The sequence below is a fragment of the Thalassospira sp. UBA4513 genome, assembly GCF_002388495.1.
GTDB lineage: Bacteria > Pseudomonadota > Alphaproteobacteria > Rhodospirillales > Thalassospiraceae > Thalassospira > Thalassospira tepidiphila.
The window spans coordinates 73847-131517 of record NZ_DGMR01000032.1 but is presented as its reverse complement, the minus strand read 5'-3'; the positions used below and the strand labels follow the sequence as shown (position 1 = coordinate 131517).

46 protein-coding genes and 1 pseudogene (2 of these 47 running past the window's edge) are annotated in these 57671 nt (G+C 55.0%); 20 read left to right on the top strand and 27 right to left on the bottom strand.

Going from position 1 to position 57671, the window contains the following annotated elements; all coding sequences use genetic code 11:
- Window positions 1-77, top strand: the 3' end of a protein-coding gene (locus B2T33_RS13360; RefSeq protein WP_008890643.1) for an alpha/beta hydrolase. 562 nt of this gene lie to the left of the window's left edge; the window shows 77 of its 639 coding nt (coding positions 563-639); its start codon lies beyond the left edge, outside the window; it ends in the stop codon at window positions 75-77.
- Window positions 78-117: 40 nt separating this feature from the next.
- On the opposite strand, the gene B2T33_RS13355 is transcribed toward B2T33_RS13360, so the two are convergent.
- Window positions 118-1233 (bottom strand): anhydro-N-acetylmuramic acid kinase, encoded by a 1116-nt coding sequence (locus B2T33_RS13355; RefSeq protein WP_286792295.1) that lies wholly within the window; start codon window positions 1231-1233, stop codon window positions 118-120.
- Window positions 1234-1420: 187 nt separating this feature from the next.
- On the opposite strand from B2T33_RS13355, the gene tyrS reads away from it, so the two are divergent.
- On the top strand, window positions 1421-2674 hold the full coding sequence (gene tyrS / locus B2T33_RS13350; protein WP_286792294.1) for a tyrosine--tRNA ligase: 1254 nt from the start codon (window positions 1421-1423) through the stop codon (window positions 2672-2674).
- Between the two features lie 75 nt (window positions 2675-2749).
- Here tyrS and B2T33_RS13345 read toward each other — a convergent pair whose 3' ends face one another.
- Window positions 2750-6268, bottom strand: a complete 3519-nt coding sequence (locus B2T33_RS13345; RefSeq protein ID WP_197147239.1) for an AsmA-like C-terminal domain-containing protein — start codon at window positions 6266-6268, stop codon at window positions 2750-2752.
- A gap of 264 nt (window positions 6269-6532) precedes the next feature.
- On the opposite strand from B2T33_RS13345, the gene B2T33_RS13340 reads away from it, so the two are divergent.
- From B2T33_RS13340 to adhP, 5 genes are all read left to right on the top strand, one after another.
- Window positions 6533-9508 carry a bifunctional [glutamine synthetase] adenylyltransferase/[glutamine synthetase]-adenylyl-L-tyrosine phosphorylase gene (locus tag B2T33_RS13340; RefSeq protein ID WP_197147238.1) on the top strand — a complete coding sequence of 992 codons (2976 nt, stop codon included), beginning with the start codon at window positions 6533-6535 and terminating at the stop codon, window positions 9506-9508.
- A gap of 89 nt (window positions 9509-9597) precedes the next feature.
- Window positions 9598-10062, top strand: coding sequence for a thioredoxin-dependent thiol peroxidase (bcp, locus tag B2T33_RS13335; protein WP_063088296.1), 465 nt, complete (start codon window positions 9598-9600; stop codon window positions 10060-10062).
- Between the two features lie 226 nt (window positions 10063-10288).
- Window positions 10289-11059 carry a response regulator gene (locus B2T33_RS13330; protein ID WP_008890637.1) on the top strand — a complete coding sequence of 257 codons (771 nt, stop codon included), beginning with the start codon at window positions 10289-10291 and terminating at the stop codon, window positions 11057-11059.
- Between the two features lie 137 nt (window positions 11060-11196).
- Complete coding sequence (locus B2T33_RS13325) at window positions 11197-12024, top strand: ferritin-like domain-containing protein (RefSeq protein ID WP_286792292.1); 828 nt, start codon at window positions 11197-11199, stop codon at window positions 12022-12024.
- 139 nt (window positions 12025-12163) lie between these two features.
- The gene (gene adhP, locus B2T33_RS13320; RefSeq protein ID WP_197147236.1) at window positions 12164-13186 is read left to right on the top strand and encodes an alcohol dehydrogenase AdhP; all 1023 of its coding nucleotides are present in this window, start codon (window positions 12164-12166) and stop codon (window positions 13184-13186) included.
- A gap of 61 nt (window positions 13187-13247) precedes the next feature.
- Here adhP and B2T33_RS13315 read toward each other — a convergent pair whose 3' ends face one another.
- Together B2T33_RS13315 and B2T33_RS13310 are read right to left on the bottom strand one after the other, a co-directional pair.
- Complete coding sequence (locus B2T33_RS13315; protein WP_286792291.1) at window positions 13248-13769, bottom strand: methylated-DNA--[protein]-cysteine S-methyltransferase; 522 nt, start codon at window positions 13767-13769, stop codon at window positions 13248-13250.
- 2 nt (window positions 13770-13771) lie between these two features.
- The gene (locus B2T33_RS13310) at window positions 13772-15259 is read right to left on the bottom strand and encodes a DNA-3-methyladenine glycosylase 2 family protein (RefSeq protein ID WP_197147234.1); all 1488 of its coding nucleotides are present in this window, start codon (window positions 15257-15259) and stop codon (window positions 13772-13774) included.
- A gap of 272 nt (window positions 15260-15531) precedes the next feature.
- Here B2T33_RS13310 and B2T33_RS13305 point away from each other — a divergent pair, with 272 nt between their 5' ends.
- Window positions 15532-17670, top strand: a complete 2139-nt coding sequence (locus tag B2T33_RS13305) for a methyl-accepting chemotaxis protein (protein ID WP_286792290.1) — start codon at window positions 15532-15534, stop codon at window positions 17668-17670.
- An 81-nt stretch (window positions 17671-17751) separates the two neighbouring features.
- Here B2T33_RS13305 and B2T33_RS13300 read toward each other — a convergent pair whose 3' ends face one another.
- The 5 genes from B2T33_RS13300 to B2T33_RS13280 all read right to left on the bottom strand — a co-directional run bounded on the left by B2T33_RS13300 (window position 17752) and on the right by B2T33_RS13280 (window position 24259).
- Window positions 17752-18357, bottom strand: a complete 606-nt coding sequence (locus B2T33_RS13300; RefSeq protein WP_197147232.1) for a nucleoside deaminase — start codon at window positions 18355-18357, stop codon at window positions 17752-17754.
- Between the two features lie 118 nt (window positions 18358-18475).
- Window positions 18476-18730: a hypothetical protein gene (locus tag B2T33_RS13295; protein ID WP_008890625.1), complete on the bottom strand. Its 255-nt coding sequence runs from the start codon at window positions 18728-18730 to the stop codon at window positions 18476-18478.
- Window positions 18731-18984: 254 nt separating this feature from the next.
- Window positions 18985-20113 (bottom strand): peptide chain release factor 2 gene (gene prfB / locus B2T33_RS13290; RefSeq protein ID WP_120226253.1). Its coding sequence is split into 2 segments (ribosomal slippage): window positions 18985-20043 and window positions 20045-20113, totalling 1128 coding nucleotides; the frame shifts between segments, so codons are not numbered across the junction.
- A 181-nt stretch (window positions 20114-20294) separates the two neighbouring features.
- Window positions 20295-22718: a penicillin-binding protein 1A gene (locus tag B2T33_RS13285; protein ID WP_197147231.1), complete on the bottom strand. Its 2424-nt coding sequence runs from the start codon at window positions 22716-22718 to the stop codon at window positions 20295-20297.
- A gap of 257 nt (window positions 22719-22975) precedes the next feature.
- Window positions 22976-24259 (bottom strand): N-acetylmuramoyl-L-alanine amidase, encoded by a 1284-nt coding sequence (locus tag B2T33_RS13280; protein ID WP_143588773.1) that lies wholly within the window; start codon window positions 24257-24259, stop codon window positions 22976-22978.
- 649 nt (window positions 24260-24908) lie between these two features.
- Between B2T33_RS13280 and B2T33_RS13275 the strand changes: the two genes are divergently transcribed.
- Window positions 24909-27911, top strand: a complete 3003-nt coding sequence (locus tag B2T33_RS13275) for an Rne/Rng family ribonuclease (protein WP_197147230.1) — start codon at window positions 24909-24911, stop codon at window positions 27909-27911.
- A 72-nt stretch (window positions 27912-27983) separates the two neighbouring features.
- Here B2T33_RS13275 and B2T33_RS13270 read toward each other — a convergent pair whose 3' ends face one another.
- Together B2T33_RS13270 and B2T33_RS13265 are read right to left on the bottom strand one after the other, a co-directional pair.
- A complete protein-coding gene (locus tag B2T33_RS13270) occupies window positions 27984-29135 on the bottom strand; it encodes a pyridoxal phosphate-dependent aminotransferase (protein WP_063088306.1) in 1152 nt (383 codons plus the stop codon).
- A gap of 70 nt (window positions 29136-29205) precedes the next feature.
- Window positions 29206-30594 carry a gamma-glutamyltransferase gene (locus B2T33_RS13265; RefSeq protein ID WP_063088307.1) on the bottom strand — a complete coding sequence of 463 codons (1389 nt, stop codon included), beginning with the start codon at window positions 30592-30594 and terminating at the stop codon, window positions 29206-29208.
- On the opposite strand from B2T33_RS13265, the gene B2T33_RS13260 reads away from it, so the two are divergent.
- From B2T33_RS13260 to B2T33_RS13250, 3 genes are all read left to right on the top strand, one after another.
- Window positions 30527-31936 carry a M48 family metalloprotease gene (locus tag B2T33_RS13260; protein ID WP_339661074.1) on the top strand — a complete coding sequence of 470 codons (1410 nt, stop codon included), beginning with the start codon at window positions 30527-30529 and terminating at the stop codon, window positions 31934-31936. The two genes, B2T33_RS13265 and B2T33_RS13260, sit on opposite strands and share 68 nt — an antisense overlap.
- Window positions 31933-32619 carry a hypothetical protein gene (locus tag B2T33_RS13255; RefSeq protein WP_286792288.1) on the top strand — a complete coding sequence of 229 codons (687 nt, stop codon included), beginning with the start codon at window positions 31933-31935 and terminating at the stop codon, window positions 32617-32619. Before B2T33_RS13260 ends, B2T33_RS13255 begins: the two co-directional genes overlap by 4 nt.
- An 87-nt stretch (window positions 32620-32706) precedes the next feature.
- Window positions 32707-33468: a DsbA family protein gene (locus tag B2T33_RS13250; protein WP_286792287.1), complete on the top strand. Its 762-nt coding sequence runs from the start codon at window positions 32707-32709 to the stop codon at window positions 33466-33468.
- A gap of 132 nt (window positions 33469-33600) precedes the next feature.
- Here B2T33_RS13250 and B2T33_RS13245 read toward each other — a convergent pair whose 3' ends face one another.
- Entirely contained in the window at window positions 33601-34383 is a 783-nt protein-coding gene (locus B2T33_RS13245) for a thiazole synthase (protein ID WP_238538699.1), read from the bottom strand.
- Window positions 34384-34410: 27 nt separating this feature from the next.
- Window positions 34411-34596 (bottom strand): annotated as a pseudogene (thiS, locus tag B2T33_RS20405) (sulfur carrier protein ThiS); the annotation flags it as partial.
- 320 nt (window positions 34597-34916) lie between these two features.
- Here thiS and B2T33_RS13240 point away from each other — a divergent pair.
- The 5 genes from B2T33_RS13240 to B2T33_RS13220 all read left to right on the top strand — a co-directional run bounded on the left by B2T33_RS13240 (window position 34917) and on the right by B2T33_RS13220 (window position 38422).
- Window positions 34917-35204 (top strand): type II 3-dehydroquinate dehydratase, encoded by a 288-nt coding sequence (locus tag B2T33_RS13240; RefSeq protein ID WP_064789769.1) that lies wholly within the window; start codon window positions 34917-34919, stop codon window positions 35202-35204.
- Window positions 35205-35214: 10 nt separating this feature from the next.
- The gene (locus B2T33_RS13235; protein ID WP_286792286.1) at window positions 35215-35661 is read left to right on the top strand and encodes an acetyl-CoA carboxylase biotin carboxyl carrier protein; all 447 of its coding nucleotides are present in this window, start codon (window positions 35215-35217) and stop codon (window positions 35659-35661) included.
- Window positions 35662-35678: 17 nt separating this feature from the next.
- Window positions 35679-37028 carry an acetyl-CoA carboxylase biotin carboxylase subunit gene (gene accC, locus B2T33_RS13230; RefSeq protein WP_197147226.1) on the top strand — a complete coding sequence of 450 codons (1350 nt, stop codon included), beginning with the start codon at window positions 35679-35681 and terminating at the stop codon, window positions 37026-37028.
- 202 nt (window positions 37029-37230) lie between these two features.
- The gene (gene aat, locus B2T33_RS13225) at window positions 37231-37896 is read left to right on the top strand and encodes a leucyl/phenylalanyl-tRNA--protein transferase (RefSeq protein ID WP_008890610.1); all 666 of its coding nucleotides are present in this window, start codon (window positions 37231-37233) and stop codon (window positions 37894-37896) included.
- Between the two features lie 43 nt (window positions 37897-37939).
- A complete protein-coding gene (locus B2T33_RS13220; protein ID WP_286792284.1) occupies window positions 37940-38422 on the top strand; it encodes a GNAT family N-acetyltransferase in 483 nt (160 codons plus the stop codon).
- Between the two features lie 81 nt (window positions 38423-38503).
- On the opposite strand, the gene serA is transcribed toward B2T33_RS13220, so the two are convergent.
- Window positions 38504-39745: a phosphoglycerate dehydrogenase gene (gene serA, locus B2T33_RS13215; RefSeq protein WP_063088315.1), complete on the bottom strand. Its 1242-nt coding sequence runs from the start codon at window positions 39743-39745 to the stop codon at window positions 38504-38506.
- A gap of 241 nt (window positions 39746-39986) precedes the next feature.
- On the opposite strand from serA, the gene B2T33_RS13210 reads away from it, so the two are divergent.
- A complete protein-coding gene (locus B2T33_RS13210; RefSeq protein WP_252724095.1) occupies window positions 39987-41147 on the top strand; it encodes a GNAT family N-acetyltransferase in 1161 nt (386 codons plus the stop codon).
- 73 nt (window positions 41148-41220) lie between these two features.
- Here the strand turns inward: B2T33_RS13210 and B2T33_RS13205 are convergent, their stop codons facing one another.
- Both B2T33_RS13205 and B2T33_RS13200 read right to left on the bottom strand, forming a co-directional pair.
- Window positions 41221-42903 (bottom strand): methyl-accepting chemotaxis protein, encoded by a 1683-nt coding sequence (locus B2T33_RS13205; protein WP_197147223.1) that lies wholly within the window; start codon window positions 42901-42903, stop codon window positions 41221-41223.
- A gap of 11 nt (window positions 42904-42914) precedes the next feature.
- Complete coding sequence (locus tag B2T33_RS13200) at window positions 42915-43532, bottom strand: hypothetical protein (RefSeq protein ID WP_064781557.1); 618 nt, start codon at window positions 43530-43532, stop codon at window positions 42915-42917.
- A 145-nt stretch (window positions 43533-43677) separates the two neighbouring features.
- Here B2T33_RS13200 and B2T33_RS13195 point away from each other — a divergent pair, with 145 nt between their 5' ends.
- On the top strand, window positions 43678-43950 hold the full coding sequence (locus B2T33_RS13195; RefSeq protein ID WP_286792283.1) for a hypothetical protein: 273 nt from the start codon (window positions 43678-43680) through the stop codon (window positions 43948-43950).
- Window positions 43951-44082: 132 nt separating this feature from the next.
- Here B2T33_RS13195 and B2T33_RS13190 read toward each other — a convergent pair whose 3' ends face one another.
- The 5 genes from B2T33_RS13190 to B2T33_RS13170 all read right to left on the bottom strand — a co-directional run bounded on the left by B2T33_RS13190 (window position 44083) and on the right by B2T33_RS13170 (window position 50115).
- Complete coding sequence (locus tag B2T33_RS13190) at window positions 44083-44625, bottom strand: hypothetical protein (protein WP_008890603.1); 543 nt, start codon at window positions 44623-44625, stop codon at window positions 44083-44085.
- Window positions 44626-44732: 107 nt separating this feature from the next.
- Window positions 44733-47051 carry an ATP-dependent Clp protease ATP-binding subunit ClpA gene (gene clpA / locus B2T33_RS13185; RefSeq protein ID WP_008890602.1) on the bottom strand — a complete coding sequence of 773 codons (2319 nt, stop codon included), beginning with the start codon at window positions 47049-47051 and terminating at the stop codon, window positions 44733-44735.
- A 3-nt stretch (window positions 47052-47054) separates the two neighbouring features.
- Complete coding sequence (gene clpS, locus B2T33_RS13180; RefSeq protein ID WP_008890601.1) at window positions 47055-47381, bottom strand: ATP-dependent Clp protease adapter ClpS; 327 nt, start codon at window positions 47379-47381, stop codon at window positions 47055-47057.
- A gap of 304 nt (window positions 47382-47685) precedes the next feature.
- The gene (locus B2T33_RS13175) at window positions 47686-48537 is read right to left on the bottom strand and encodes a phasin family protein (RefSeq protein ID WP_286792282.1); all 852 of its coding nucleotides are present in this window, start codon (window positions 48535-48537) and stop codon (window positions 47686-47688) included.
- Between the two features lie 828 nt (window positions 48538-49365).
- Window positions 49366-50115 carry a hypothetical protein gene (locus B2T33_RS13170; RefSeq protein WP_286792281.1) on the bottom strand — a complete coding sequence of 250 codons (750 nt, stop codon included), beginning with the start codon at window positions 50113-50115 and terminating at the stop codon, window positions 49366-49368.
- Between the two features lie 214 nt (window positions 50116-50329).
- Here B2T33_RS13170 and B2T33_RS13165 point away from each other — a divergent pair, with 214 nt between their 5' ends.
- Window positions 50330-51598 carry a D-alanyl-D-alanine carboxypeptidase gene (locus B2T33_RS13165; protein ID WP_197147219.1) on the top strand — a complete coding sequence of 423 codons (1269 nt, stop codon included), beginning with the start codon at window positions 50330-50332 and terminating at the stop codon, window positions 51596-51598.
- Between the two features lie 83 nt (window positions 51599-51681).
- Here B2T33_RS13165 and pgmG read toward each other — a convergent pair whose 3' ends face one another.
- From pgmG to B2T33_RS13135, 6 genes are all read right to left on the bottom strand, one after another.
- Window positions 51682-53097: a phosphoglucomutase/phosphomannomutase PgmG gene (gene pgmG, locus B2T33_RS13160; RefSeq protein ID WP_286792279.1), complete on the bottom strand. Its 1416-nt coding sequence runs from the start codon at window positions 53095-53097 to the stop codon at window positions 51682-51684.
- A gap of 2 nt (window positions 53098-53099) precedes the next feature.
- Window positions 53100-54422: a UDP-glucose dehydrogenase family protein gene (locus tag B2T33_RS13155; protein ID WP_197147217.1), complete on the bottom strand. Its 1323-nt coding sequence runs from the start codon at window positions 54420-54422 to the stop codon at window positions 53100-53102.
- A gap of 80 nt (window positions 54423-54502) precedes the next feature.
- On the bottom strand, window positions 54503-55390 hold the full coding sequence (gene galU, locus B2T33_RS13150) for a UTP--glucose-1-phosphate uridylyltransferase GalU (RefSeq protein ID WP_197147216.1): 888 nt from the start codon (window positions 55388-55390) through the stop codon (window positions 54503-54505).
- 113 nt (window positions 55391-55503) lie between these two features.
- A complete protein-coding gene (locus B2T33_RS13145) occupies window positions 55504-56331 on the bottom strand; it encodes a J domain-containing protein (RefSeq protein ID WP_286792276.1) in 828 nt (275 codons plus the stop codon).
- Window positions 56331-57053 (bottom strand): hypothetical protein, encoded by a 723-nt coding sequence (locus B2T33_RS13140; protein ID WP_008890592.1) that lies wholly within the window; start codon window positions 57051-57053, stop codon window positions 56331-56333. Before B2T33_RS13140 ends, B2T33_RS13145 begins: the two co-directional genes overlap by 1 nt.
- A gap of 67 nt (window positions 57054-57120) precedes the next feature.
- Window positions 57121-57671 carry the 3' portion of a division plane positioning ATPase MipZ gene (locus B2T33_RS13135; protein ID WP_286792275.1) on the bottom strand. It continues 349 nt past the right edge of the window, so only the last 551 of its 900 coding nucleotides appear in the window; its start codon lies off the right edge, out of view; its stop codon occupies window positions 57121-57123.

Genomic DNA, 57671 nt, shown 5'->3' with positions numbered 1-57671 from the left:
CGGATCACTATTTTGCCAAACAGCAAGACGAAGTGATCAAGCACTCGATTGCCTATCTGGACAAGCGCGGCGCCTAAACCGCCCGCAGCCTGACCACACAAATAAAAGGCCGCCTGATCAGGCGGCCTTTTTCGTTGGGTAAAGCTTGCCACCACAACAGGGCTCTGCCACGCCCGTGGTCCCCGGGAAGCTGAGCGGCAAGTCACGTAAATGGCGCACAGCCAGGAAGCCAAAACACTCGGCCTCCACCGCATCACCATCCCAATCAAGCACGTCAACAGACTGCACCGGCACCCCAAGGCGGGTTGCGAGTGTTTCCATGATATAATCGTTGTGCCGCCCGCCACCACAGACAAACCAGCCTTTGGGCGCAGCTGGCAGATGGTTTACCCCGGCAACGATGGCCGCCACCGTGCAATTGGCAAGCGTTGCCGCCCCGTCGGATACATTAAGCTTGGCCTCAACCACCAGCCCGTCAATCCGTGCCGCCATATCTTCGCGGTCCAGTGATTTCGGCGGGATGCGGTCAAAATACGGGTCTTCAAGGAATTTGACCTCGACCATCGGGTCACCTGTGCCCGATGCCGCCGTTGCGCCGTTCAGATCAACCGGATTACCGGTATGGCGCAACATCCAGTCATCAATGCGCGCATTGCCTGGCCCGCAATCAAAGGCCAACAGGCCGTCATCCCCGTCGATATAGGTAACGTTGGAAACCCCGCCGATATTCAGAACTGCCACGGGCAGCTCAACACCGGCACTTTTGATCAGCGCGGCGTGATAGACAGGTGCCAAAGGTGCGCCTTCCCCGCCGGCGGCGACATCGGCCAACCTGAAATCGGCCACCACCGGGATGCCAGTTTTTTCCGCCAGCATATGGGGCGTTCCGATCTGGCGCGTCAGGCCCGATGCCGGTTCATGAAACACGGTCTGCCCATGAAAGCCGATCACACCAATATCGGCGGCCGACATGCCGGATTTATCCATCAGCATGTTAACAGCATCAACATGCACCTGTGTCAGATCATCGGCAACGACATGTTCGGTGTTGGTCGCACTGCGATTGCCAAAGCAGGCCCGCATACGTTCGCGCAATTCCGGCGCATAGGGCACAAAAACCGATTGCCCGGTGCGGCGCACTTCGATGCCATCGGTTTCAATGAGGGCTGCGTCCACCCCGTCAAGGGACGTGCCACTCATCATGCCGATTGCTGTTATCCAGCCGTGTCTCATGTCGTGCTCCGTGCGCGATCGCTGTTGGTTTTGAGCAGCCTAAAAGGAAATTATCGCGAATTCGTTACCCGTATGGCAGATCTGTTCGCCGATGCGTTGCCGAGCGGATGTTTTCTGTGCTAGATCATCGCCTCCGCACCGAATGGCGGATCAAATTTTCTATCACAACCAACATAGCGCAAAAACCATGACTGAACTGAAGTCTGATTTTCTCCGCGTCATGAATGACCGCGGTTACATCCACCAATGTACTGATCTTGAAGGCCTTGATGCCTATGCATCGGAAAATACGGTGGTGTGCTATGTGGGTTATGATTGTACTGCAGACAGCCTGCATGTCGGATCGCTTGTGTCGATCATGATGTTGCGCTGGCTGCAGAAAACCGGCCACAAACCGATCGTCCTGATGGGCGGCGGCACCACCCGCGTTGGGGATCCGACCGGCCGCGATGATGCACGTCCGGTTCTGACCGATGAAATCATCGAAGCCAACATGGCTGGCATCAAAAAGGTGTTTCAGCAATTCCTGACCTTTGGCGATGGCCCGACCGATGCGGTCATGGTCAACAATGCCGACTGGCTGGACAAGCTGAACTACATCGAATTCCTGCGTGATTTCGGTCGCCACTTCTCGGTCAACCGGATGCTGGCATTTGACTCGGTCAAGCTGCGTCTGGAACGTGAACAGTCGCTGAGCTTCCTTGAATTCAACTACATGATCCTGCAGGCCTACGACTTTGTCGAACTAAACCGCAACTATGGCTGCACGCTTCAGATGGGCGGATCGGATCAGTGGGGCAACATCGTCAATGGTGTTGAGCTTGGTCGCCGCGTTGATGAGAAATCGCTGTTTGGCCTCACCACACCGCTGATGACCACCGCATCGGGTGCCAAGATGGGCAAGACTGCGGCCGGGGCGATATGGCTGAACGAAGAACGTCTGTCGTCTTATGACTACTACCAGTTCTGGCGGAACACCGAAGATGCCGACGTGATCAAGTTCATGCGTCTGTTCACCGAGATGTCGCTCGATCAGATCGAAGAATACGCCAAGCTTGAAGGATCGCAGATCAACGAAGCCAAGAAAGTTCTGGCATTCGAGGCCGTCAAACTGTGCCGTGGTGAAGAAGCAGCCCTTGCGGCGGCTGAAACTGCGCGCAAGACCTTTGAAGAAGGTGTTCTGGCAGACGATCTTCCGACCGTGGAAGTTGCCAAGGCCGATCTTGATGCCGGTATTCCGGCCTTTGATCTTTTCCGCCGTGCCGACCTTGCCAAATCGGGCGGTGACGCACGTCGTCTGATCAAGGGTGGCGGCGCCAAGATCAATGACGAAAAAGTCAGCGACGAAAACGCCAATATCACCGCCGATGCGGTTAATGCAGATGGTGTGATCAAGGTATCTGCTGGCAAGAAACGCCATGTCCTGATCAAGCCGGTCTGATCAAAGAAGACCCGCAGAAAAACAAAAGCACCGCCGAGTGATCGTGCGGGGCTTTTTTCGTAACTGGTTGCCGACTTAGCCCGGCTCGGCACCGGTGATCAGGTTGCGGAACACGCCAGGCACAAAGGTCGATAGCGGATTGACCGTAATGCTGGGGTCGCTCAGATCGCCCTCCACCGTGTAGGTCGGGGCAAATATGCCACCACCCTCTTCGCCGACCAGAATGTCGCCCAGGATCGGAATGGCACCCAGCGCGGAATTCAGTGCGTAAATCGGCACGATCGACCCGGCCAGTCGGATTTCCGATTTGGCCAAATCAATCGAGCCATTTGCCGTTACCCCGACGGCTGCGCCGTTTGCCGCCACCTTTGACAGCGACAGCACATCATTGACATAGGTGAAGTCGCCGTTCATTTCGCTAAAGGCGATGCCATTGCCTTGCAACACATCGCCAAGCCCGGTCAGCGACGCCGCACTGAGCACGCGGGCCGCAATCGGCGCATTGACCACGCGGAATTCATTGACCGTGACCTTACCGGTGAAGGGTTGGGCAATGTCGCGTTCATCAACCGTGCCTTCAATCGTCAGGCGTCCGCCCAGAAGATTTTCATACATATCAACCGCACGCAGGAAACGCCCCGCATCCTCGCTGGTCATTGTGACCTTGCGGGTCTGGAAGTCTTCGCGGACGACTTGCACAAACACATTGGCCCGGTCACCAAATGCACCGTTCAGAACAAGACGGTCCCATTCCTGCCCGACCGTATGGATCGATCCGCGCAGATCGGCCAGAAGTTCACCGTTGGCCATAACCATCTGTTCGATATTCAGGAACACTTCGGTGGTGCCGCCGGTTCGCTCGGCACGCTCGCCAATGCCACCGGTATTCGTTTCCGACGCGGCTTTGCCTGCGTCGTCATTGCTTTGTTCGTCATCGACGATCCATGGGGTCGCGATCAATTGACGCGCCGAGATTTCCAGCTCGCGCTTGTCGGTTTCCTGACGCAAGGTGATCTTGCCATCATTTAGCAATGGCTCAGCCCCCTTAAGCAGGAAACCGCCAGCTTCCAGCGTCACAAGATAGCTCTGCTCATCCGGCTCGCCGTCCGCAGGCGCTTCACCGGATGCGTCATCCTCAAGGAACGGACGCAAATCGAATTGCGCACCCCGCAGATCGACCAGCAATCGATTGCCTTCTTCCATGCGAATGGTGCCAGCAAGATCAATATTTTCGCGAAAACGGGTGTCTTGCAGCTCGACAAACCATTTGTCGGCCATGGCGTTGTCACCGCGCCAGTTGCCACGGCCTGTTGCCTCAAGCGCTGGTGCAATCAGTGAGAAACTGTCAAGCACCCCACCGCCATCAAACATTACGGCAACATCAAACTTCGCCGCAGCATTTGCGCCGGGCTCCTTGCGATATCCCACTTTTTCGATCGGAACCGAAATCGCCGAATTGGTCAAATCAAGGTCACCGACCACACGGACCTGATCAGAGCCGACGCGGATATCCAGCTCCCCCTTCGCCATCCCGTTCAGGTACGGGCCGGGATCAAGTTCGATATCGGGCAAAACGGCAAGATCAAGATCGCCCGATAGTTTGTAGCGGCTTCGGACCTCAGCCTCTTGCGCAAAGGTTTCGACCCAGTTGATGTTGGTTTTGCCGTTGCCAATCGTGGCCGTGCCGCCAAGTTCAAGCCCCTTGGTGTTAACCTGCAATTCAAAGCTGCCCGCGGTGACATCCATGCCGCGGAACGCACCAACGATCCCGGCCTTTTCAATCCGCGAGGCTGCCGCGACATCGACATCGTCAAACGTCACATCGCGAAGCAACGGGAAATGTAGGCGCACACGGGTTGCCTGTTCACCACTGATCTGGGCCGGGTCGATGCCAAGCCGGGTGGCAAAGCCAAGTGGTTTTGCCTCAATCAGTTCCAGTGCCTTGCGCGCACTGCCCTGTGCGACGATTTCGATATCGGCATAGGGGGTCGGTTCATCAAGTTTGGTGAAAATGATGCTGGCATCGGTTACCTGAATGCCATCGGCCTCGCCGGTATTTACAAAGATGCTGAAACTGGTTTCATCAAATTCGGCACGCCCGGCGGAATTATGCACTTCCGGCATTTCACCAAGATAATGCACGGTCACACCCGACATGGTCATCTGACCACCAAGATCATCAACAATGACCTCGCCCGCATCGTCCAGGCGCAGTTCGGTGTGCAAGGTTGCCTGATGAACAATCCCCTCGGACAGGTTGGTGACGACCCAGGTCCGCGCATCCACACCGACCCCTTCGGGCCAGAGACGATCCAGATCGTTGGTTGCGACGTTCTTGGCGGACGCATCAAGATTGACTTGCCACTGCCCGAACGGGTCAAGCACGACCCCCTGAAGTTTGGCGGATGCATCACCAACATTCAGCACGACATCATCAATGCTGAAGCGACCGGGCACATAGCTTGTGACAATCTGTCCGTCCGAAACCCGATAGGTCGCCCGTATTTCGTCGGGGAAGGTGATCACGCCACTTCCAACCGACAGGTCGGTGGCCGCCGTAAGCAATTCACCCTTCGCGTCAAAGCTTGCGCGCAGCTTTCCCGAAACCGGGACATAGGCATCGCGCAATTGTTCAAACAGGTCCGAGATGCTGACAAGATCAGCAAGCTGCACCTCGCCAATTTCAGCTTCAAGATCGACCTGATCGGTTTCGATACTGTAATCGCCCGTGACACGTACCTGGGTGGATATATCCCCGGCACTGACCTGCATCGAGGCTTCCGCGCCGATCCCGAAGGCCCGGCGTGTCAACAAAATATCAGCCTGCGGTGCCGCCCAGATAATGCCGATTTTATCATCGCGCACTTCAAGATCGGCATTCACCACCCCGAAACTTTCGAAATAGGCCGCGGCTGGAATATCGGTGCGTTCGCCCGAAAGAATGGCAAACACATCCTGCAGGACCGTATTGCCGGAACGTTCAACAGTTTCGGTGTCACCCGCGGCGTTTTCAGGTTCAGCCGGAAGTTGATCGGCATTCACGTCCGGTGCATCAGGGAGTTCAATCGTAACTGAGGCCCCGCGCCCCTTGTCGTAAATTTGGCCTGTTGCCGCACCATCATCGTTGCGCGTGTTTTCCGAAGGGTTCGTGCCATCTGCGGCGGTTTCTTCGGCGACATAGCCGACATCAATCGTGCCATCGGCCCGCCGTTCAAGGCGAATGCGCGGGCCGATCAGATTAAGCTCGCGCAGGGCAAGCACGCCTTCAAAAAGCGCCTTGCTGGAAAACACGACATCGGCTTCGGGGACGTGAAGCATTTCCTGATCATCGGGGCCAAAGATGCTGACGTCGCGCAAACCGACATCAAATTTTTCGTCCCAGCCGCGCCAGCGCAGAACGACGTCGCCTATTGCCAGCCGATTATTGCCCATCGATTTGTTGAGATGATCAACCAGATACGGGGTCAGACGATGCAGGGACACAGGTTCCTGAGACAGCCGCCAGATCGTGACTGCTGCAAATACGCCGACAAACAGGACGATGGCTGATAAAGTCAGCGCCAGCCATCCGGCAAAGGTCTTAACGTGGCGCACTCATTTTACCTTGTGTTCCCGATGTCATATGCAGTGATATCAATAACTTCTCTTGTCTGGCATGGTTGTCGATGGATCATTGGATCCTAAAATACCAGACAGTTATTGATCTATACCCCTTTTTGTCCGATCACAGAAAAGCTAGAAACATATAAGTCATCCTGTTGATCAGGACGTCCTACTCCTTGCAGAGATTATGCAATCAGGCTCAATCCTTTGCATAGCGCGGTTTGTGACCATTTCGCAATACAAGGAACGCAAAAAGTGTCTCTTTCCTGGATTTCACAGGACCTGCCCAAAGCCTTTGACGCCGACCGTGTGACCAATGCGCTCGAACGCTGGAACACATTGGCGGGTCGACCAGCGTTTGAAAGCCTGTCAGACAAAATTGGCGAGATTGCGTCCAATCCCCAAAAACGTGCGGTTCTTGAAGCACTTTTTGGTAACAGCCCCTATCTGACCAATCTTTGCCTGCGTGATCCCGATACGGTCTGTGACGTGTTTGACAGCGGCCTTGATCAGGCATTTGCCAACGCGCTTGAGCCCGTGAAAGTCAGTGCGAATGCACGCGATCTTGATCAGACGACCACCATGGCGACTGTCCGTCACGCCAAACGCCGCGCGGCGCTGGTGATCGCGATTGCCGATATCTGCAAGGCCTGGAAACTTGATCAGGTCACATCGGCGATCAGCAAAACGGCCGAGTACACCCTTGATTTCACCATGGCACATTGCCTGTCCGCCATGGCGCGGCTGCGTAAATATGACCTGCCCAACCCGGAAAATCCGCTTGAGGGATCCGGGATCTTTGCCATTGGCATGGGGAAACTCGGTGCCGGGGAACTGAATTATTCATCGGATATCGACCTGATCTTCCTCTATGATCAGGATGTGGTGACCTATATCGACCCTGATCGCATTCATCAGGATCTGGTGCGGATGGTGCGCGACATCACCCGGATCATGGAAGAACGCACCGGCGACGGATATGTTTTCCGCACTGATTTGCGCCTGCGTCCGGACCCGGCATCAACCCCGCCAATTCTTTCGATGATTGCGGCTGAAACATACTATGAAACCGTCGGCCAGAACTGGGAACGTGCGGCCATGATCAAGGCCCGCATTGTTGGTGGCGACCGCGTTTCGGGCAATGAATTCCTTGAAATCCTGCGACCCTTTGTCTGGCGCAAGCATCTTGATTTCATTGCCATTCAGGACATTCATTCGATCAAGCGCCAAATCAATGCCCACAAGGGCGGCAGCAAGATCAATATCCCCGGTCACAATATCAAGCTTGGTCGTGGCGGCATCCGCGAGATCGAATTTTTTGCCCAGACCCAGCAACTGATTTGGGGCGGTCGTGAAATTGCGCTGCGTGGCAAGGCAACCTGCGACACCTTGCGCACCCTGACCAAGTTCGGCCAGGTGTCCGAGGAAGTGCGCGACGAAATGCTGGCCGCCTATGATTTCCTGCGCACGGTCGAACACCGGCTGCAAATGATCAATGATCAGCAAACCCAAACTCTGCCCGATACCGATCAGGGATTATTGGCACTGGCGACCTTCCTTGGCTATGAGACGCTTGATGCCTTCAAGGCGGATTTGCTGCTTCATCTGCGCAATGTCGAAAACAATTATGCCGAACTGTTTGAAGACGACACGACCCTTGCCGGTGCCAGTGGCAACCTTGTCTTCACGGGCACCGAAGACGATCCGGAAACCCTGGTCAATCTGCGCGAGATGGGCTTTGAAAATGCCGAAAACGTATCGGTCACGGTGCGGGGCTGGCATCATGGCCGTTACCGGGCAACCCGATCACGCCGGGCGCGTGAAATCCTGACCGAACTGATGCCGACCCTTTTGGCAGCACTTGGTAAAACAACCAACCCGGACATGGCATTTCGTGCCTTTGACGACTTCCTCAAAGGTCTGCCGGCCGGCGTGCAGTTGTTTTCGCTGTTCACCGCCCATCCGCAGTTGCTTGAACTGCTGGCCCAGATTGCCGGGACCGCGCCGCGCATGGCGAAATATATCGGGCGTAATGCCGCGGTGCTTGATTACGTATTGATGTCGGGCTTCCACGAAGAACTGCCTGATGCGGATGCGATGCTGGCGGAGCTTGATGCCCGCCTGTCGCGCGAAGACATGGTTGAAGACTGGCTTGATGCCGCGCGGCGATGGGCCAATGACCAGAAGTTCCAGATTGATGTGCAAACCATCCAGAACCGTCACACCCCGCACGAAGCAGGCCGTGCATTGGCCGATGTTGCCGACGTTGCCATTCGCGCACTGTTCCCGCGAATTGCCGACGATTTTGCTGCCAAACATGGCTCGTTTGCAGATGGCGGGCTTGCGGTGTTTGCATTGGGCAAGCATGGCGGGCAGGAACTTTCACCCGGGTCCGACCTTGATATGGTGTTTATCTATGAGGTGCCCGAAGATGCCGAAGAATCAGACGGCGAAAAACCATTGTCGCCGGGCCACTATTTCATCCGGCTAAGCCAGCGTTATATCAACGCCCTGTCGGCCCCGACCGCCGAAGGGGTTCTGTTTGAAACCGATCTTCGCCTGCGCCCCAGCGGATCCAAAGGGCCGCTTGCCACCCATTTCAAAAGTTTCGAGACTTATCAAAACAACGAAGCCTGGACGTGGGAGCACATGGCGCTAACGCGATTGCGTGCGGTTTATGGCCCAAAGGCACTGTGTGACAAGGTATTGGCCACGACCAATGACGTGCTGTGCAAGCAACGCGATCCGGACAAACTGGTGCGCGAAGTCTATGATATGCGCAACCGCATGGAGGCCGGCAAAGGCGACAACCACCCATGGGCGATCAAGATGCGCCGCGGCGGTTTGGTCGATCTGGAATTCATTGCGCAATATCTACAACTGCGCCATGCCCATGACCACCCGGAGGTCCTGTCACCGACAACCCGCGAGGTTTTCAAAAATCTGGCGACGGTGGGGATCCTTGATGACGAAGAGGCCGAGTTTCTGGCCAATTCCGCATCGTTCTGGCTGGCGTTGCAGGCGATGTTACGCCTGACGACAGAGGGCCCGTTTGATCCGGAAAAAGCCAGCGAGGATTTGCAAAAAATGCTGGCAAATGCCGGAAAATGTGATGATTTCGCAAGCCTTCAGGACAAAATGGAAATGACGGCAACCCGCATCAAGGAGATCTATGATCGCGTGGTTGCAGCCCCCGCGGAAAAGATTGCGCCAACAGATGCACCGCAATGATCCAAGCCCCCTTGCCATCCTTATAAGGCTTTGTATTTTCACGGTTGCAACATGCCGCTATGCGGTCCCAAAAGATTAAAGGATAGACCATGACAGTTGATGTTGGTGACAAGGCCCCGGATTTCGAATTGCCAACCGATGGCAATGGCAGCGTGAAACTGTCGGATCTGGCAGGCAAACCGGTGGTGATCTATTTCTATCCCAAGGACATGACGCCCGGTTGCACGACCGAGTCCTGCGAATTCCGCGATGCCGAACCCGATTTCAGCGCTGTGAATGCGCAGATCATCGGCATTTCCAAGGACAGTGCGGACCGGCACGACAAATTCAAGGCCAAGCATGACCTGAACTTCATTCTCGCCTCCGACGAGAACGGCACTACGTGCGAGGATTACGGTGTCTGGAAAGAAAAAAGCATGTATGGCAAAAAATTCATGGGTATCGAGCGGTCGACCTTTGTCATTGATGGCAACGGTGTCATTCGCAATGCCTGGCGCAAGGTAAAGGTCAAAGGCCACGTTGCCGAGGTTCTTGAGGCTGTCAAAGCCCTTTGAATTTAGATTTTTCCCGTATCAAGGCCCGGCGATCAGTTGCCGGGCCTTTGTTTTTTTGGCGGTAAAATCGTTTTCTTTCAGACGGCTGGCCGTATTGCGTTTTGCTGATTTTGTTGCCATCCCTTGTTTGTCGGGCTAACAATTCGGATATGGGAGTGATGGGTGAGGTCTAATTCTCGCCTGTTCGATGAAAACTCACCGGCATGCCGGCAAAGCGGGTAATCAAATGAATAACAATGTTGTTGATCTCGACGATCAAATGCTGGCGGATTTTCGCGACGAAGCACATGACATCATCAATTCGATTGACGTTCATCTGCAAAACGCACGCGGCAAAAAAGATCCCGCCCATCTGACCGCCATCCAGCGCGAAATATTCAATCTGCGATACAAGGGCAAGTCAGTATCAGCGCCGCTGATCAACCTGACCAGCCATCGTCTTGCGGATTACGTCACGACCTGCAAGGAACTGAACGAAGGCGCAATTGAAGATATCCAGGCCTTCGTCGACAAGATCCAGTCCCTGCTTGATGGTGACATGACGGCTGGCGGGACCGACACCGCCGAATTCGTGCGCGAACTGCCGTCCAAACGGACCCCTGATATTGACCCAGCATGGCTGAAACAGGCCAATGTCGAAGCCTTGCTGGTCATTCCGCAACGCTCCCTGGCAACCATTCTGGAACGCGAACTAGCCGCTTGTGGTTATCGCAGTTCGGTCACACAAACATCATTCGAGGCGATCGAACTTGCCGTGCGCACCCGCCCGGATTTCATCATTGTCGCCAAGACCATTGATGAATTGACCGGTGTTGATCTGGCCAATGCCCTGCAGGCGATGCCGAAAACACGCGGCATTCCGACCGCAGTTCTGACCTCGGATGCACCGAACCATCCGTCGCTTCAGGATTTGCCGTGCCGGACCGCGATCATCCGCAAGGGCAATGCCTTTGGCGAGGATCTGGCAGAGGCACTGGCGCGCTTTAACATTACCTGATTGCGCAAGCGCCAAACGATTTCAAAGGGCGGTCCGAACCTTGATGGTGGGCCGCCCTTTTTGTTTGCCAATTGACCCTATGGCCACCAAGTGGCAGACAAAGCGCAACTGAACCCAAACCCCATACCCGGACGATCATGACCAAACTGACCCTTGCTGATGCTGCCAAACGTGCCCTTCTGACAGAAGACGCCACAGAGAAGGCCGATGTCACTGCCGAAATGGCAGCGATGTGGCGCAATGGCGAGATCAGTGAAGTGGGCTCAACTGATCTGCCCGATCGTCCCGGTCGTCCGGCAAAGCCGGAATTGCTGCCGCCCAACAAGATGCCCAAGCGCAAAAAAGGCAGCGTTCAGGGACGTATTGGCCTTCTGCATGCGCTGGCCCACATCGAACTCAATGCCATCGATCTCGCATGGGATTTGTGTGTGCGCTTTCCCGAGGCAGACATGCCGCGTGATTTTCACGATGCCTGGGTTCAGGTCGCCGATGACGAAGCGCGCCATTTCAAAATGATCAACAAACGCCTTGGGGAACTGGGCGCGGCATATGGTGACCTTCCCGCACACGACGGGCTTTGGCAGACATCGATGGATACGGCCTATGACATTCTGCCGCGTCTGGCGGTCGTGCCGATGGTGTTTGAGGCACGCGGCCTTGATGCCACGCCGCCGACCATTGAACGGCTTCTGGCGCATGGGGATACGGAAAGTGCCCGCATCCTTAAAATCATTGCACATGACGAAATCGCCCATGTCGCCGCGGGCCGAAAATATTACGAATATGTCTGTGATCAGCGCGACCTGCCCTACTACACCACATGGCATGATATGCTGCGCAAGCATTTCCGCGGACCGCTCAAACCACCGTTTAATGACGAAGCGCGCTATGAAGCCGGCATGCCGCCGGACTATTATCAGGACTATGTCCTTGAACTACCTGACATTGACGGTGATAGCGCATAAGGCTTTTGCGCGCCTGATAAGAATTCATCAAAAAATTGATACACCTCATGGTGGTGCAATCTGAAATCAACGACACTCCCCTTCGCGATATTTGAAGAAAAGACGTTCTTTTCCGTATCATCAGCAAGGAGATGTCACCATGCCCTCCACCATGAAAGCCGCCGTCGTTCGGGCGTTTGGCAAGCCGCTGTCGATTGAAGAAGTCACCGTACCCAAGGTCACGCCGGGGAAAATCCTGGTCAAGATCGAAGCGTCCGGTGTCTGCCATACCGACCTTCACGCGGCCGAAGGCGACTGGCCGGTCAAACCGAACCCGCCCTTTATTCCGGGCCACGAGGGTGTCGGCATCGTTGCCGAAGTTGGCGAAGGCGTGACATCCGTCAAGGAAGGCGACCGTGTTGGTGTCCCGTGGCTGCATTCCGCCTGCGGGCATTGCCATCACTGCGTTACGGGTTGGGAAACACTTTGCGGCGAACAGCTCAATACCGGCTATTCGGTGAATGGCGGCTTTGCCGAATATGTCCTGGCCGACCCGAACTATGTTGGCCACCTGCCCGATCCGCTTGAATTTGGCAATGCAGCCCCGGTGCTGTGCGCTGGTGTCACGGTCTATAAGGGGCTTAAGGAAACCGAATGCAAGCCCGGCGAGACCGTGGTGATTTCCGGCGTCGGCGGGCTTGGCCATATGGCGGTTCAATACGCCAAGGCGATGGGCATGAAAGTTATCGCCGTTGACATTGCCGACGAGAAACTTCAACTCGCCAAAGACCTTGGTGCGGACTGGACGATGAACGCGGCCGAAACAGACGTTGTTTCCGAAGTTCAGAAACAGATGGGCGGTGCCAATGGCGTGCTTGTCACCGCCGTTTCGCGCGCTGCCTTCAAACAGGGTGTAGGCATGCTGGGCCGTGGTGGGACTATGGCACTGTGCGGCCTGCCGCCCGGAACGTTCGAGCTTGATATTTTCGATACGGTCCTGTCACGCAAGACCATCCGTGGATCGATTGTCGGCACCCGTGCCGACCTTCAGGAAGCCCTTGATTTCGCCGGTGACGGTAAGGTGCATTCCCACTTCACGACCGAGCCGATGGAAAACATCAACTCGATCTTTGACCGCATGCGCGATGGCAAGATCGATGGCCGTATTGTTATGTCGATCTGATCGACTAAGGCACTATTTCGACTGCAAAAAGGCTGCCATTCGGCAGCCTTTTCTTTTGGGTTCAGGCCGCTTTGGCCCGCATCGCGGCCTCATGATCGAGCAGCCATTTCTTGCGCACAAGCCCACCGGCATAGCCGGTCAATGTGCCGTTCGATCCGATCACCCGATGGCACGGCACAATGATCGATATTGGGTTCAACGCATTGGCACGTGCCACCGCCCGAACAGCCTTGGGGTTGCCAAGCTGATCTGCCAGCCCGGCGTATGAAACGCTTTTTCCACTCGGGATATTGACCAAGGCATCCCAAACCGATTTCTGAAACGCCGTCCCGACCATGTTGATCGCATCCATCGGCAGCACGCCGACGGATCCGGAGAAATAGCCATCCAGCCAGTCAGTGATCGGTGCTGGTACCGCGCCGCCCTCTTTCCATTCAAGGTTCTTGAACCGTCGTGTCTGAATGGTTTTAAGGCGATCATCGTTGTCTTCGAAATCAAGATGCACCAGTTCGCCATCAATCGAGGCGAGCGAGAGTTTCCCGATCGGGCTGGCATAACGCACGACGTTGATTTGGGTGGACATCGTCATTCTCCTTCCAATGCGGACCAAAGATATTGCGCGGCATATGCCCGCCATGGCCGCCAGTTTTCCGAAATGCTTTCCAGTGCCTTGGCCTTGTCCGGCCCACCGCCCATGCCAGATGCCTTCAGGATGCCAAGATCGGCCGCCGGGAAGGCATCCGGGTCACCAAGCCCGCGCAGGCCAAAATAGTTCAATGTCCAGGGGCCAATGCCCTTGATCGCGGTCATGGCGGCAATCAGCTCATGCCCTGACATCTGATCACAATCCGGTCTGGCAAACAGATCAATCACGTCGGCAAGGGTCTGAGCCCGGCGCGTGGTCAAACCAATCGGGATCAGTTCCTGCCCGATCAGACTTTGGGGTGACGGGAAGACATGCGTGATCCCCGTCCCAGTGATCAGATCATCGGGCAAGACATCGCCAAACCGGGCCACAAGTCGCCAGGCCAAGGTACGTGCCGCCGCGACCGAAACCTGTTGGCCCAAAACGGCCCGAAGGGCGAGTTCAAACCGATCCCAGCATCCAGGCACGCGCAGACCGGGTCGTTTTTGCACCAACGGCGCCAGCAAGGCATCGTCGGAAAACTGTGCTGTGATGGACGGCACATCGGCATCAAGATCAAAAAGTCTGCGCACCCTTGCACCGATTTCAAGCACCGCCTCCCGGGCCGGACCACGGAGGATGACATCCACGCCGGCTTGGTCGGCGCTGAAATGACAGATCATCAAGCCGAGCTTGCCATCAATTTTGAAACCGCGCGCATAGGTGCGTTCACGGACGGTTTCCAAGCCCGGAATGGCACGTGCGCGGAAAAAGCTCAGAAGATATTCGGCATCAAAGGGTTGTCGGGCACGCAGACGTAAAATCAAATCATCATTGCGCGCAGCAAACGGATCATCCGAGCCCAGTTTTTCCGGGCTCACAGTTTCGACACCGCGGCGAAAGGCTGTTGGGGCCTGCCCATAGGCCTGTTTCATCGCATCGTTAAAGCGACGCAAACTCCCGAAGCCAGCAATGTCGGCGATTTCGGTCATGGTCAGGTTGCTATCGACAATCAACTGCCGTGCCCGCAACAGACGGCGTGCCTTGGCGTGTTCTTGCGGCGTGACACCGGTGTGTTCCTTGAAAATACGCCGCAAATGCCGGTCCCCGACACCAAGCCGGTCGGCCAGATCAGTGATCGAGCCATTTTCAAGCACGCCCTGATCAATCAGACGTACCGCACGGACGACCGTGGCATGCACACCGGTACTTGCCGGGCTGCCCGGGGCGGCTTCGGGGCGGCAGCGCAGGCATGGGCGAAAACCATGCGCAATTGCGGCCTCGGCACTGGGATAGAATTCCACATTGTCGCGCTTGGGCGTGACCGCCGGGCAAATCGGGCGACAGAAAATCCCGGTCGTCCGCACAGCGGTATAAAACCGCCCGTCAAACCGACGGTCGCGGGTTTTGAGTGCCTGATAGCAAATATCGTTATTGAGCTGTTCCATGCCGCGCAGTTTAGCAGAACCGCACGATAAAACTCGCCAGATTCGGACTCAGACGTTTTAAAACTTTTTTGAGAATATAATTAATCACATTTCAACTTTTGCGTTTAATGATTAAATACTCAAGAAGCAAGTATTGTCCCTAAATGGGGATGTTTTCGCGTCGTCAAAAAAGCGAATAAAGAAACCCGCGGCACATTTTGTTGCTTTTAAACCATGGGTGCAAGCCGACCAGAACTCTGGAACAGGGCAACGGCAATGCGAGAGGAAATGTCATGAAACGTATTTCGGTGAAGCTACCGACGATCATTGCAGGCCTGATCCTGCTGACAGCGCTGAGCGCTGGCGGAATTTTATCCTTTGAACTTTGGGTGACCCAGAAAACCGAGGTGCAGAACAAGCTTCTGGCGCTTACGGATGCGCGCAAAGAGTCGATCCAGTCCTACCTGACATCGATTGAAGAAGACCTGATCATCGAGGCTGACAGTGGCTTTACCCGCGATGCGCTAAACGCTTTTTCCCGAAGCTGGGAACAGCTGGATGGCAATCCGATGGCCACCCTGCAAAATCTTTACATCACCGAGAACAGCTACCCGCTTGGCGAAAAGCATCTGCTGACCGATGCCGGGGATGGATCGGACTGGAGCCAGGCCCACCGGACCTATCACCCGCATTTTCGCGAGTTTCTTGAACTCAAAGGCTATTACGACATCTTCCTGATCCGCGCCGATGGGGAGCTTGTCTATTCTGTCTTCAAGGAAGCGGACTTTGCCACCAACCTCAAAACAGGCGAATGGGCGGAGACCGATCTGGGCCGGGTATTTCGCGATACATTGGCGCTGAACTCCCCCAAGGACATCGCCTTTACCGATTTCAGCCCCTATGCACCCAGTGCCGATGCCCCGGCCAGTTTCATCGCCCATCAAGTCCGGTCTGAAGCAGGCGAATTACTTGGTGTGATTGCCTTCCAGATGCCGATTTCACGCATCAACAGCATCATGAATGCATCGGTTGGTATGGGCGAAAGTGGTGAAACCTATATCGTTGGTGAAGACGGGTTGATGCGAAGTGACTCCCGGTTTTCCGAAGAAAGCACGATCCTTAAAAACCGTGTGAACGAGGATGCAACCCGCGATGCATTGGCGGGCAATAGCGGCATTCACGAAATTGTTGATTACCGCGGCGTCCCGGTCATTTCAGTTTATACGCCGATCCAGTTCAATGGCGTCGACTGGATTGTTCTGGGCGAGATTGACACTGCCGAGGCATTTTCCCCGGTTTATCGTGCCCTGATGATTGCGGCGGTGATTGTCGGCCTTGTGGCAGTGCTTGGCATCGGGGCGAGTATCCTCTTTGCCCGTTCAGTGACCCAACCGATCAAAAAAATTGTCGGCAACCTTGGCACCCTTGCCGATGGCAAGCTTGATACCAAAGTCTTTGGTACAGATCGTCCCGATGAGATTGGCGACATCGCCAAGGCAACCGAAGTCTTTAAAAAGAACATGATCCGCGCCAAGGAACTTGAGGCCGAAGCCGAGCAAGCCAAGGTGCAGGCCGCGGCAGAAAAGCGCGAACAAATGAACAAGTTGGCCGATGCGTTTCAGGACAATGTCGGCACGATTGTCAAAGTTGTGGCGTCGGCGGCAACCGAACTTGAGGCAACCGCCCAAGGCCTTACCGCGATCATGGAACAGACCAATGCACAGGCAACATCTGTTTCAAATGCGTCTGGCCTTGCCAGTACCAATGTCGAAACGGTGGCATCTGCCTGCGAAGAGATGGCCGCATCCATTCGCGAAATCAGCGCGCAGGTCCAGAACGCAACCAACATAACCACTCGGGCCACAGAAACGGCAAGCTCGACCCGCGAAACGGCAAACGGGCTTGCAGGTGCTGTACGCGAAATTTCCAGCGTGGTGGAACTGATTCAGGACATTGCGGAACAAACCAATCTGCTGGCTCTGAACGCCACCATTGAGGCAGCACGTGCAGGGGATGCCGGCAAGGGGTTTGTCGTTGTCGCACAGGAAGTCAAAAATCTGGCCAACCAGACGGCGCGTGCGACCGAAAACATCACCGCCCAGATCGAAAAGGTACAGGGCATTACCAACACAATGGTCACCGCGGTTGATGAAATCAGCGATGTCATCGAAAACAACAAGCAAAGCTCGACCGTGATTTCGGCAGCAGTTGAACAGCAGGACGCCGCCACGAACGAGATTAGCCATAACATTGCACTGGCGGCCAACGGCACACAGGAAGTGACCAATGCGATTGGCGATGTCACCAAGGCCGCAAATGAAGGAAGCCATTCCGCGACCCAGGTCCTGGCCAGCGCGCAAGAGCTTTCAAAATCGGCCGCCCGCCTTGGCAAAGAAGTCGACAGTTTCATCGCAACGGTTCGCGCCGCCTGATCAAACTGCCCGGAAACGCCAAAACGCGCCCCGCTTGAAGGTGGGGCGCGTTTTTCGTGCGTTTAAAGCTTTGCGTCGGGCTTAGTTCAGCGGGATGTCGTTATCAGATTTGCTGTCCTGATATTGGGCCGACAATCGGTCATATTCATCCGAAATTGCCTTGGCGCGTGTCAGATAGGCGGCCTTCTGATCGCCGGGCAGATCGGCAACCATGCCCATCATGGAATGGCTATCCCAGAAGGCATTGGATTTGTTGTATTCGCCGTCCTCAAGGGTGAAGACCTCCTTCATGATTTTCAGATCATGGGGAATGGCAAAGGCATCACGCGAATCTTCATACGAGAAGAAATAATAGAAATTATCAAACCCGGCCCAGGTGATAGCCGACAGGCACATGGAGCACGGCTCATGCGTCGAAAGAAAAATCAGCTCCGACGTTGCCGGGCGCTGATCAGAGGGCATTTCATAGAACCGCTTCAGGCAATGGACCTCGCCATGCCAGAGCGGATTTTCGGTTTCATTGTTGGTTTCGGCAATGACCAGCGAAAGGTCATCCTTGCGCAGGATCGCCGCACCAAACAGCTTGTTGCCGCCCGATACGCCGGCACGGGTTTTGGGCAGAATGTCGTCCTCTAGCACGGAAAACAGGCGGGCGAGGATATTCTGATCAGCGTTGGTATCGGTCATGTTGGCGGTCCCGGATGGCGGTGATTTTACATGCTGCTATTTCATCGCGTCCGGGCCGCCAAGCCAACCTGTTTTTCATATCAACAGGCGCTAAACAGCCTATCGATACGCTTTACAATCAAAGACCGCGCAATATGCCGTCATTATCAGGCATCTGGCGCCTTTCCGGCGGAACCGGAATATAGAAATCACGATCAAGCAAGGTGGTGATCGCAATCAGCGTCGGGGATTTCTGATCCCGTACCTTGGTGATCAGCGCATGATCAACCGGGGCCATTTCGCGGATTTTGATGACTTCGAAAATCGGACCGTTGGGTGTAGCGAGTTTGAACTGGTCGCCGACCGCGACCGGACCATGGGACTGATGGGCCATTTGGATCTTCCCGTGAGAGTATGGATGTTTGCTCCGCACGACCTGCCCGTGTCCCGTATTACCCGGGTGTTTTGTTGTATGCGACAGATCGCGCTTGACCACACTGTTGCAGAGCTATCCGGCAATTCTGTGACAGAAATGGGATATTTGCGCTCGATTTGCGATTTTCTGCCGGTTTGACCATCGCAAAACAAAAAACACCCCGCCAGATCCGGACGGGGTGTTTTCAAATGCAGGTGGTTCAGGATAGCCGATCAGTCGATATCTTCGATTTCCCCGGCCGACCCTGTGACCTTGGCAGCAAGGGCCGCGGCCATGAAGGCATCAAGATCGCCGTTCAGAACGCCCTGGGTATCAGACGTTTCCGTACCCGTGCGCAGGTCCTTGATCATCTGATAAGGCTGCAGGACGTACGATCTGATCTGATGGCCCCAACCGATATCGGTTTTGCTGTCTTCGACAGCCTGTGCCTCGGCTTCGCGTTTTTGCAGCTCTGCCTCATACAGGCGGGCTTTCAGCATCTTCATCGCCGTATCGCGGTTTTTGTGCTGCGAACGGTCGTTCTGACACTGGGCAACGATGCCGGTCGGGATATGGGTGATACGCACAGCAGAATCGGTTCTGTTAACGTGCTGACCACCGGCACCCGATGCGCGATAGGTATCGACACGAAGATCCTTATCAAGGATTTCAATTTCGATATCGTCGTCAATCACCGGATAAACCCAAACCGACGAGAAGCTGGTATGGCGACGTGCCGAACTGTCATAGGGCGAAATACGCACCAGACGATGCACACCTACCTCGTTCTTGAGCCAGCCATAGGCATTATGGCCGGTGATCTTGTAGGTCACCGATTTGATACCGGCTTCCTCACCATCACTTTCTTCAAGCATCTCAAGCTTGTAGCCTTTGGACTCCGCCCAACGATAATACATGCGCGCCAGCATCGATGCCCAATCCTGGGCCTCGGTCCCGCCAGCACCGGCATGAATTTCAAGATAGGCGTCATTTCCATCAGCTTCGCCAGAAAGCAGGCTTTCAAGTTCACGCTTTGCCGCGATGTCGCGGATCGAGCGCAGAACCTCTTCGGCCTCTTCAACGGTTTCGTTGTCTCCTTCGGCTTCGCCGAGTTCGATCAGACCAACACTGTCTTCAAGCTCCTGGGCGAGCTTTTTATAACCATTGATGGCGTCATCAAGCTGGGTACGTTCACGCATGACTTTCTGCGCGTTTGCCGCATCGTCCCAAAGGGTCGGGTCTTCGGCAAGTGCGTTCAGTTCGTCGAGGCGTCTAAGAGCGTTATCCCAGTCAAAGATGCCTCCTCAGCAGTGCCATCGACTGCTTGATTTCATCGACCAATGCCTGTGCTTCGGCGCGCATTGATGTCTCCGTTATTCGTCTGAAAATCTGTTTTGCCACATCAAAGATGTAGCAATGTCGGCGTGGCTTATAACAGTTTTTGTCCGGCTTGAAACCCCTGCAACCATGCAAAAACCCGACACAGAATTTGTGCCGGGTTAATGTCTTTTTCGGACGAACTCAAAGGTCCGCGAAATACGGCCTAGTAAATGCCACCCGGCCCGGACACAGCGCCTGCACTGTTATCCGAATTTCCGGATCCGCTATAACCGCCATCAATCACGTTGTCGTTTGATGCCGGGATGGTGCCGGGTTTAAAGGCCTCCCAGATCACATCCTGAGCACCCGGGCCAGCCGGAAGGCCGGTACGCGATTCAACACGGACCATGCGAATGCCCGGCGGTGTACGGAACGGAATGGCTTTGGTGCCTTCAAGCGCACCGCGCATGAACTCCTTCCAGATCGGGGCTGCGGCACTTGCGCCCTGCTCCTTGTCACCAAGGGATCGGTTGTCATCAAAGCCGACATAAACGCCCACGGCCAAATCCGGCGAGAAGCCGACAAACCATGCATCACGCGAATCATTGGTCGTGCCGGTTTTACCGGCCAGCGGATAACCAAGCTCGGCGATTGTCCGGCCGGTACCGCGTGAAATGACGCCTTCCATAATGTGAACCATCTGGAACGCACTGGCCGGATCGGTCAGTTGTTCACGGGTATCAGGCAAATCAGGCGGCATCTGATTGCGGAATTCCACGTCCTGACACAGGGTGCATTCGCGTTCGTCACGACGATAAATCACATTGCCGCGACGATCCTGAATACGGTCGATCAGGGTCGGGGTGATTTTCTTGCCACCATTGACCAGTTCTGCATAGGCCGCGGTCAAACGCATCACCGTCGTTTCAGCCGCGCCAAGCGACATCGACAGGACATCTGGCATTTCATCAACAATGCCAAACCGTTCGGCATAATCGACAACCGTCGGCATGCCGATGGTCTGTGCCAGACGCACCGTCATCAGGTTTCGCGATTTTTCGATACCAAGGCGCATGGTCGAAGGACCATAGAACTGGCCGCTATAGTTGCCCGGTTTCCATTTTCCAAGCCCCGGCCCCTGATCAATCACAAACGGCGCATCAAGCACCAGTGTGGACGGGGTAAAGCCCTGGTCCAGGGCAGCCAGATAAATAAACGGCTTGAAGGCCGAACCCGGCTGACGGCGGGCCTGTGTCGCGCGGTTGAATTTCGACAGATCATGCGAAAAACCACCCGACATCGCCAGTACGCGGCCGGTATGCGGATCCATCGCCACCAAACCACCATTGACGTTCGGGATCTGACGCAGGCCATAGGTATTGGGCGGCAGTTTTTCGCCATCAAGTTCGGCGAAATGTTTGACGTAAATGACGTCGCCGGGTTTCAGGACATCTGACGGGCGGTTAACGACCGCACCCAATGTCTGGCCCTTTTGCCACGGGCGCGCCCATGTCAGGAAGCGCAGCGGAATGCGGCCCTGCTCGCCATTCATCAGGCCCAGTTTTGCCTCGTTGGCGTCGGTATCAAGAACAACCGCACGATCCCACGGGATATCGGCGGGCGTTTCAACTTCGCGCAAGGCCTGCTGCCAGTTGCCCGACAGATCAATGTTGGTGATCGGGCCGCGCCAGCCGTGACGGCGATCATATTCGACCAAGCCGTCAAACAGCGCCTTGTCGGCGATATCCTGCAAACGCGGGACCACGGTCGAACGTACCGAAAGGCCACCGTCATACAGCATGCCCTCGCCGTAACGATCAACAAGCTGGCGACGGACTTCCTCGGCAAAGAAATCAGCCTGATAGGTATCAACCGATTCACGGCTTTTGCCCTGAAGCGGGGCCGACCATGCCGCCTGTGCTTCGGCCTCGGTGATGTAATTTTCTTCCAGCATCCGGCCGATTACCCAGTTACGACGCGCCTTGGCTTCGTCGTGGTTACGGACCGGGTGATAGTTCGAAGGCGCCTTTGGCAGGGCTGCAAGATAGGCAGCTTCTTCGATATTAAGTTCATCAAGTGACTTGTCGAAGTAACGCAAGGCTGCGGCGGCGACGCCATAGCTGCCACTGCCAAGGTAAATCTCGTTCAGATAAAGTTCGAGGATGTGTTCCTTGGAGAAGGCGCGCTCGATCCGGAAGGACAGAATGGCTTCCTTGATCTTGCGCTCATAGGAAACTTCGTTGGTCAAAAGGAAGTTCTTGGCGACCTGCTGGGTAATGGTAGATGCACCGACCGGGCGTTTACCCGTGCCCATATTAACCACGTTGGTCACAGCTGCACGCAAGACAGAGGCAAAATCGATCCCCGGGTGGGAGAAGAAGTTTTTGTCCTCGGCCGCGACAAAGGCATCAACCACCTTGGGCGGGATGGCCGAAATCGGCACAAAAACACGCTTTTCACGCGCATATTCGGCAATCAGCGCACCGTCGGATGCATGAACACGTGTCATGACCTCGGGCTCGTAATTTTCAAGCTGGGTGTAATCGGGCAGTCCTTGGCCAAAGTGCCAGAAGATCGCCAGCATACCGGCGCCGCCCGCAACCGCCATCAAGAACAGAAAGCCGAAAATACTAAGTAAAATTCGCATGTAAGCAGGTCTTTTTCATTTTGTTGGCCTGATCCGGTAGGGGCGCATATTCATGCACTCTTACCGGAAATGCAATGTCCCGGCAGACATTTCGCCTGTCTGTGCCGAAAAAACGGATGTATCCGCATTATAGCGGCAAAATAATGACAAGGTTGTGACAGCCGCCACGCCAGACAGCATTTGTTCGCGCAAACACCACACAATGATTTCGCTGACCGTTTAGGCCCCAGCGAAATCATCGGCATCACGCCCGAGTATTAGAATTTGTGTTTCTCGAAATAGATATCAATTGCCCGCAAGACCGCATCGGCAATCTTTTTGCGATGAGCCGGACTTTGCAACAACTTGGCGTCGGTCGCATTCGAAAGATATCCCATTTCAAACAAGGCCGAAGGAATATCCGGTGCCTTCAGAACCGCAAAACCGGCAAAGCGATGAGTGCGACGTTGCAGTTCGATGCTTTGGGCAAGCTGACTGACCATGTTGGCCGCAAGGGTCGCCGACAGGTTCATGGTTTCACGTTGCGCAAGATCGATCAGAATGCTTTGCACCAGCGTGTTTTCATCGGAAAGATCAATACCGGCGATGACGTCGGCCTTGTTTTCCTTGGATGCCAGTGCCGCGGCCTCTTTGTCCGACGCGTTTTCAGACAGGGTATAGACCGATGCGCCTCGATGCTTGGGATTGCCAATTGAATCCGCATGCAGGGATATGAATAAATCTGCCCCGGCCTTGCGTGCGATGTCCACGCGTTGACGCAGTTTCAGGAACACGTCCTTGTCGCGCGTCAACAAAACGCGATAGCGCCCCGATGCTGTCAGGGTTTCGGCCAACTGGCGTGCAGCCGCAAGCGTCAGGTCCTTTTCATAGACATTGCCAACACCAATTGCGCCCGGGTCCACCCCGCCATGTCCGGCATCAATCGCGATCAGCGGCTTTTCTTCGCCCCCCCGGCCCGATTGCACCGCGACATCGACACTTTGTTCGGTCGCACTGGTATCGTTACGGCTGCGCGCAGAATAGGCTTCCATACTCTGGCGCGACGCGGTCAGAAACGCATCGCGCTGTGTCGGTTTAAGATCAACCACCAGACGGTTGGGCTTCCCGCCGCCGGGCGGCAACGAGAAAATCTTTGAAACCAGCGATGGTTGGGCAACATCAAGCACCACACGGAACGTGCCCGGTTTAAACAGGCCATACCGCAGACCGGAAATAAGCCCACCACCCGAAGTCACCTTGCCCGGCGGGGCGTTCCAGTCAATTTCTGGCATATCAATGATGATGCGGTACGGATCGGGCAGCAGGAAATAGGTAAAGTCGACTTCCTGATCGAGATCGATCACAAAGCGCGTGTAATCGGGATAAACCCCGAGCCGCGCGCCAAGCACCTTGGCCGTTTGGGCAGACGCCCCTGATACGATGATCTGGGAGGCACACAACAGCGCAAACACCACCATCATCGTTCTGGCAATTTTAACCAGCAATGATCGCGATGGTGCGTTTTTCGGCGTGGAAAATGAAGTCGCGTGCTGTGAATACATCTGTCGTTTCAGCGCCTGTTACCCTGCAAGAGCATCTGTTAAGCGCTTATAGCAATGCGTTGGTTAACGGGCAATTGACCAACGACAGAACTTGCATGACAGACCTTTCAACTTTCCGCGATAGGCATGGCATGGGACAAAACTGTAAAAACAGTGTGTTTTCATATATTTGCCCGAACCAAATCATCCAAAGGAAAATCGCGCGGATTTCTGTGTGTTTTTACACGTTACTGTCAGAAAGTCGTCACATCACGCAACAAAACTGTTTGTAGCATACGCATAAAAGGGATATGTTGCACCCGAGATTCCTATGCTTTGTGGTAAGCAACCAAAATGCCACCAGGCTGAGGACGCGACGAGTGCAGTTCTTACGGTCGGTGTCTCGGTGACGCGGCAATTCCCGCTCCCGATAGAGCCCTCCTTAAAAAGGCTGTCTTGGCGCGCTCGAAGACACGCAATCTAATTCTTTTTGTTTCAACACCAAAACCAGGTCCAACCGGAAGAGCAGCCGACACGCGATGACCCAGATACATACAGGACATATCGCGACCTTTATGGTTGGCGCCTCCGGACACGCCGGTTTGTTTGCATATCAGCGCAATTGCGCCCATAGCATTGAACTGGCGGGGCCTCCAGGAACAGGTTCCGAATGGTCAAACGTATGCTTATCGATGCAACGCACGCGGAAGAAAGCCGCGTCGTTGTTATTCACGGAAATCGCCTAGAAGAATACGACGTCGAAACTTCGACAAAAAAGCAAATCAAGGGTAATATCTATCTCGCGAAAGTCACGCGGGTAGAACCGTCGCTTCAGGCGGCCTTTGTTGACTATGGCGGAAACCGTCATGGTTTCCTTGCGTTCAGCGAAATCCATTCCGACTATTATCAAATTCCGGTTGCCGACCGTGAAGCTCTTGCCCAGCAGAGCAACACACAGGTCAAGGACGCCGAAATCGTCGAAGACAATATCGGCGATACCGAAGACAGCCCGAAAAAAGACAAGAAACCGTCGCGTTCCCGCTCGCGCCGCAAACCGCGCGCCCAGAGCAAGGACGAAGCATCCGACGCGCCAGAGGCAGAAAACACCGACGCGGCCGCATCGGCCGAGGCCGCTGCCCCGTCAGATGCCGCAACCGACAATGCCGGTTCAGGCGAGGAAGAAGAAGCCAAGCCGCGTCGCCGTCGCCCGCGCAATCGTCGCAAGAAAAGCGATGATGTCGAAGCATCTGGCACCGACGCAGAAGCATCCTCTGACGGCAACGATGACAACGGCTCGGACGGTGACGATACCCCGACTGGTGGCAATGCCGCCATGTCTGCGGAAATCGCCGAGCTTGAAGTTGATGTCGATGACGACGCCAACGAAGTAACCGCACTTGACGCGACCGCCGATGTTGAAGAAGACATCGAGGATATGGGTGGTGATGACGACGGTGACGAGTTCGTTGAGTCACACAGCCGTCAGCTTCAGAAACGCTACAAAATTCAGGAAGTGATCAAACGCCGCCAGATCATTCTGGTTCAGGTCGTCAAGGAAGAACGCGGCAACAAGGGTGCGGCTCTTTCGACCTTCCTGTCGCTGGCCGGTCGGTATTGCGTTCTGATGCCAAACACCCCGCGTGGTGGCGGCATTTCGCGCAAGATCACCAATGCCAAGGATCGCAAGCGCCTGAAATCCATTCTGGCCGAGCTTGAGATTCCGGACGGCATGGCGGTGATCGTTCGTACCGCTGGTTCAGAACGGACCAAAGCCGAAATCAAACGCGACTTCGATTATTTGATGCGCCTGTGGGATCGTATCCGCGAAACCACCCTTCAGAGCCAGGCACCGTGCCTGATTTACGAAGAAGCCGACCTTATCAAGCGTTCCATCCGTGACCTTTATGCACGTGATGTTGATGAAGTTCTGGTTGAAGGTGATGATGGTTACCGGGTTGCCAAAGACTTCATGAAGATGCTGATGCCGTCGCATGCCAAACGCGTGCAGCCCTACAAAGATCAGGGCGTGCCGCTGTTCCACCGTTTCCAGGTGGAAAGCCAGCTTGATGCGATGCTCAACCCGGTCGTACAGCTTAAATCCGGTGGTTATCTGGTTATCAACCCGACCGAGGCACTGGTCGCGGTTGACGTTAACTCCGGCCGTTCGACCCGCGAACGCAACATCGAAGAAACCGCTTACAAGACCAACCTTGAAGCGGCCGAAGAACTCGCGCGCCAGCTGCGCCTGCGTGACCTTGCCGGTCTGATCGTTGTCGACTTTATCGACATGGAAGACCACCGCAATCAGGCATCTGTCGAACGCAAGCTTAAGGAAGCAATGCGCAACGACCGTGCACGTCTTCAGATCGGCCGTATCAGCCCGTTTGGTCTGCTTGAAATGTCGCGTCAACGCCTGCGCCCGTCGCTGGTCGAAAGCGCGTTTGAAGTTTGCACCCACTGCCGTGGTGTCGGCCTTGTCCGTTCGATTGAAAGTGCAGCCCTTCACCTGCTGCGCGTGATCGAGGAAGAAGGCATGCGTCGCCGTTCGGGCGCGCTGACCGTCCATGTTGCCAGTGAAGTTGCGCTTTATATCCTGAACCGCAAACGTGACTCGCTTGGCGAGATCGAAAGCCGTTACGGTTTCAGCGTCATGATCTTTGGCGATGACAGCCTGATTTCACCTGATCACCGTATCGAGCGTACACGCGCGAAAAAAGGTGACGAGGTCGAAGAGGTTTCTGCGGTTCTCAATACCGACAGTGTATCGCTGACTGCGATCGAAAACCCGGTTGATCTCGAAGAAGAAGAAGACGAAATCGAACGCAACGAAGACGACGATCAGGGCGGCAAGCGCCGTCGTCGCCGTCGTCGTCGCCGTGGCCGTAATGATGACCGCGATGATCGCAACAATGATCAGCCGCAGGAAGCATCAGACGACAGCGATGGCGCATCTGATAATGCAGATGGCAACAATAATGACGACGATGATGACGAAAGCAATCGCAAGCGCCGCCGTCGTGGCAAGCGTGGTGGTCGCCGTCGTTCGCGTCGTCAGGACTTTGATGGCAACCGCACCCGTTCACCGGCTGATGATCCGGCCCTGACGGCTGCACGCCGCAATCGTGATCACGAAGCACCGGACGGCACGGATGAAAACACCGTGATCGACGCCGACAGCGAAGGTCAGGATGCCGACAGCTTTGATCAGGAAGGCGTTCGCGCCGGTCGTACCCGCAGCACCACTGCCCCGGCCCCGGCCCGTCCGCGCCGTGATCGCAATGACAATCGCCGCAATCGCCGTGATCGCAACAGCCGTTCTGATCGCACTGACGGTGATGAAGATCGGGGTGATGTGAAAAACATCCCGATCCAGTCGGGCCCGGCCCCGGAAGCAAAACCTGAAACCCAGGCGGAAGCAAAACCGGAGGCCGCAAGCGCACCGGCATCTGCCCCGGCAGAAGTCAGCGCACCGGCACCGAAGAAAGAAACGCCAAAGGCAGAAGCCCCTGTCGAAAATACGGCAGAAAAACCTGCCGAGAAGCCTGTAGAGAAACCGGCCGAGCCGAAAGCCGCTGAGCCTGCCAAGGCTGAGAAAGCTGAACCGGCGCCTGCGCCGGCAAAAGACGAAAAACCGAAGCCAAAGAAACGCGGCTGGTGGAGCCTCGGTCGTTAAGATCGGGCATCTGAACAAACAAAAAGGGCTGCCCATCGGGCAGCCCTTTTTTCGTGGTGATTTAATGAACGATCAGCGTTTCCAGTTCTGAAGCGCCTTGACCGCACCGACCATGGTGTCTTCGCTATGAGCGAACGAGAAGCGCACATAGCCCTTGCCGCGCATGCGGTCGAAATCCGTCCCCGGTGTCGTGGCAACGCCGGTTTCTTCAAGCATCTGCTTGCAGAACGCTTCGCTGTCATTGGTCAGGTCGCGCACATCGGCATAGAGGTAAAACGCACCATCCGCCGGGGCAAATTTGGTGAAGCCCGCCTTCGGCAATCCATCCAGCAGGATTTCACGATTGCGCGCATAGGCCGAGATGTTGGCTTGCAGCTCATCCTCGCAATCGAAGGCCGCCACCGCCGCCAACTGTGACAACGCCGGGGCCGAGATGAACAGGTTCTGTTGCAGACATTCGACCGCACGCATCAGATCGGGCGGGACAATCGCCCAACCCAGACGCCATCCGGTCATGGAAAAGTATTTCGAGAAACTGTTGATGATGATGGCTTCATCACCGAATTCAAGCGCGGTGCATTCGGCCACATCGCCAAACGAAATCCCCTGATAGATCTCGTCACTGATCAGGCGAATACCGTTTTCGCGGCAATAGGTTGCCAGTTCGCGATAGGTTTCAACATCAATCATGCTGCCAGCCGGATTGGACGGGCTGGCAACGATCAGGCCATCAACCGGTTCATCCAGATCACGCAGCATCTGAACCGTCGGCTGATAATGGGTTTCCGGCCCGGCGGGCAGGTTGATCGTATCAATACCCAGCGCACTTAGAATGTTGTGATAGGCCGGGTAACCGGGGGCTGCCATCGCAACACGATCACCGGCGTCGAAGGCCGCCAAAAACGCCAGCACAAAGATCGATGAAGAGCCACTGGCAACACAAACCCGCGCCGGATCGACCGAAACGCCAAACTTGGTTTTGTAATGCCCGGCGATGGCTTCGCGCAGCGGATCAATGCCCATGGCGTTGGTATAGCCGATCAAATCAGACTCAAGCGCCTTAGCAGCAGCTTCGCGCACCTTGCGCGGTGCCGGGGTTCCGGGTTGGCCGACTTCAAGATGAAAGACAGCCTTGCCTTCCTTTTCGCGCGCATTGGCCGCACGCATCACATCCATCACGATAAAGGGCGAAATTGCACCACGAAGGGATTGCTTCAATGCCATTTGTGGGGTCCTGACATGTGTTTAAGAGCAACAGGGCAGGATGTCCCCTGCCCTGTTGGGTGGTCTATGATTATCGGGTTCCGGCCATGCCGCCGCCTGCCGGGTCGGCAAGGAACTGGCAGCTTTCCGGATGAGGTGGCGTGCCTTCAAGGCACTTGATGACATTGACCGAAGACGCCCCGTCGGAATTCATCGAAATACCCGATGCAGCACCAGTACCAATCAGGTCTTCGGCCATGGTGGCGATCTGTTTGGTCGCACCGGCCGGCGTGCCCGTGCCAGCAATGCCGTAATAGTATTCCCAGACAAACGGGTTCACCATCAATGCCGGCCCCATCAGCGGGGTTGAAATCATGTTTGCATCCCCCGCAGCCAGATTAAGGCCAAACGCATCCGCACCAAGCCCCGCACCAAACGGCTTGTTCATGGTGGTGACACAGGCAACCGCATTGGCGGCACGATCCACAACAACAAAGCCACTACGTCCGGCATTGGCCTGTGCGGCTTCAGAACCCGATGCGATATCCGCCAGATAACGGTTCAGGATATCGGCAAGTTCACCGCCCTCGGTGATGACCGAAGCACCAGAATTGGATCGCGGCGGATAGGCCAGATAAAGCGTTTCATTGCCAACCTTGACCTCGGTCGCGGTTTTCCACTGCGGGCGATAGGTGCGCATGTCATCAGCTGTCAATGTACCGCCCGCTGCGGTGACGGCATTGGCGATATCAGCCCCCAACGCACCGCTATAAAACTCGCCCGGTCCCTTGACGCGCAGTGACGTCAGAAGGGCTGCCAGATTAACCGCACGGATACGGTCACCGACTTCAAGCATCTTGCCATCTGGCATAAAGGTCGCGCGCAATGCCGGGCTGGCCTCAATCCGGGCACGGTTTGCCTCGATATCCTTGACCAGCGAACGCGATACCGGCACGCCAAGGCGGGCATATTGTTCAGCCGCACTGATCAGCGAGCCCCACTGCAAACGGCCATAACGTGCGCTCAACGCATAAAGGCCGCGCGGAACAGTCGGGATGGTGGTTGGCGTCTGATCGGAACCGGTCCGTGTGCCCGGACGTGGCCAGAAATCAAGAACTTCGACCTTTTTCGTCGCGCGATCATGCACAACACAAACCCCACCACCGCCAATTCCGGCAACGGATGGCTTGGTCACGGTCATGGTGGCGTAAAGCGCCACAGCAGCGTCCGCAGCCGTGCCACCGGCAGACAAAACATCCCGTGCATTCCGAACGGCACGTGGCTCATCAGCGACCACACCACCGAAATAACCGGACACTGCCCCTATTTGACCAAGATTTTCTGTTTCATTAGCACTACATGCGGCAAGACCGGCAGTCATTGCGATTGCGACCGCGATCCGCCATGATGGCTTGCGCGTCGGCACGGAACCGACATCAGTCGAACGAAAATATGGAACGCACATTTTGCTCAGACGCATTATTACTCTCACTGCCATTTTCCTTGTTGCCCTGCCTAGCACGGTTTTCGCGCAGGGTCGTTCTTTTATCCGCGATACAGAGATCGAGGAAACCCTCCGGATGTATGCCACGCCCATTTTCAGGGCAGCGGGCCTCGATCCGAATGGCGTGTCCATTTATATCGTTTCCGACAACAGCTTGAACGCATTTGTTGCCGGGGGCCAAAAGCTTTTTATCAATACTGGGCTGTTGTTAAAAGCAGAGACTCCCGAACAGGTTATCGGCGTTGTTGCCCACGAGACCGGCCACATATCGGGCGGGCATCTTTCACGCGTTCATGACCAGTTGCGCAATGCGTCTGCAATCTCGATTCTTTCCACAATTGCCGGTGTTGCTGCCGGTGTGGCTGCCGGCCGGTCTGATGTCGGTACTGCCGCCATTCTGGGCGGTCAGAACGTGGCCACCCGTAACTTCCTTGCCTATTCGCGGACCCAGGAAAGCAGTGCCGATCAGGCCGGTGTGAAGTATTTAACAGAGGCAGGCATTTCGTCGCGCGGGATGCTGGAATTCATGCAGACCCTTGAAGGTCAGGAATTGCTGAGTACCGCAAGCCAGGACCCGTATCTGCGCAGCCACCCGTTGACCGTCGAACGTGTCGACTTCCTTGAAAACTATGTGTCCAACTCATCGCTCAAGGATGCAAAGGTCAGCCCCGATATGTATGAGCGCCATGCCCGCATGCGCGCCAAACTGTTTGCCTTTACCAGCCATATTCAAAATACCATGCGCACCTATCCCGAAAGCGATACGAGCATTGCCGCGCGTTATGCCCGCTCGATCGCCTATTACCGGGATTCACAGCTTGAGCCTGCGCTTGAGATTGTCGAAGGCCTGATCGCCGAGGAACCATCCAATCCCTATTTCGAAGAACTGAAAGGCCAGATTCTTCTGGAATTCGGGCGTGCGCGCGATGCCATCCCACCGCTGCAAAAGTCGGCAGAACTTTCAAACGGTGCGCCGCTGATCCGACTTCTTCTGGCGCATGCAATGATCGAAACCGGCGATGAGGCGTATCTGGCCCCGGCCAAAGAAAACCTGATCGGGGTACTGTCGCGCGAGCGCGGCAATGCATCTGCATGGCGGTTCCGGGCAATTGTCGAAAACCGTCTTGGCAATGAGGGCGAAGCATCCCTGTCACAGGCGGAATACAGCCTTCTGACCGGTGATCGGCAAGCGGCGAGCTATCATGCGGTTCAGGCGGACCGTAAGCTTGAAAAGGGCACGGCCACATGGGTTCGTGCGCAGGACATTCTTCAGGCGACCAATCCTGATGGCGTACCGGGCAAGGACGCCGCCAATTGACGTCTTCGCCCGCACTGCGCGCCAAGCCACGGGCCGCGCGCGCCTTCACATCCAGAAGGGTTTTGGCGTCTGTAATGGTCGTGCTGGGATCGCTGAGCATAACAAGTTGCAGCCTGCCCGGTGCTGGTGTGGATGTCAGTGGTGACCTGAAACTTTTGTATGCGCCTTTTTCACTGTCCAACCCGCCGCGCTATTGGCAGGTCAATCAAAAGTCTAACGTGAACCCGGCCCCGCTTGGCTGGGAGGACAAGGACGGACGCATCGCCCTTGCCGCGCGCCCCGGGATGGGGGCATTTGAAATCGGTCGGCGAACAAATGTGATCGTGCTGGCGTCACCGTTTTTGTCTTTTGACTGGCAATTCAACAGTGCAGCCCAAGTCGGGGATGTTGAGCTGGTGCTTGGTTTCCGACGGCAGGCACAGGGAAGCTGGACAGAAAGCGACCTTGGATCCGGAAAACCAACCATGGATCAGGAAGTCCGCATCGCCGTTGGCCAGTATGAAGTGCGGTACGGTGAATGGCACCGCGAATATTTCGATCTGGCGACGCTTTATCGTCGATATTGGCCGGATGCACAGGCCGACGAGGTGCGCCTTGTATGGATCGGCATTGTTTCGGGCGATGATCACATCGCCGCACAGAATAGTGTGATACATCTAACGCATATTTTACTTTCACGTTAGCAACGAGATCACGTATCAAAAACCATCACATTTCATCAGGGTCAGGACCACAGCATTACACACTGGCCAGAGACAAAAGGACGTCCAATGAACTCCCATATCGCAAAAGGCTTTCTTGCTGGCACAGCACTTGGTATCGGCATGCTGCTTGGCGGGCAGGCAGCTTTCGCGCAGGATAGCCTGAGCGCTGAACAGAAAACCGAAATCGAGGGCGTTATTGAACAATACCTGCTTGATAACCCGGATGTTCTTTTGCGCGCGATCCAGAATGTCCAATCCTGGCAAGCGGCCGCACAGGCCCGCCAGCAGGCAGAAGCTATCACCCCTGTCTGGGATGCACTGGTTGCTGACAGTTCCGTTCCCTCGGTCGGGCCGGTTGATGCGCCGGTGACTGTGATCGAGTTTTTTGATTACCACTGCGGTTATTGCAAGCGCGCCTTCGACGGCGTGAAGGAAATTGCCGAAAACAGTGATGGCAAGGTTCGCACCATCTTTGTCGAGTTCCCGATCCTGCGCGAGGAAAGTACCCTTGCCGCGCGTGCCGCACTGGCTGCTGCCAAGCAGGACAAATACATGGAAGCGCACGAAGCCTTCATGACCAACCGTGGCCTGCTTGATCAGGAACGTATCAATGAACTGGCAGCCGGTGTTGGCATCGACGTGGAACAGATGCTTGAGGACATGAAGGCGCCGGAAATCACCGGCATGCTGGCCCAGTATTCGAGCATGGCGCGTGCCGTTGGCATTTCCGGCACCCCGGCCTTCCTGATCAATGGCACAATGGTTTCGGGTGCGGATATGGAGCGTGTCAATGCGCTGGTCGATGCCGGACTGAAAGACGCATCCTGATCAAAACGACCTGACCAAACACAAAACGCCAACATCTGCAGTTTTGTTGTTTCGCGGTCTCAATGAAAAAGCAAAAGGCCGTTTCACTATCGAAACGGCCTTTTGGATTACAGCTTTTCGCAAGGATATCGCCTAGATAATCCCGGCCAGTGGCGAGGACGGATCGGCATATTTCTTTTTGGGCATCCGGCCAGCCAGGAAGGATTCCCGCCCGGCAATGATGGCATGTTTCATCGCGCGCGCCATACGGATCGGGTCCTTTGCCCCGGCGATTGCGGTATTCATCAAGACACCGTCACACCCCAGTTCCATGGCAACAGCGGCATCGGATGCACTGCCAACGCCCGCATCAACCAGAACCGGCACATTGGCGTTTTCCTTGATCAGCGCGATATTGACCGGGTTCAAAATCCCCATGCCAGAACCGATCAGAGAGCCCAACGGCATGATCGCGCAGCAGCCCATATCTTCGAGCATTTTGGCCTGAATGGGATCATCGCTGCAATACACCATGACATCAAAGCCATCCTTGATCAGGGCTTCGGCCGCCTTAAGCGTTTCGGGCATATTGGGATAAAGTGTGGCCTGATCGCCCAGTACTTCGAGTTTCACCAAATTCCAGCCGCCTGCTTCGCGTGCAAGGCGCAGCGTACGCACAGCATCATCGGCGGTAAAGCAGCCGGCCGTATTGGGCAGATAGGTGTATTTTTTCGGATCGACATAATCGACCAGCATCGGCTGGTTCGGGTCGGTCAGGTTTACGCGGCGCACGGCAACTGTGACGATTTCAGCACCGGATGCCTCGATCGCGATTTTGGTTTCCTCAAAATCCTTGTACTTGCCGGTGCCCACCAGCAAGCGGGACGAGAATTTCTTGCCTGCAACAACGAAACCGTCGTCATCTGCCGCAGCCAGGCCTGCTTCATGTGACCCACCGCCGATAAAATGCACGATTTCAAGTTTGTCGCCATCGGCCAGCCGGGTTTCGCCATAGGCCGTCTTGGGAACGATTTCCAGATTGCGTTCGACCGCGACCTTGGTCTGGGCGATTCCAAGCTCGCCAAGAAGTTCGGCAACGTTTCCAGCATTTTCGATGGTGCGGTCTTCACCGTTGATCGTAAGACGCATCTTTCCGTTTCATCCATGTAGTATCAAATTATTCACAATTGCCGCGCAGTATGCGCAGCACGCTCGCCCGAAGCAAGCCGTCTTGCATGGCTTTTTGGTGTCGATGCCCCGGCAAGCTCGCCTTGCTGGTCAATCATGCTCCCCAGAAGCATCAAGGCCGCGTTGCAAAGACCAATGCAAAGTTGCGTCAGACTTTGGTCGTGTTATAAACGCAACTCCAAATGTTGGGCATTCAGAAGCGGATTGCTTCGCGGTTCGGGCATTCCTGAACGGTCGAGACACCCTGCGGACTGATGCGCGATGGATGCTTCGAAGCAAGAATGGAAGTGAACGAGTTGACTGGTTTTAAGCAAAACCGACAAGAAGACTCTGGCATTCTTGGCAATGCTAAGGCATATACGCACACATCGGTTGCGATCCTTGAAGCTTTCGCCGCATTGTTCATGGCGAAATTCGGGATTCATCTGTCCAATATTCAAAAGCGGAATGCATTCAGACACGATTTAAACGTCTCGAAAGCTGCAAACGGCATGATCTACGGCTTTGGCTCCCGGAGCACCAAGAACGCCCTGGATGCCATGCGCGGATTGATCCACACACCATCATAAAGATATCGAAATGAGCAAGTTCAACATCGACAATGACGCCATTCGCCAGCTCGCCGAGCTGCTGGACGACACCAATCTGACCGAAATTGAAGTTGCCGCAGGTGACAACCGTATTCGCGTCGCCCGTCAGGGCACCATGGTTGCTGCTGCTCCGGCTGTGACGCCGGCGGCTCCGGCTGCGTCCGCGCCGGCTGTTGCGGCGCCGTCTGATGCCGCCTCCCATCCGGGTGCGGTTAAATCGCCGATGGTCGGCGTTGTCTATTTTGCACCGGAACCGGGTGCGGCTCCGTTCATCTCGGTCGGCGCAAGCATTGCCGAAGGCCAGACCCTGATGCTGATTGAAGCGATGAAAACCTTCAACCCGATCCGCGCACCAAAATCTGGCAAGATCACCCAGATTATCGCGACCGACGGCCATCCGGTCGAATATGACGAGCCGCTAGTCATTATTGAATAAGCCGGGGTATCAACCGCATGTTCGACAAAATCCTGATTGCCAACCGTGGCGAAATCGCGCTTCGTATTCAGCGCGCCTGCCGCGAAATGGGCATCAAAACTGTCGCGGTGCATTCCACTGCTGATGCGGACGCCATGCATGTGCGTCTGGCCGACGAATCGGTCTGCATCGGCCCGGCAGCATCCAAAGACAGCTATCTGAATATTCCGGCCATTCTTTCGGCCGCTGAAATCACCGGGGCCGAGGCCATCCATCCGGGCTACGGCTTCTTGTCGGAAAACGCCGATTTCGCCTCCATGGTCGAAGAGCACGGCTTTGCCTTCATCGGCCCGACGCCGGAACATATCCGCATGATGGGCGACAAGATCACGGCAAAGCAGACGGCCGAAAAGCTTGGCATTCCATGTGTTCCGGGATCTGATGGTGAAATCACCAGCGTTGACGAAGCCCGCAAATGTGCCAAGGAGATCGGCTTCCCAGTCCTGATCAAGGCATCAGGCGGCGGCGGTGGTCGTGGTATGAAAGTGGTTGAGCGCGAAGAAGATCTTGCCGAAGCATTTTCCATGACCCGTAAGGAAGCATTGCAGAACTTTGGCAATGCCGCCGTTTACATGGAAAAGTACCTTGGCAAACCGCGCCACATCGAATTGCAGGTCATCGGGGATACGCACGGCAACGCCGTTCACCTGTTTGAACGCGATTGCTCGTTGCAGCGCCGCCACCAGAAGGTGCTTGAAGAAGCCCCGTCTCCGACCCTGACGCCCGAAGAACGCGAACGGATCGGTTCCACGGTTGCCAATGCCATGATCGGCATGGGGTATCGCAATGCCGGCACCATCGAGTTCCTCTATGAAAATGGCGAGTTCTATTTCATCGAAATGAACACCCGCCTTCAGGTGGAACACCCGGTCACCGAAATGATTTCCGGTGTTGACCTTGTGCGCGAACAGATCCGGGTTGCAGCGGGACTTGAGCTGTCATTCAAGCAGGAAGACCTTGAAATTCATGGTCACGCCATTGAATGCCGCATCAACGCCGAAGACCCGCAGACCTTTGTCCCGTCACCGGGCAAGATCAAGGAATATCATGCACCTGGCGGTCTGGGCGTTCGTGTCGATAGCGGTATTTACACCGGTTATTCGATCCCGCCTTATTATGACAGCATGATCGCAAAGTTGATTGTTCATGGTCGCGACCGTGAGGAATGCATGATGCGTCTGCGTCGTGCGCTGGCGGAATACGCGATTGGCGGCATCAAAACCACCATTCCGTTGCATCAAACACTTCTTGCCAACCCGGACATCCAGAAAGGGGATTACGACATCCACTGGCTGGAAAAGTTCATGGGCATTAACAAAACGTTGTGATCAGCGCCTAAGATGATTTCAAACGGGAACCTTCGGGTTCCCGTTTTTCGTTTGAGATTTAAATCAAAAATTTAATCGCGCTTCCCTATTATAAGGGACCGGTTCAAACTGGAAATGGTAACAACCTTGTCGCATGCGACCGGGTCACTCATATGTAAACAACCACCAGAAAAACAGGACCAAAGCAATTATCACTGCGATCATGTCAAACCAGCTGACCCCTGATCTTTTGATCCGCGCCTATTCCGTCGGCCTGTTTCCAATGGCCGAAAGCCATGATGATCCAACCCTGTACTGGATTGATCCGGAGTGGCGCGGCGTCTTGCCGCTTGACGGGTTTCATGTCCCGCGCAGCCTGCGCAAGGCTGTGCGCAAGGGCACCTATAAGATCCATGTCGACCGGGCCTTTCCCGAGGTCATCCGCGCCTGTGCGGAGCCCACCGATACCCGCGACGACACCTGGATTAACAGCAACATCCTTGATGCATATTGTGCGCTTCACAAGATGGGCTGCGCGCATTCGATCGAGGCATGGAAAGACGGCGAGCTGGTTGGTGGCTTGTACGGTGTCAGTCTGGGCAAGGCGTTCTTTGGTGAAAGCATGTTTTCACGCGCGACCAATGCGTCAAAAGTCGCCCTCGTCCATCTGGTCGCGCTGATGCGTCAGGGGGGCTACAGCCTGCTTGATACGCAGTTCGTCAATGATCACCTCAAACAGTTCGGGGTCGAGGAAATTCCGCGCGAACGCTATCGCAACGAACTGGCAAAGGCATTGACGGGGCGCGCCAACCTTCCGTTTGAAGTCGATCCCGAAATCCTTGAAGAAACGCTGACAGGCGGCGATAGTAAGCCACACGCGCCCTCCTGAGTTCAGCCGAGCCGATTGACCTTCACGCCAAGACGAGCACCCCATGCAAATTCGCCCCGCCACCGACAACGACATTCCCGCCATTCTGGAAATTGTCGCCCCCATCCTTCGGACCGGGGATACCTACGCCATTGATAGCAATCTAAGTGACGACGACGTCATCGCCTACTGGATGGGAAAGGACAAGGTCACACTGGTTGCCGAGGAAGACGGCAAGATCGTTGGCACCTATTACATCCGCCAAAATCAGGGCGGCGGCGGATCGCATGTTTGTAATTGCGGCTACATGACATCCCCTGCGGCAAGTGGCCGGGGCATTGCGCGGCGCATGTGTGAAGATTCGCTGGTCCGTGCCAAGGATCTTGGATACCGCGCGATGCAGTTCAATTTCGTCATCGCCAGTAACGCCGCCGCAGTACATCTGTGGCCAAAGCTTGGGTTTGAGATTGTCGGGCGCCTGCCCGGTGCCTTCATGCACCCGACATTGGGCGAAACCGATGCACTGGTAATGTATCGCAAGCTTTAAGCAACACAGATACCACAAAACGGAAAAAGGGCGGGCACCATCTGGCACCCGCCCTTCTTTGTTCTCTAAAATCTGTTCAGATCAGAACAGGAAGCGGACGCGAAGGGTGCCTTCGATTGCCGAGAGTTCCTTGCGAACGCCCTCGCCCGGTTTGATTTCCTCGTCGACTTCAACCACCACATAGCCGACACCGCCTTCTGAGCGCAGATACTGGCCGCTGATGTTGATGCCGCGACGGGCAAACACATCGTTGATCTTAAGCAGCACGCCCGGAACGTTGCGGTGAATGTGCATGAAGCGGGTATGGGTGCGATCCTTGACCGGAAGCGATACTTCCGGGAAGTTCACAGCCCCCAGGGTCGAGCCGTTATCGGAATAGGTGATCAGCTTGTCAGCGACCTCGATCCCGATATTTTCCTGTGCCTCCTGGGTCGAACCACCGATATGCGGGGTCAGGATGACGTTGCTCATACCGCGCAGCGGGCTCTCGAACTGCTCGTCCTTGCCTGCCGGTTCGACCGGGAACACGTCAATCGCCGCACCTGCCAGATGGCCGCTTTCAAGGGCAGCAGCCAGATCTTCGATCACGATGACATTGCCACGTGCCGCATTGATCAGGTGTGCGCCCTTTTTCATCTTGGCGAGCTCAGTCGCCGTGATCATGTTCTTGGTCTGCTCGTTGGCCGGAACATGCAGCGATACCACATCCGATCTGGCAAGCAGTTCATCCATCGACGAACAGGAATTGGCATTGCCCATGGCAAGCTTATTGATAACATCAAAATAGATGACATTCATGCCAAGCGATTCTGCCAGCACCGAAAGCTGCGAACCGATATGGCCATAGCCGATGATACCAAGCGTCTTGCCACGTGCCTCGTATGAGCCATGGGCATTTTTCAGCCAGTCGCCTTCATGGGCGGCTGCGTTACGTTTGGGAATACCACGCAGCAACATGATGATCTGGCCCAGCACCAGTTCGGCAACCGAACGGGTGTTGGAATACGGTGCGTTAAACACCGGGATACCGCGCATCGCGGCAGCCTGCAGGTCAACCTGGTTTGTGCCGATGCAGAAACAGCCGATCGAGGTCAGCTTGGACGCAGCTTCGATAACGTCTTCGGTCAGTTTGGTACGGGAACGAATGCCCAAAAAGTGCGCTTCGGAGACAACGGACTTAAGTTCGTCCGCGTCGAGCGCAGCAGGGTAATGGTCGACATTTGAGTAGCCGGCCTCTTTGAACATCTTTACAGCGTTTTCATGGATACCTTCGAGCAGGACAACCTTGATCTTGTCCTTCTCCAACGAAAGTTTGCTGTTCACGGCGCACCATCCTTTTCTTCGCGAGGGCGACACGGGAAAATCCCCGAGCCGTTTTCAGACCAATTCCAAATGGCCTGTGGCACAATGAAATAGGACTTAGATGCGCTTCCGTCAAAGGCTTTCCCTTGCGTAAATGCGCATTGCGCCTATCTTCTGAACGCATATACCGGCTAATGCGTATAAAAATAAGGCCTCGGGAGTTAAACCGGGCGCCATGGGGACCATCTGCAGGAATTCAGATTTGGCTGTCGAAATCAAAACCGTCACCGATATTCATCAAATCGGGCAGGCCCAGTGGGACAAGTGCGCCGGGTTTGACAACCCGTTTGTCAGCTTTGCCTTCCTGTCCGCCATGGAAGACAGCGGATCAACAACCGCCGAAACCGGCTGGCAGCCGTTTCACCTTGTGGCAGAGGATGAGACTGGTGATGTCATCGGGATTGTGCCGCTTTATGTAAAAGGCCATTCTTACGGCGAATATGTTTTCGACTGGTCATGGGCAGAGGCCTATGAACGTGCTGGTGGACGCTATTACCCCAAACTGCAATCGGCTGTGCCATTTTCCCCGGTGCCGGGCCCGCGGCTGCTTGTCGCCAAGGATCATCCCGATCCCGACAGCGTGCGCAACGCCTTAATCAGCGGCATGACGATCCTGCCGGAAAAACTTGGCATGGCGACGTTGCATGTCACGTTTTGCAGCGGCGATGAAAGCCAGTTGATGGAACAGGCAGGTTTTCTCGCGCGCACGGGCATGCAGTATCACTGGCGCAATCGCGACTATCAGAATTTCGATGATTTTCTGGGCGCACTGAATTCGCGCAAACGCAAAAACCTGCGCAAGGAACGCAAGCAAGTTCTTGAAGCTGGTTACAGTTTCAAGGCACTGCGTGGGGATGATTTGAAATCCGACCATTGGGACCGGTTTTATCATTTCTATCGCGACACATCTGACCGCAAATGGGGCCAGGCTTATCTGACGCGGGAATTCTTCGATCTGCTGCATGACCGTATGCGTGATCGCACGGTTCTTGTATGTGCGTTCAATGACGGAGAAATGGTGGCCGGTGCTCTTAACTTGATCGGGTCTGAAACCCTTTATGGCCGCAACTGGGGTACGATCGACCGTACGCCGCTTCTGCATTTCGAAACCTGTTACTATCAGGCGATTGATATCGCGATTGAGCATGGCCTTAAAACCGTCGAGGCGGGCGCACAGGGCGAACATAAAATCCAGCGCGGCTATGAACCGGTAATAACCCATTCCGCCCATCTGATTGCTGATCCGGGACTGAAACGCGCGGTCGCGCAATTTTTGACCCAGGAACGCAATCACATCAGTCAGGACCGCGATTACATCCTTTCCGAACACAGCCCCTATCGCAAAGAACCATCAGGGTCGTAACCCAGCCCGGATACCCCAAACAAAAAAGGCGCGGGAAATTCCCGCGCCTTTTGGCATTGATATGTCTTAGGCGTCAGACAGTACGGACGTCATTGAGGAAGCCGTTAACGTGACTGCGAAGTTCGTCATTGGCGGCCGCCAATCGCCCGACACTGTCAAGCTGGCCACTGGAAAGGTCACCACTTTCGGTGGTTGCACTGGCAACGCTTTTAACAGCATTGGTGATGGCAACGTTACCGTTCGCAGCACCTTCGACACTGCGCGAGATTTCCTCGGTTGCAGCGCCCTGCTCTTCCACCGCACTGGCGACAACCGACATCAGTTCATCAATCTTGTTGATGGTGTCGGCAAAGCCACGCACAGCCTCGGCAGCAGCACCGGTTTCGCTTTGCATCTCGGCAATCTTGGCCGTGATCTGTTCGGTTGCCTTGACCGTCTGGGATGCAAGGTTTTTGACTTCACCGGCAACCACGGCAAAGCCTTTGCCGGCTTCACCCGCACGAGCGGACTCGATGGTTGCGTTCAAGGCCAACAGGTTGGTCTGATCGGCAATATCACTGATCAGATTGACCACCTCGCCAACGCTTTGTGCCGCTTCATTGAGTTTTTCAACACGCTCGTTGGTGCGTTCTGTCTGACCGACCGCTTCCTGCGTGATTTCGGTCACGCGGGCAATCTGCGAGGAAATCTCGGAGATAGAGGCCGACAACTGAGCGGTTGCAGATGCCACGGTTTCGATATTGGTCGAGGATTCTTGCGCCTGTTCGGCCACGTCCTGCGCATCCTGGTTGGCGCGTTGGGCGTGTGACGTCAGCGTCTCGGATGCGGAACGGACATCATCAAGGGCGGCGTTCACCGCATGCAGAACATCCTGGATTTTTTCGTCAAAGCCCTTGGTAAGAGTTCCCATGCGCTGGCTACGTTCAACCTGACGCTGGGCCTCGACTTTTTCCTGTTCGGCCATGCGGGCACGTTCACGTGCGTTTTCCCGGAAGACTTCAAGCGATTTGGCCATGGCGCCCACTTCATCGGCACGTTTCATGTCAAGCGTTTCGATGTCAAGATTACCAGCAGCCAGTTTACCCATAGCGTCGGTCATCTTACGAATCGGGGTCGCAATCATCCGCGACAAGGTACCACCAAACAGCACGGCCATGATGATAAGTAGAACGACGCCAACACCAAGCGTGACTTGGAAGATCTGCATGGCTTGGGCGACTTCTGCCTCAACATCAAGAATCATTTGATCGATATTCTTGGCAAGCTCGCTTGCAACCGTAGTGACCTGGTCTGATAGTTCACGCGGCTCACCCGATGCTTCAATCGCACGAGCATGGTTAACCGTCAGATAGTGGCGCATCAGTTGTGCTTGTTGCGCTGCAATTTCTTCCCAACGGTCGATAGCGCCGTCCATTTCTTCAATCAGGGCAGCGATCTCTGGGCTGACTGAAGCATATGTCTTGAGCACATCCGTACGAATGTCGATTTCTTCGCGCGCTGTTTCATACCCAGCCAAGCCAGCGCGGTCGCCGGTCGTCAGGAAGTAGATAAGTTCCTGACGTGCGACAAGATAGGCGCGATCAAGGTCGCGATAGTCGCGTTCAAATTTCGAGAGATAATCGCGCTGATCGTTGGCGTTGCTGACCTGCATGGTCGAAAAAACGCCTGCGCCAGCCACCATCAAGATTACCGCGATCATAATAGCAAAGCAGCTCATCAGCTTTGCCGGGATAGAGAGGTTCTCAAAGAATTTCATTGTATTTCTCCCTACAGACCGCTGCGACGCGCGAGTTCATTGAGATTGACCTCAACGGTCACGGCCCCGATCGGCTGACGATCTGCGTTGCTCATGGTCATGTTGAGCTGGGCAAGCCAGGCGTCAGAACCCTCGTTATATTCGGCCTCGTCGATAAACACAGCGTCGGGACCATTCGGATAGGTATTCTGAAACTTCGCTTCATCCCCCTGCCAGAAGTCGGACGTGATGGAGCTTTGCCCTACATTCAGGCCAACGGCGTCCATCACAAATATCTCGGCAAACATACCACCGGAGCGTGCCTGGACTTGTGTCAGGTAGCTCGACAGCGGATTGGTCAGAATTGCTGCAACCAACGGCTGATCTTCTGCTTCGCGTTCAGCGCGCCACTGAAGGTCTGCCGCATCAATCTGTTCTTGTGTCATGTCCTTGCGCAGCTTGTTCTGCGAACTAATGGACAGCTCAACAACCGGATTTGCCAACCATTCCCGAATGTTTCTAATCACTTCATCCGTGATCAGTGCATTGGGGTCCCCCGGCAACTCTGCCTTGGCAAAAGCAGCATGTGGCAGAACAAAAACTGTCGCTGCGAGCATACCGGCCAAAGCCACACCACTTTTGAATTTCATTCGCTTACTCCCCAGTCTATGCCAATGGCAGATCAAGACTATCTATTAGTATAGATTCTTATACAAAAGGTAAAAAACAAATACAACCTTTTTTAGAATCTATAGCGATGTGGAACCGCACGAGAGGAGCTTCCACATAAGCTATATGTGGATTGCGCGCAAAGAAACAACACTGCGACCTTGGGATATGCGGGAAAATGGGCGACTGAAATCAGGCAAGAAAAAAGCGGCGGTAAAAACCGCCGCTGAGTTTGGTTGGGACACGAGCAAACTGCAGAAGATTACGTTGTTCCAGGCGCGAGACGCGCCCCTGCAAAGAACAACTGTCCATGCTGTCATAAGCAGGATGCGTGCCAACTTTATAAACCCCTCAAAAAACCGTGGTTTTTCGGGAAATTCCGGTCGCCATCCCACATGACTGAAATACGTTACCTGATAATCTTTGCGTTTCAAAATGCAAAGATTGCAAAATGCGAATTAATAAGTTTGCATTTTGCAAAAATATGCTGGAGAGAATTAGAACCGCTTAATTTTCAGTAAGCTTATACACCTACTTAGCGCGTTTCTTCTTCGTCCGACTATTGAAGTTCAGAAGCGCTGGCGCCTTCTCGATGATTTCCTCGAGAATGGATTTCGCGATCTCAAGATCGTCCTTTGCAGAGTCGTCGAGCTGACTGATATAGCGCGGATCGGAGATCATCCGCTCTGCCTCATAAAGGGTCCTGAGTTCACTTTGGAACATTTCGCGCGCACCAAGCGGCAGGTTTTCCTTTGCACTCATGACAAAGAAGAATTTCAGGCTCGTCTTGATGACAATCCTGAGCATGACGACCTGAAGCTTGTGAAACTGTTTTTCCAGTTCTTCTTTTTTAGGATGGGATTCGAGCTTGTTCATCCGCTCCATAATCACCAGAGACAACGCCTTGAAGTTGTCGACTTCCTCACGAAACGGTCGATAACCGGTGACGTCGGACTTGTCGGCGTTCTTTTCAAGCGTATTGGCCAGCGCGATCAACTTTCGCGCACGCAGCTCAAGTCTGGATAGGAACTCCTCGACTTCGTTCCGAAATTTTCGTTGTGCAGCCTGGCTCATGATATTCTGGCGTTCTTTATATGATTATGCCCGGGGAACGATATCCCCGGGCACCAATCTATACTGCCAATCATTAACAACAACCTGAAAACCGAAAAAGGTCCATTTTAACCGGCCATTTCCGGATCTTTTTTCTGTTGTTTCTCGCCATTTTCATCTTCCGGATAACGGAAGGTGACAGCATCGTCTTCGATATCGACCAGCACAGCCCCACCCTTCGAAAGCTTGCCAAACAGCAACTCTTCGGCGAGCGGTTTTTTGACGTGCTCCTGAATGACGCGGCCCAACGGACGCGCCCCGAAGGCCGCATCGTAGCCGCGTTCGGCCATCCAGGCCCGCGCTGCTTCGGTCAGTTCGATCGAAACATTGCGATCCGCCAGCTGTGCTTCAAGCTGCAAGATGAACTTGTCGACAACCATCTTGACGACTTCCGGCTGCAGGTTGGCAAACGGAATCACCGCATCCAGACGGTTACGGAATTCCGGCGAGAAGGTGCGCTTGATTGCCTCTTCGTCTTCGCCAACACGCATTTCACGTTTGAAGCCGATCGGCGGCTTAGCCATGTCAGATGCACCGGCATTGGTCGTCATGACCAGCACGACATTACGGAAATCGACCGTCTTGCCGTTGTTATCGGTCAGTTTGCCATGATCCATGACCTGCAGAAGAATATTGAACAGGTCCGGATGAGCCTTCTCGATCTCGTCCAGCAGCACGACCGCATGCGGATGCTGATCAACGGCATCGGTCAAAAGACCACCCTGGTCAAACCCGACATAGCCCGGAGGCGCACCAATCAGGCGTGATACGCTGTGGCGCTCCATATATTCGGACATGTCAAAGCGGATGAACTCGATCCCCATGACCGTTGCCAACTGCTTGGTGACCTCCGTCTTACCAACGCCGGTCGGGCCCGAGAACAGATAACTGCCAATCGGTTTTTCCGGCTCACGCAGACCTGCACGGGCCAGTTTGATCGCACTGGCAACTGCTTCGATTGCCTTGTCCTGGCCAAACACAACCGTTTTCAGGTCACGCTCAAGATTTGCCAGCGCCTTGCGGTCATCGGTCGAAACCGATTTTGGTGGGATGCGGGCGATCTTGGCGACGATTTCCTCGACGTCACGCTTGCTCACCGTACGTTTCCGTTTGCTGGGGGCGACCAGCATGCGCGATGCACCAACCTCGTCAATCACATCAATTGCACTATCGGGCCGCTTGCGGTCGCTGATGTAACGCGATGCCAGCTCAACCGCAGAACGCAGGGCTTCGTTGGTGTATTTGACCTGATGGTGCTCCTCGTAATAGGGCTTGAGCCCCTTGAGGATCTTGACGGTATCGGCTTCTGACGGTTCCTCGACATCGATTTTCTGGAAACGACGCACAAGGGCGCGGTCCTTTTCAAAGTGACCCCGGAATTCCTTGTAGGTGGTTGAGCCGATGCAACGCAGTGACCCGCTTGCCAGTGCCGGTTTCAGCAGGTTGGAAGCATCCATTGCCCCGCCCGACGTCGCACCAGCACCAATCACGGTGTGAATTTCATCAATGAACAGTACAGCACCTTCGTACTCTTCAAGTTCCTTGACCACAGCCTTCAGGCGTTCTTCGAAGTCCCCGCGATAACGGGTTCCTGCCAGAAGTGCGCCCATATCAAGGGCAAAGATCGTCGCGTTTTCAAGAACCTCTGGCACATCGCCATCATTGATACGGCGCGCGAGCCCTTCGGCAATGGCGGTTTTACCAACGCCTGGATCACCGACATAAAGCGGGTTGTTCTTGGTACGACGGCACAGAACCTGAATGGTGCGGTCAATCTCGTTCTGGCGACCGATCAGCGGATCGATCTTGCCGCTCTGCGCCTTGACATTGAGGTTCACACAATAGGCTTTAAGCGCCTCGCCCTCGGCCGGGCCGCTTTCGTCGCTTTCTGGCGACATGCCTGCAACCGGCTCTTCATCGGCACCGCGCGGAATGCGACGCTCATTAAGCTCGGTCGCCTTGGCGATACCGTGTGAGATGTAGTTTACCGCGTCAAGACGGGTCATATCCTGGAGTTGCAGATAGTAAACCGCGTGCGATTCCCGTTCAGAGAACAGGGCAACAAGCACATTGGCACCGGTCACTTCCTCGCGGCCAGAAGACTGGACGTGGATCGCAGCACGCTGGATCACGCGCTGGAAACCGGCGGTCGGTTTGGGGTCCACCAGACGCGCACTGATCAGGCCGGAAAGCTCGCTATCGGCGAATTCCAGCAGATCGGAACGCAGCCGATCAATATCAACCCGGCAGGCCTTCAGCACTGCCAGCGCATCCTGATCTTCGGTCAGCGATAACAGAAGATGTTCAAGAGTGGCATATTCATGCCTGCGCTCCGACGCATATGCGAGCGCACGGTGCAGGCTTTCCTCAAGATTGCGCGATAGCATATGTCACTCCTTCTCTAAGGTACACTGCAGCGGATGCTGGTTCTGGCGGGCCAGGTCCATGACCTGGTTTACTTTGGTCTCTGCGATTTCGTAGGTGAATACACCGCACACTCCGACACCCTTGCGGTGCACCTGAAGCATGATCTCGGTGGCTTCTTCACGTCCCTTTTCAAAAAACCGTTCCAGTACGTGAACGACGAACTCCATCGGAGTATAGTCGTCATTCAGCAACAGCACTTTGTACATGGACGGCTTTTTGGTCTTGGGCCGTGTCTTTGTTACGATCCCCGTGTTCGGCAGATCAGTGCCGTCATTATCCTGTTCAGTCATCGTCTACTTACCGGAACCCTTATTTCCTGCATGATCTCCATGATAGGTCATTGCCAAACTCTTTCAAAGTCCGCTACGCGGTTCTCACTAGGAATTTATTGTGCATCCGAGTTTCGTTCGTTGTCCATCTTCGATTCATTTAGGCTGCGAATAACGCACTGCAAGATCAGGCGACAAACTTCGTGATTATTGTCACTCCAAAATTATCCGGGACGCGAAAAGACACATAAAAAACGGGCATGGCTAAAAGCCATACCCGCTCGGGATTGGAAGGTGCTGGGATATCCAACATGCATCCATTGCCTCATTTCAGCGTAACATTCGTTGCCTTGCTAATCGCATTTAGGCCGTCCGAAAAGGCAGAAAACATCAGTTCCTGCATCTTTTCACCTTCGGCCAAACTGCTTTCATAGCAGCGATTGACGATGCGTGAATGCAGCTCCTGAAGGTCTGCAAGGCTTTCAACCTTGGTCAACTCATCAAGATCTTCCTGCGATGCTTCAAATTCTTTTTGCATCCAGCTCGAAAGCTCGGTGCCAATGCCACCGGTCTTTTCAAACATCGCCATGGTTGCCTGCCAAACTTCCTCGAAACTTTTCTTCTGGGTATCAAGCAGCTCTTCATACTGAGCAGCAACCCGCGACCCGGCACCGGAAAAAACATCGGCCTGACCGGTCATGGTTTCAAAGATCTTGCCGAATGCCTCATTGGCAGCAGAAACACTTTCTTCGAATGCCTCATTGCCAGCGGTGACCATTGCTTCGACCTCTGGCGTCTTCCAAAGTTCGAAATAGGGCTCCATCCCCGTTCCGTCGATGAACAATGCACCAAAGCCAAAAACGTCGCCCTGCTTTGGTTCTGCCTTAGGTTTGGCATCAACCGGCTTTGCGGTTGCAGTCGACTTGCTTGGGGTTTGGGTCGCGGTCGGCGTTGCCGCAGGCCTGGAACCAGCAGACTCTGCCGCCACGGTTGCCGGTGCTGCCGATTTCTCAGACGTCGCGGATGCCGCGGCCTTCGGCGCAGGCGCAGATTTCGATGCCGTACTTGCCGGTGCAGCAGCAGCCTTTTTCGGCGCCGACTTGGCAACGGTTTTCTTTTTCGGGGCGGCGGAAGCGGCAGACTTGCTGGTTGCCGTAGTTTTGGGTTTCGTGCTCACAGTATTGGCCTTTTCGCTTTTGGTGGGGAATTTGGGCGCTGTCGACTTGCTTGCTGGCGACGTCACCTCACTAGCAGGTCGCGCGGCCCCGGAAGTCGCAACGGAAGGTTTCGTGGCAGATTCAGCCTGCTTTGATGCCGGCGCAGATGGCGAAGATGTCTCAGCCTTGGCAGGTTTCGGGGACTCTGCATTTTTTTCGGAAGCACCGGCCGACGCGGCATCTTTGACCGGCGTTTTGGCAGCAGACGCAGATGTATCAACCTTCGCGACCGTCGCAGACGAGACAGCCTGACCTGCAGCTTTGATCGACGCTCCTTCGTCACTCGGCGTCTTTGCCGTATCGGGCGATGGTGAAGGCGATGCCTTTTGCGCTTCCGCCGAAGGCTGCTGAGCTGCGGCTTCTATCTCGGAAGATGTCATTACCTTCCGCTTGGCAGGCGCAGACTGCGCTGCCGACGGGACTGAAGCTGCTACAGTTTTGGGTGACGACGCGGAAGCCTGCTTGGTTGCAGTTTTCCCGGCTAGTTTCTTTTTGGAATCAGCCATTGCCTCAACCTCCTGATCACCGGAATATCTATCCGGATCAATGTTGCATTGCAACATAACCCTAGATGGAATTACCCTGTCGCGTCAAGTACAGTTTAGTGACAAATACGCCATATTTCCCGGCACGCCTTCAACAGAAAACGCCGGAATTCCAAGAAATTTTCAAAACAGCAACTTGATCAAGGCATTAGCCCAAAGTTTTGCTGCATTGCAATAAAACTAGCAAGCCGGGCAATAACATGAACACGTCACGCCATCGCCCGGTTGCAACATATTGGCGCCCTAACGAAGCATATTTCCGCGCACGGTTCTGTAAAACTCACCGGAGTCGCTGTTCTGGACATGATGCATCTGTGCCGCCGATTGCGATCGTGCGTTTTCAGCGGCAGGCGGCTCGGGAAGGTCTTTTTCAACCGAAGAAAGGTTTGCCAGAACTTCCGGGAACTCAAGGGCACGCAAATCATCCACACCGGATGCCCAAGTACCCAGCGTGATGCCACCCGACGAGCACCCAATGGCGACCCAGTAAAAATCATCGGAATACAGACGCAGACCATCACGGTTTTGCGTTCCGAAACCTTCGGCCTGCAGCGCATCGGTGATGGCAAGATAAGAATCGCGGTCAATACGATCAACGGCCTCTTCGCCCCCAAATGCACCAAGCGGTGCATTCAGTTCAACATTGATTTCCTTGACCTGTATCGGCCCGAAGACACGGGTGGTCAGATTGAATTCCTCAAACCCGGGATACGGCGTTAATTCAAAGACGCGGACTTCCTTGTAATATTCGGCATTATAAATAATGCGAATTTGTCCTTCTGCATCGCCTGCTGCACAAGCCTGACGAAGATCATCGGCATTAAGATAAGAAAACCATGATGCCTTTCGGACAAGCGGATTACTGACGTCACTGGTTTGGGTAAAGGTACAACCGGCAAGGCCTGCAATCACCAGTGCGGCAAGACCTGCTTTGGCCCAGCTGGCGCTGCGGGTCCCCGTATTGGTGTGAACTGGAGCCGTCTTTTCTGACATTCCATCCTCGATTTTTTGCTAATCTGGAGATATAAAATACAGTCTTGCGAATAAAAATGGCCATCTCAAGGCCCGAGTGACGACCACCGAAATTCGATGCTCTTAAACATTTGTTTAAGGCTGTGATGCGACAGTGAACTTATTTAGTTCTTGGGGAAACCTCAAAGCCGAGCCCGATATAATGCGTTTAATGACCCTTTCCGGGCCAACTGCAATGGCCAAAGCTCTGTCCGTGACGCGCTCGCTGAGCATGCGTGGCGTTGTTGTTGTGCTTTTGTGTCTGGTTGCGACTATTTCATTCACAGTTCTCTCGCCCTCCGCTGCGCAGGCGCGGACTTACACGGCGATGATTATTGACGGCGACACTGGCGAAACGCTTCACGAATATCGGGCGGATCACAAGGTCTATCCGGCGTCGCTAACCAAGATCATGACCCTTTACATGGTCTTTGATGCCTTGGAACACGGCAAGGTATCGCTTTCGACTCGGATGAAGGTTTCCAAGCGTGCCTGGGGCCAGGCCCCCTCCAAACTTGGTCTTCAGCCGGGCGAAACCATTTCCGTCAAGGATGCTATTTTGGCGCTGGTCACCAAATCGGCCAACGACATTGCAGTTGTTGTCGCCGAACATCTTGGTGGCACGGAAATCAAGTTTGCCCAGATGATGACTTCCGAGGCGCGCCGCCTTGGCATGTCGCGCACCACCTTCCGTAATGCGTCCGGCCTGCCCAACCGCGGGCAGATGACCACTGCACGTGACATGATCAAACTGGCTGTGGCGCTGCGCAAGAATTATGGCAGCTACTATCATTACTTCGCGACCCAGAAGTTCCGCTTTGGCAACCGCACCTATGGCAACCACAACAATCTTCTGGCGTCCTACTATGGTACCGACGGGATCAAGACCGGCTATATCAACGCATCGGGCTTCAACCTTGTCGCCTCGGTCAATCGCAATGGTAAACGCCTGATTGGCGTTGTGTTTGGGGGTCGCACCGCCCGCACCCGTGATGACCAGATGAAAAAGCTCCTTGATCAGGCCTATATGAAGCTGACCAAGGACGGTGAAATTGTTGTTCCGCGTCCGCGCATCAGCCCGGAAGACAAGATCCTGCCAGCAGATGCCCAGTTGCTGATTGCCAAGCGCAGCACGCTTCGCGAAGCAGAACAGCCGGGCCGTATTGACACCCAAACCGTTGTCACCCGCCTGAAGCCGGAAACCGGTGCGGGCTGGGGCATTCAGGTTGGCGCCTTTAGCGATCAGCGCCGGGCACAGGAAGCGGTCCTTGCCGCGGCACGTACCGCCCCCGATGTTCTGCGCCTGACCCGTGCTGCGGTCGAGCAGCAAGCCAGTGGCACCGGTGTTGTCTATCGTGCCCGTCTGCTGGGCTTTGATGGCGAGAACGAAGCACGCGCTGCGTGTGATGCGCTCAAGCGTGAAAATGTTGCGTGCATCCCGGTCAATGCGGGTGATGCTGGCTAAAAGCCAAATCGCACAGAGATACAAAAAGGCCCGTCAGAAAATCTGACGGGCCTTTTTCATTTTGTCTTCGGTGAACGTCTTAATTAATGACCACCACCCGGTGCAAAGAAGTCATCCGAAGACAGACCGCTTTTGACCAGTTGATCGCTCACCTGCCCCTTCAAACGTGCCAACCCGGCATCATCGGCGGCCTCACAGCGGGCCACGATGGCAGGTTGGGTGTTGGATGCACGTAGCAACCACCAGCCATCATCGGTGCTGACACGCACGCCATCAATACCGCTGACCTCGGCACCGGCTTCAGCCAGGCGAGCACGGACTTCTTCAATCAGCGCGAACTTGCGGTCATCCGGGCAGTCGATACGGGTTTCCGGCGTATTGACCGCAACCGGCATGGCGGCCCGCCATTCGGCAAGGCTTTTGCCGCTTTGAACCAGAATGCGATACAGGCGGACGGCGGCATAGGTCGCATCGTCATAGCCGTAATAACGTTCGGCAAAGAAGATATGGCCGCTCATTTCACCGGCAATCGGTGCCTTTTCCTCGATCATCTTGGTTTTGATTAAGGAATGGCCCGTCTTCCACATGATGGCCTTGCCACCAATCCGGTTGACCTCGTCAAACAGGGTCTGACTGGCCTTGACATCGGCAATGATCGCAGCCCCTGGCTGACGCTGCAAAACGTCCGCGGCATAGATCTGCAACAGCTGATCGCCCCAAAGGACGTTGCCCTTGCCATCAATCACGCCAATCCGGTCACCGTCGCCGTCAAAGGCAACACCCCAGTCGGCATTGTGTTTGGCAACGGCCGCCTTGAGGTCAACCAAGTTGGCCTCGACCGTCGGATCGGGATGATGGTTGGGGAAATTACCATCGATATCATCAAACAACAGATGATGCGTACCGGGCAGCTTGGCCGTCAGTTTGCGCACCACGTCACCGGCAGAACCATTGCCGCAATCCCAGACAATCGTCATCGGATTGGGGACATCACAGTCAAGCTCGGCCACAAGGCGTTCGACAAAGCGATCCTCGATATCAATGTCGCTTGCCGTGCCCTGCCCGGTTTCGAAATCACCGCTGGCGGCAATTTTGCCAAGTTGCTGAATGGCGTCGCCAAATACCGACTTGCCAGCATTAAGCATCTTGAAGCCGTTATAGTTCGAAGGGTTATGCGAACCGGTGACCATGATGCCGGCATCGGTTTTTTGATCATAAACCGTGAAATACAGCATCGGGGTCGGCCCGCGACCAATGCGCACCACGTCACAACCGGTCGACAGAATACCTTCGGCCAATGCCGCCGCCAGATCTGGCGAGCTCAGACGACCATCGCGCCCCAGGGCGACGCGCTTTCCGCCAGATCTGCGCACCATGGTTCCGAAGGCTTTACCCAGCGCATTGGCGTCTGCCGCATGCAGGGTTTTGCCAACAACGCCGCGCACGTCATATTCGCGCAAAACAGAGCTATCAAACTTGTGTCCGGCGGAATTCGTCATGATTAGGATTTGCCTCCGATAGATGCACGACCGACACAGGAATAGCTGAAACCGTTTTCAGCCATCTCGTTCGGATCGTAAACGTTACGCAGATCAACGACGATCGGGTGTTTCAGCGCGTCCTTGATGCGATCAAGGTCCATACCGCGGAATTCGTTCCACTCGGTCAGAACCACCATTGCATCTGCGCCTTCGACCGTATCATAGGCGTTGTCGCAATATGAAATGCCATCGAGAAGCTTCTTGGCTTCTTCCATGGCTTCGGGGTCATAGGCCTTGACACTCGCCCCTGCCGCGATCAGGGCTGGCACGATATCAAGGCTCGGTGCATCGCGCATGTCATCGGTATTGGGTTTGAAAGCCAGACCAAGAATACCGATGGTCTTGCCCGCAACAGAGCCACCGCATGCCGAGATCACGCGATCTGCCATCGCCTTTTTACGCTTGGCGTTGACATCGACAACCGTCTCGATGATGCGAAGCGGACTGTTATATTCCTGTGCGGTGCGCACAAGTGCGATGGTATCTTTCGGGAAGCAGGACCCGCCATAGCCCGGACCGGGATGCAGGAACTTCTTGCCAATACGGCCATCAAGGCCGATGCCGCGTGCAACATCATGGACATCCGCACCGACCTTTTCACAAAGATCGGCAATTTCGTTGATGAAGGTGATCTTGGCGGCAAGGAAGGTGTTGGCCGCATATTTGATCATTTCCGACGTTTCACGGGTGGTGAAGACAATCGGGGTTTCGATCAGATACAGCGGACGATACAGATCCGACATCACTTCGCGGGCGCGCTCATCACTGGTGCCGATGACGACGCGGTCCGGGCGCATGAAATCGCCAATCGCCGATCCTTCGCGCAGGAATTCCGGGTTCGAGACCACAGCAAATTCTGCATCCGGGCGCTTTTCACGAATGATGCGTTCGACCTCACGACCGGTTCCAACCGGGACGGTTGATTTGGTAACGATGACGGTGAAGCCGTCCATGGCTTCGGCAATTTCCTCGGCCGCAGCATAAACGTAACTCAGATCGGCATGACCATCGCCGCGTCGGGTCGGCGTGCCAACGGCAATAAAGACAGCGTCCGCATCCTTGACCCCTTCCTTGAGGTCGGTGGTAAAGGTCAGGCGGCCTGCCTTGACGTTATTTTCGACCAGAACATCCAGCCCGGGCTCGTAGATTGGCATGATACCGTCTTCGAGACGGGCGATTTTTTCTACATCCTTGTCGACACAAACAACGTCCGTACCAAACTCGGAAAAGCAGGCACCGGAAACAAGTCCAACATATCCGGTCCCGATCATAGCTACGCGCATGGAGGTTTTATCCTGGTAAGTAAATCCCGACCGGAACAGATCACATCGCTATTCCGGTCGGACATTGTTGACATGAATGATTATTCTGCCGCTTCGCCTTCGGCGAATTCGTGAATAAGCTTGCGGACATCGTCGCGCATATCTTCACGGGCAAGGGCAAATGACATTGTGGCTTTCAGGAAGCCGATCTTGTTGCCGCAATCAAAACGACGGCCTTCGAAATTATAGCCATAGAACGGCACCTTGCCGATCATTGCGGCCAACGCATCGGTCAGCTGGATTTCATTACCAGCGCCGCGCGGAATGTTTTCAAGCACCTCGAAAATGCCAGGATCAAGGATGTAACGCCCGATGGCGGACAAGGTCGACGGGGCTTCTTCGGGTTTTGGCTTTTCCACCATGCCGCATGCACTGACAAGGCGGCCGTTGGTGCCTTCGATTTCCAGCACACCATAACGATGAACTTCATCGCGCGGGACATCCATCACGGCAACCATGTTGCCACCCGTACGACCATAACTATCGACCATCTGCTTCATGCAGGGGACTTTTGACTGGATAAGGTCATCGGCCAGCAGCACGACAAACGGCTCGTCACCGACCAGCGACTTGGCGCACAGAACAGCGTGCCCGAGGCCAAGCGGGTTGCCCTGACGGGTATAGGTCACACGACCGTTTTCCGGGATCATTTCAAGCGCTTTGGACAGTGCTTCTTCCTTGCCCCGCTCGGTCAGGATCGCCTCCAGCTCGGCAGAGCGATCAAAATGGTCCTCAATCGCGGTTTTGCCGCGACCAGTCACAAAAATGAATTCTTCGATACCGGCCGCAATGGCTTCTTCGACAGCGTATTGAATAAGCGGCTTGTCAACGACCGGCAGCATTTCTTTTGGCATTGCCTTGGTAGCGGGCAAAAAACGGGTTCCCATGCCTGCGACCGGAAAAACTGCCTTCTTGATTCTTTTTGACATTCAATACTTTCCTTTTTCAACCGCTGCATGCCAGTCCGTATTGGAATTGCCCGCATATATGCTTCTGCCACAATTCCAGAACACGGATCAAGCAAGCGCACGTATTATTGACGCTAATCTTTACATAGCCGTAACAAAAGGCTCCGCGCGGCATTGATCTTTGAGGCCAGATAGTCCGATCCACCATGATCCGGGTGGACCGCCTTGATCTGCTTTTTATAGGCCCGGTTGATTTCCTCGCGGGAGGCATTATCCGCCACACCCAGGACTTCTCGGGCCTCTTTCGCCGTCATGCCAGACGCACTTGAACTCCTTTTGTCACCTTGGCCTTGCTCGTTATGGTTGCGGTCGCTTCCTCCGTTTTGTGCTCCGTCTTCGCCGTTGTCTTTCTGGCGCCAGCTTTGCCATCCCGCACAATCAGGACGGCGTTCAAGATAGGCTTCCAGTACCGCCCAGCTTTGGTCGGTTGCACTGCAACAGTCAACATAAAGCGACTGCAGGTCGTCAAGTCCCAAGCTGTCAAGATCGGCCCCGGCAAAGGGACCGCTGACAACGCCACCGCGCATTTGCCCGGTTTCAAGATCAAGCACCATATGCAGAAATTCAGTGCGAATTTCCGAACTTGGTCCCGCACCGGATGTGCGGTTGCCAAAACTTCCCGGCTGGGCGCGTTTTCGGGACGCTGCAAAGATCCTGCGAAAAATTGGCCACAGAAATCCAAGCTTCATCATCCGAAACAAGAACGGCACAGTCGCCGCCAAAGCCGCGCCCATCGCGGCAATCTTGCCTGTGAGCAACAACCAGCCCGCAAGCATGATCAACACCAAGATGATCATAAATAAGACAATTTTACGGATTTCTTTGGGCTCGGCCTCTGTCATCCAGCGAATGAAGAAGCCAACCCCGATAAATGCTGCGATTCCGATCAAAAGCCACTGCATCAACGCGGCTTTCGCAATTGATGACCAAGCCTGAGCACTTCCTCGGACCCGGTTTTCTTTTGATAGATCGAAAGTCCGGACTGCCCGCCCACGGCATAGCTTGCCACTGCACCCAGCAAATCACGAAGCTTGCCGGCTGCACTGGCATCAAACTGCATAAAGGCACCACCGGTTATCCGCGCAATTTCACCAAAGGCAAATGCCGCATCCCGGTCATGGCCTTCCTGAAACATGAATGCCTTTACCCCCTTAAGCGCCAGTTTCCCGGCAATCGGGGCCAGATGATCTGGATTTTCCTCGATACAGTCGCCGACATAAATCAAGGCATCAATTTTTTTATCACCCGCTTCACGTTCGACATGGGCCAGAACCCGTTCGATCTGTGTATGTCCAGCACGGCAAGTAACCTTGGTGATATAATCGCGAAATGATTTGGCGTTGCGGCACCAGCCACTTGATTTGCATTCTGAAAGCCCGCGAAAGAACACAAGCTGCACATCAAGGGCGCCAACACCATCGACCGCTTCAAACATTTCGGCCTGAATTTCAGCCGCGCTGTCCCAGCTTGGCTGGCGGCTGGCGGTTGCATCCATGGCAAAAATCAGTCGCCCCTGTGCCGGCCCGGATGATGGCGCGTGTACCGCCATCTGCCGCGCCTTACCCAAGAAGTCTGCCACTTCGTTGGCGTCGGATGTCTCTGGAATGATGTCTTTGCGCGTCAAGGAGACCTGCCTGCTTCATATTCCGGTTGGACAATTTGTCGTCCCACAAGATATAGGCCGGATGCAGTCAGATCGGCAACTCCTCGCCGTCGGCCGGTTTGAAGCCGATCACTTCCAGAAGCGATCTGACTTCCTGACGGGCGGCCATGTGCGACATGCTCATCGGGATGCCGACACCCTTTTCACGCAGATCAAGCAGCGTCAGACCTTTGAGGAAAAGTTCGCGATAAATCACACGTTCGCCAAAGCCCGGCGCCTGACGGAAGCGGATGCGATCGGCCAACTTGTCAACGATTTCGGCAATGTCGCGTTTGTTGCGCGCATCAAGATGTGAAAGACGGTTACGCATGACGATCCAGTCAATCGTGCCGCCATCAATCGCCGCCCGACGCTTGCGCGCATCCCAGACCATCTCGGCATAGATGCTGGGTCCCTTGATATCAAGGCTGTCCGGATCAATCCGGGCCAGCATATCAAGGTCGATAAAGCTGTCATTGATCGGGGAGATCAGCGTATCGGCACAGGCATGGGCCAAACGCGAAAGATAATTGTCACTGCCCGGGCAATCCATGACGATGAAGTTGCAGCCGATTACCATTTCACCAAGTGCGGTCGTAA

Excerpts from the sequence above, each read along its gene's own strand:
- aat (WP_008890610.1), top strand. The coding sequence starts at position 37,231 with ATGTCAAACCAGCTGACCCCTGATCTTTTGATCCGCGCCTATTCCGTC.
- B2T33_RS13170 (WP_286792281.1), bottom strand. The coding sequence starts at position 50,115 with ATGTCAGAAAAGACGGCTCCAGTTCACACCAATACGGGGACCCGCAGC.
- B2T33_RS13155 (WP_197147217.1), bottom strand. The coding sequence starts at position 54,422 with ATGCGCGTAGCTATGATCGGGACCGGATATGTTGGACTTGTTTCCGGT.
- B2T33_RS13295 (WP_008890625.1), bottom strand. The coding sequence starts at position 18,730 with ATGGCCCATCAGTCCCATGGTCCGGTCGCGGTCGGCGACCAGTTCAAA.
- B2T33_RS13190 (WP_008890603.1), bottom strand. The coding sequence starts at position 44,625 with ATGAGCCAGGCTGCACAACGAAAATTTCGGAACGAAGTCGAGGAGTTC.
- accC (WP_197147226.1), top strand. The coding sequence starts at position 35,679 with ATGTTCGACAAAATCCTGATTGCCAACCGTGGCGAAATCGCGCTTCGT.
- B2T33_RS13325 (WP_286792292.1), top strand. The coding sequence starts at position 11,197 with ATGACCAAACTGACCCTTGCTGATGCTGCCAAACGTGCCCTTCTGACA.
- B2T33_RS13240 (WP_064789769.1), top strand. The coding sequence starts at position 34,917 with ATGGAAGTGAACGAGTTGACTGGTTTTAAGCAAAACCGACAAGAAGAC.
- B2T33_RS13305 (WP_286792290.1), top strand. The coding sequence starts at position 15,532 with ATGAAACGTATTTCGGTGAAGCTACCGACGATCATTGCAGGCCTGATC.
- B2T33_RS13270 (WP_063088306.1), bottom strand. The coding sequence starts at position 29,135 with ATGGCATTGAAGCAATCCCTTCGTGGTGCAATTTCGCCCTTTATCGTG.
- B2T33_RS13200 (WP_064781557.1), bottom strand. The coding sequence starts at position 43,532 with ATGAAATTCAAAAGTGGTGTGGCTTTGGCCGGTATGCTCGCAGCGACA.
- bcp (WP_063088296.1), top strand. The coding sequence starts at position 9,598 with ATGACAGTTGATGTTGGTGACAAGGCCCCGGATTTCGAATTGCCAACC.
- B2T33_RS13195 (WP_286792283.1), top strand. The coding sequence starts at position 43,678 with ATGTGGATTGCGCGCAAAGAAACAACACTGCGACCTTGGGATATGCGG.
- B2T33_RS13280 (WP_143588773.1), bottom strand. The coding sequence starts at position 24,259 with ATGTATTCACAGCACGCGACTTCATTTTCCACGCCGAAAAACGCACCA.
- B2T33_RS13330 (WP_008890637.1), top strand. The coding sequence starts at position 10,289 with ATGAATAACAATGTTGTTGATCTCGACGATCAAATGCTGGCGGATTTT.
- B2T33_RS13220 (WP_286792284.1), top strand. The coding sequence starts at position 37,940 with ATGCAAATTCGCCCCGCCACCGACAACGACATTCCCGCCATTCTGGAA.
- B2T33_RS13250 (WP_286792287.1), top strand. The coding sequence starts at position 32,707 with ATGAACTCCCATATCGCAAAAGGCTTTCTTGCTGGCACAGCACTTGGT.
- B2T33_RS13310 (WP_197147234.1), bottom strand. The coding sequence starts at position 15,259 with ATGGAACAGCTCAATAACGATATTTGCTATCAGGCACTCAAAACCCGC.
- adhP (WP_197147236.1), top strand. The coding sequence starts at position 12,164 with ATGCCCTCCACCATGAAAGCCGCCGTCGTTCGGGCGTTTGGCAAGCCG.
- B2T33_RS13355 (WP_286792295.1), bottom strand. The coding sequence starts at position 1,233 with ATGAGACACGGCTGGATAACAGCAATCGGCATGATGAGTGGCACGTCC.
- B2T33_RS13205 (WP_197147223.1), bottom strand. The coding sequence starts at position 42,903 with ATGAAATTCTTTGAGAACCTCTCTATCCCGGCAAAGCTGATGAGCTGC.
- B2T33_RS13275 (WP_197147230.1), top strand. The coding sequence starts at position 24,909 with ATGGTCAAACGTATGCTTATCGATGCAACGCACGCGGAAGAAAGCCGC.
- tyrS (WP_286792294.1), top strand. The coding sequence starts at position 1,421 with ATGACTGAACTGAAGTCTGATTTTCTCCGCGTCATGAATGACCGCGGT.
- pgmG (WP_286792279.1), bottom strand. The coding sequence starts at position 53,097 with ATGACGAATTCCGCCGGACACAAGTTTGATAGCTCTGTTTTGCGCGAA.
- B2T33_RS13265 (WP_063088307.1), bottom strand. The coding sequence starts at position 30,594 with ATGCGTCTGAGCAAAATGTGCGTTCCATATTTTCGTTCGACTGATGTC.
- galU (WP_197147216.1), bottom strand. The coding sequence starts at position 55,390 with ATGTCAAAAAGAATCAAGAAGGCAGTTTTTCCGGTCGCAGGCATGGGA.
- B2T33_RS13300 (WP_197147232.1), bottom strand. The coding sequence starts at position 18,357 with ATGACCGATACCAACGCTGATCAGAATATCCTCGCCCGCCTGTTTTCC.
- B2T33_RS13235 (WP_286792286.1), top strand. The coding sequence starts at position 35,215 with ATGAGCAAGTTCAACATCGACAATGACGCCATTCGCCAGCTCGCCGAG.
- clpS (WP_008890601.1), bottom strand. The coding sequence starts at position 47,381 with ATGACTGAACAGGATAATGACGGCACTGATCTGCCGAACACGGGGATC.
- B2T33_RS13315 (WP_286792291.1), bottom strand. The coding sequence starts at position 13,769 with ATGTCCACCCAAATCAACGTCGTGCGTTATGCCAGCCCGATCGGGAAA.
- B2T33_RS13165 (WP_197147219.1), top strand. The coding sequence starts at position 50,330 with ATGGCCAAAGCTCTGTCCGTGACGCGCTCGCTGAGCATGCGTGGCGTT.
- B2T33_RS13285 (WP_197147231.1), bottom strand. The coding sequence starts at position 22,718 with ATGCGAATTTTACTTAGTATTTTCGGCTTTCTGTTCTTGATGGCGGTT.
- clpA (WP_008890602.1), bottom strand. The coding sequence starts at position 47,051 with ATGCTATCGCGCAATCTTGAGGAAAGCCTGCACCGTGCGCTCGCATAT.
- B2T33_RS13145 (WP_286792276.1), bottom strand. The coding sequence starts at position 56,331 with ATGCAGTGGCTTTTGATCGGAATCGCAGCATTTATCGGGGTTGGCTTC.